The sequence below is a fragment of the Sphingobium sp. CR2-8 genome (assembly GCF_035818615.1).
Classification (GTDB): domain Bacteria; phylum Pseudomonadota; class Alphaproteobacteria; order Sphingomonadales; family Sphingomonadaceae; genus Sphingobium.
The window spans coordinates 849,036-906,706 of the sequence record NZ_JAYKZY010000001.1 but is presented as its reverse complement, the minus strand read 5'-3'; the positions used below and the strand labels follow the sequence as shown (position 1 = coordinate 906,706).

Annotated in this window: 51 protein-coding genes and 1 pseudogene (2 of these 52 cut by a window edge); 26 read left to right on the top strand and 26 right to left on the bottom strand. The window is 57.3% G+C overall.

Annotated elements, in window-relative coordinates; all coding sequences use genetic code 11:
- A protein-coding gene (locus U5A82_RS03830; protein ID WP_326288731.1) for an SDR family NAD(P)-dependent oxidoreductase crosses the window boundary here: on the top strand, positions 1 to 657 show its 3' portion. The gene continues 111 nt to the left of window position 1, outside the view; the window shows 657 of its 768 coding nt (coding positions 112–768); the start codon falls outside the window, past its left edge; the stop codon is at positions 655 to 657.
- Positions 658 to 894: 237 nt separating this feature from the next.
- Here U5A82_RS03830 and U5A82_RS03825 read toward each other — a convergent pair whose 3' ends face one another.
- Entirely contained in the window at positions 895 to 1,518 is a 624-nt protein-coding gene (locus U5A82_RS03825) for a TetR/AcrR family transcriptional regulator (RefSeq protein WP_326288729.1), read from the bottom strand.
- A 541-nt stretch (positions 1,519 to 2,059) separates the two neighbouring features.
- Between U5A82_RS03825 and U5A82_RS03820 the strand changes: the two genes are divergently transcribed.
- The 5 genes from U5A82_RS03820 to U5A82_RS03800 all read left to right on the top strand — a co-directional run bounded on the left by U5A82_RS03820 (position 2,060) and on the right by U5A82_RS03800 (position 10,313).
- Positions 2,060 to 3,193 carry a Gfo/Idh/MocA family protein gene (locus U5A82_RS03820; RefSeq protein WP_326288727.1) on the top strand — a complete coding sequence of 378 codons (1,134 nt, stop codon included), beginning with the start codon at positions 2,060 to 2,062 and terminating at the stop codon, positions 3,191 to 3,193.
- Positions 3,194 to 3,756: 563 nt separating this feature from the next.
- Positions 3,757 to 6,312, top strand: coding sequence for a TonB-dependent receptor (locus tag U5A82_RS03815; RefSeq protein WP_326288724.1), 2,556 nt, complete (start codon positions 3,757 to 3,759; stop codon positions 6,310 to 6,312).
- A 984-nt stretch (positions 6,313 to 7,296) separates the two neighbouring features.
- Positions 7,297 to 8,148, top strand: coding sequence for a helix-turn-helix transcriptional regulator (locus U5A82_RS03810; protein WP_326288722.1), 852 nt, complete (start codon positions 7,297 to 7,299; stop codon positions 8,146 to 8,148).
- Positions 8,149 to 8,713: 565 nt separating this feature from the next.
- Positions 8,714 to 9,973 carry a cytochrome P450 gene (locus tag U5A82_RS03805; protein ID WP_326288720.1) on the top strand — a complete coding sequence of 420 codons (1,260 nt, stop codon included), beginning with the start codon at positions 8,714 to 8,716 and terminating at the stop codon, positions 9,971 to 9,973.
- A 19-nt stretch (positions 9,974 to 9,992) separates the two neighbouring features.
- Positions 9,993 to 10,313 (top strand): 2Fe-2S iron-sulfur cluster-binding protein, encoded by a 321-nt coding sequence (locus tag U5A82_RS03800; protein WP_326288718.1) that lies wholly within the window; start codon positions 9,993 to 9,995, stop codon positions 10,311 to 10,313.
- 442 nt (positions 10,314 to 10,755) lie between these two features.
- Here U5A82_RS03800 and U5A82_RS03795 read toward each other — a convergent pair whose 3' ends face one another.
- From U5A82_RS03795 to U5A82_RS03785, 3 genes are all read right to left on the bottom strand, one after another.
- A complete protein-coding gene (locus tag U5A82_RS03795) occupies positions 10,756 to 12,075 on the bottom strand; it encodes an MFS transporter (RefSeq protein ID WP_326288716.1) in 1,320 nt (439 codons plus the stop codon).
- 339 nt (positions 12,076 to 12,414) lie between these two features.
- Positions 12,415 to 12,648, bottom strand: coding sequence for a hypothetical protein (locus U5A82_RS03790; RefSeq protein WP_326288714.1), 234 nt, complete (start codon positions 12,646 to 12,648; stop codon positions 12,415 to 12,417).
- Positions 12,649 to 12,727: 79 nt separating this feature from the next.
- Positions 12,728 to 12,874 (bottom strand): hypothetical protein, encoded by a 147-nt coding sequence (locus U5A82_RS03785; RefSeq protein WP_326288712.1) that lies wholly within the window; start codon positions 12,872 to 12,874, stop codon positions 12,728 to 12,730.
- 316 nt (positions 12,875 to 13,190) lie between these two features.
- Between U5A82_RS03785 and U5A82_RS03780 the strand changes: the two genes are divergently transcribed.
- From U5A82_RS03780 to U5A82_RS03750, 7 genes are all read left to right on the top strand, one after another.
- Positions 13,191 to 14,459, top strand: a complete 1,269-nt coding sequence (locus U5A82_RS03780) for a cytochrome P450 (protein ID WP_326288710.1) — start codon at positions 13,191 to 13,193, stop codon at positions 14,457 to 14,459.
- A gap of 93 nt (positions 14,460 to 14,552) precedes the next feature.
- The gene (locus tag U5A82_RS03775) at positions 14,553 to 15,440 is read left to right on the top strand and encodes an SDR family NAD(P)-dependent oxidoreductase (protein WP_326288708.1); all 888 of its coding nucleotides are present in this window, start codon (positions 14,553 to 14,555) and stop codon (positions 15,438 to 15,440) included.
- Positions 15,441 to 15,687: 247 nt separating this feature from the next.
- Positions 15,688 to 17,937 (top strand): TonB-dependent receptor, encoded by a 2,250-nt coding sequence (locus tag U5A82_RS03770; protein ID WP_326288706.1) that lies wholly within the window; start codon positions 15,688 to 15,690, stop codon positions 17,935 to 17,937.
- Between the two features lie 73 nt (positions 17,938 to 18,010).
- The gene (locus U5A82_RS03765) at positions 18,011 to 18,574 is read left to right on the top strand and encodes a nuclear transport factor 2 family protein (protein WP_326288704.1); all 564 of its coding nucleotides are present in this window, start codon (positions 18,011 to 18,013) and stop codon (positions 18,572 to 18,574) included.
- Between the two features lie 261 nt (positions 18,575 to 18,835).
- Positions 18,836 to 19,120, top strand: coding sequence for a 2Fe-2S iron-sulfur cluster-binding protein (locus U5A82_RS03760; RefSeq protein ID WP_326288703.1), 285 nt, complete (start codon positions 18,836 to 18,838; stop codon positions 19,118 to 19,120).
- Between the two features lie 116 nt (positions 19,121 to 19,236).
- On the top strand, positions 19,237 to 19,533 hold the full coding sequence (locus tag U5A82_RS03755) for a DUF1330 domain-containing protein (protein WP_326288701.1): 297 nt from the start codon (positions 19,237 to 19,239) through the stop codon (positions 19,531 to 19,533).
- A gap of 77 nt (positions 19,534 to 19,610) precedes the next feature.
- Positions 19,611 to 20,366 carry an SDR family oxidoreductase gene (locus U5A82_RS03750; RefSeq protein ID WP_326288700.1) on the top strand — a complete coding sequence of 252 codons (756 nt, stop codon included), beginning with the start codon at positions 19,611 to 19,613 and terminating at the stop codon, positions 20,364 to 20,366.
- Between the two features lie 182 nt (positions 20,367 to 20,548).
- Here U5A82_RS03750 and U5A82_RS03745 read toward each other — a convergent pair whose 3' ends face one another.
- Entirely contained in the window at positions 20,549 to 22,855 is a 2,307-nt protein-coding gene (locus U5A82_RS03745; protein ID WP_326288698.1) for a TonB-dependent receptor, read from the bottom strand.
- 513 nt (positions 22,856 to 23,368) lie between these two features.
- Here U5A82_RS03745 and U5A82_RS03740 point away from each other — a divergent pair.
- On the top strand, positions 23,369 to 24,238 hold the full coding sequence (locus tag U5A82_RS03740) for a helix-turn-helix domain-containing protein (RefSeq protein WP_326288696.1): 870 nt from the start codon (positions 23,369 to 23,371) through the stop codon (positions 24,236 to 24,238).
- Positions 24,239 to 24,359: 121 nt separating this feature from the next.
- Here the strand turns inward: U5A82_RS03740 and U5A82_RS03735 are convergent, their stop codons facing one another.
- From U5A82_RS03735 to U5A82_RS03720, 4 genes and pseudogenes are all read right to left on the bottom strand, one after another.
- Complete coding sequence (locus tag U5A82_RS03735; protein ID WP_326288695.1) at positions 24,360 to 24,788, bottom strand: hypothetical protein; 429 nt, start codon at positions 24,786 to 24,788, stop codon at positions 24,360 to 24,362.
- Positions 24,789 to 24,822: 34 nt separating this feature from the next.
- Positions 24,823 to 25,263 (bottom strand): annotated as a pseudogene (locus U5A82_RS03730) (LLM class flavin-dependent oxidoreductase).
- A 242-nt stretch (positions 25,264 to 25,505) separates the two neighbouring features.
- The gene (locus U5A82_RS03725; protein WP_326288693.1) at positions 25,506 to 26,366 is read right to left on the bottom strand and encodes an NAD(P)-dependent oxidoreductase; all 861 of its coding nucleotides are present in this window, start codon (positions 26,364 to 26,366) and stop codon (positions 25,506 to 25,508) included.
- Positions 26,367 to 26,433: 67 nt separating this feature from the next.
- Complete coding sequence (locus tag U5A82_RS03720; RefSeq protein ID WP_326288692.1) at positions 26,434 to 26,745, bottom strand: hypothetical protein; 312 nt, start codon at positions 26,743 to 26,745, stop codon at positions 26,434 to 26,436.
- Positions 26,746 to 26,946: 201 nt separating this feature from the next.
- Between U5A82_RS03720 and U5A82_RS03715 the strand changes: the two genes are divergently transcribed.
- From U5A82_RS03715 to U5A82_RS03685, 7 genes are all read left to right on the top strand, one after another.
- Complete coding sequence (locus tag U5A82_RS03715) at positions 26,947 to 28,236, top strand: 3-isopropylmalate dehydratase large subunit (RefSeq protein ID WP_326288691.1); 1,290 nt, start codon at positions 26,947 to 26,949, stop codon at positions 28,234 to 28,236.
- Positions 28,233 to 28,772 carry a 3-isopropylmalate dehydratase small subunit gene (locus U5A82_RS03710; protein ID WP_326288689.1) on the top strand — a complete coding sequence of 180 codons (540 nt, stop codon included), beginning with the start codon at positions 28,233 to 28,235 and terminating at the stop codon, positions 28,770 to 28,772. The genes U5A82_RS03715 and U5A82_RS03710 overlap by 4 nt, the downstream gene beginning before the upstream one ends.
- A gap of 2 nt (positions 28,773 to 28,774) precedes the next feature.
- A complete protein-coding gene (locus U5A82_RS03705) occupies positions 28,775 to 29,680 on the top strand; it encodes an isocitrate lyase/PEP mutase family protein (RefSeq protein WP_326288688.1) in 906 nt (301 codons plus the stop codon).
- 105 nt (positions 29,681 to 29,785) lie between these two features.
- Positions 29,786 to 30,187 (top strand): EthD domain-containing protein, encoded by a 402-nt coding sequence (locus U5A82_RS03700; protein WP_326288687.1) that lies wholly within the window; start codon positions 29,786 to 29,788, stop codon positions 30,185 to 30,187.
- A 254-nt stretch (positions 30,188 to 30,441) separates the two neighbouring features.
- A complete protein-coding gene (locus tag U5A82_RS03695) occupies positions 30,442 to 31,257 on the top strand; it encodes an aldo/keto reductase (protein ID WP_326288686.1) in 816 nt (271 codons plus the stop codon).
- 154 nt (positions 31,258 to 31,411) lie between these two features.
- A complete protein-coding gene (locus U5A82_RS03690) occupies positions 31,412 to 32,662 on the top strand; it encodes a multidrug effflux MFS transporter (protein WP_326288685.1) in 1,251 nt (416 codons plus the stop codon).
- Between the two features lie 518 nt (positions 32,663 to 33,180).
- Complete coding sequence (locus tag U5A82_RS03685; RefSeq protein WP_326288684.1) at positions 33,181 to 34,200, top strand: zinc-dependent alcohol dehydrogenase family protein; 1,020 nt, start codon at positions 33,181 to 33,183, stop codon at positions 34,198 to 34,200.
- Positions 34,201 to 34,827: 627 nt separating this feature from the next.
- Here U5A82_RS03685 and U5A82_RS03680 read toward each other — a convergent pair.
- Positions 34,828 to 36,111 (bottom strand): cytochrome P450, encoded by a 1,284-nt coding sequence (locus U5A82_RS03680; protein ID WP_326288683.1) that lies wholly within the window; start codon positions 36,109 to 36,111, stop codon positions 34,828 to 34,830.
- Between the two features lie 380 nt (positions 36,112 to 36,491).
- On the opposite strand from U5A82_RS03680, the gene U5A82_RS03675 reads away from it, so the two are divergent.
- Positions 36,492 to 37,355 carry a helix-turn-helix transcriptional regulator gene (locus U5A82_RS03675; protein WP_326288681.1) on the top strand — a complete coding sequence of 288 codons (864 nt, stop codon included), beginning with the start codon at positions 36,492 to 36,494 and terminating at the stop codon, positions 37,353 to 37,355.
- Positions 37,356 to 37,655: 300 nt separating this feature from the next.
- Here the strand turns inward: U5A82_RS03675 and U5A82_RS03670 are convergent, their stop codons facing one another.
- From U5A82_RS03670 to U5A82_RS03655, 4 genes are all read right to left on the bottom strand, one after another.
- Positions 37,656 to 38,084, bottom strand: coding sequence for a nuclear transport factor 2 family protein (locus U5A82_RS03670; protein WP_326288679.1), 429 nt, complete (start codon positions 38,082 to 38,084; stop codon positions 37,656 to 37,658).
- A gap of 10 nt (positions 38,085 to 38,094) precedes the next feature.
- Positions 38,095 to 38,883, bottom strand: a complete 789-nt coding sequence (locus U5A82_RS03665) for a class II aldolase/adducin family protein (protein ID WP_326288677.1) — start codon at positions 38,881 to 38,883, stop codon at positions 38,095 to 38,097.
- Positions 38,876 to 39,781, bottom strand: coding sequence for a TauD/TfdA dioxygenase family protein (locus U5A82_RS03660; protein ID WP_326288676.1), 906 nt, complete (start codon positions 39,779 to 39,781; stop codon positions 38,876 to 38,878). Before U5A82_RS03660 ends, U5A82_RS03665 begins: the two co-directional genes overlap by 8 nt.
- Before the next feature lie 159 nt (positions 39,782 to 39,940).
- Positions 39,941 to 41,287: a CapA family protein gene (locus U5A82_RS03655; protein ID WP_326288675.1), complete on the bottom strand. Its 1,347-nt coding sequence runs from the start codon at positions 41,285 to 41,287 to the stop codon at positions 39,941 to 39,943.
- Between the two features lie 80 nt (positions 41,288 to 41,367).
- On the opposite strand from U5A82_RS03655, the gene U5A82_RS03650 reads away from it, so the two are divergent.
- Positions 41,368 to 42,552 carry a helix-turn-helix domain-containing protein gene (locus U5A82_RS03650; protein ID WP_326288674.1) on the top strand — a complete coding sequence of 395 codons (1,185 nt, stop codon included), beginning with the start codon at positions 41,368 to 41,370 and terminating at the stop codon, positions 42,550 to 42,552.
- A 49-nt stretch (positions 42,553 to 42,601) separates the two neighbouring features.
- On the opposite strand, the gene U5A82_RS03645 is transcribed toward U5A82_RS03650, so the two are convergent.
- The 7 genes from U5A82_RS03645 to U5A82_RS03615 all read right to left on the bottom strand — a co-directional run bounded on the left by U5A82_RS03645 (position 42,602) and on the right by U5A82_RS03615 (position 49,643).
- Entirely contained in the window at positions 42,602 to 43,549 is a 948-nt protein-coding gene (locus tag U5A82_RS03645; protein WP_326288672.1) for an NAD-dependent epimerase/dehydratase family protein, read from the bottom strand.
- A 103-nt stretch (positions 43,550 to 43,652) separates the two neighbouring features.
- Positions 43,653 to 44,402, bottom strand: coding sequence for an SDR family NAD(P)-dependent oxidoreductase (locus U5A82_RS03640; RefSeq protein WP_326288671.1), 750 nt, complete (start codon positions 44,400 to 44,402; stop codon positions 43,653 to 43,655).
- Between the two features lie 152 nt (positions 44,403 to 44,554).
- On the bottom strand, positions 44,555 to 45,028 hold the full coding sequence (locus tag U5A82_RS03635; protein ID WP_326288670.1) for a nuclear transport factor 2 family protein: 474 nt from the start codon (positions 45,026 to 45,028) through the stop codon (positions 44,555 to 44,557).
- Between the two features lie 7 nt (positions 45,029 to 45,035).
- A complete protein-coding gene (locus tag U5A82_RS03630; RefSeq protein ID WP_326288668.1) occupies positions 45,036 to 45,881 on the bottom strand; it encodes an alpha/beta fold hydrolase in 846 nt (281 codons plus the stop codon).
- Positions 45,882 to 45,928: 47 nt separating this feature from the next.
- Positions 45,929 to 47,656: an FAD-dependent oxidoreductase gene (locus U5A82_RS03625; protein WP_326288666.1), complete on the bottom strand. Its 1,728-nt coding sequence runs from the start codon at positions 47,654 to 47,656 to the stop codon at positions 45,929 to 45,931.
- Positions 47,657 to 47,716: 60 nt separating this feature from the next.
- A complete protein-coding gene (locus U5A82_RS03620) occupies positions 47,717 to 48,691 on the bottom strand; it encodes a cyclase family protein (RefSeq protein ID WP_326288665.1) in 975 nt (324 codons plus the stop codon).
- A gap of 160 nt (positions 48,692 to 48,851) precedes the next feature.
- A complete protein-coding gene (locus U5A82_RS03615; protein ID WP_326288663.1) occupies positions 48,852 to 49,643 on the bottom strand; it encodes an IclR family transcriptional regulator in 792 nt (263 codons plus the stop codon).
- A 153-nt stretch (positions 49,644 to 49,796) separates the two neighbouring features.
- Between U5A82_RS03615 and U5A82_RS03610 the strand changes: the two genes are divergently transcribed.
- Positions 49,797 to 50,741 (top strand): acetaldehyde dehydrogenase (acetylating), encoded by a 945-nt coding sequence (locus tag U5A82_RS03610; protein ID WP_326288662.1) that lies wholly within the window; start codon positions 49,797 to 49,799, stop codon positions 50,739 to 50,741.
- Complete coding sequence (gene dmpG / locus U5A82_RS03605) at positions 50,738 to 51,781, top strand: 4-hydroxy-2-oxovalerate aldolase (RefSeq protein ID WP_326288660.1); 1,044 nt, start codon at positions 50,738 to 50,740, stop codon at positions 51,779 to 51,781. Before U5A82_RS03610 ends, dmpG begins: the two co-directional genes overlap by 4 nt.
- A 40-nt stretch (positions 51,782 to 51,821) precedes the next feature.
- On the opposite strand, the gene U5A82_RS03600 is transcribed toward dmpG, so the two are convergent.
- The 4 genes from U5A82_RS03600 to U5A82_RS03585 form a co-directional block, all read right to left on the bottom strand.
- Positions 51,822 to 52,607 (bottom strand): fumarylacetoacetate hydrolase family protein, encoded by a 786-nt coding sequence (locus U5A82_RS03600; protein WP_326288659.1) that lies wholly within the window; start codon positions 52,605 to 52,607, stop codon positions 51,822 to 51,824.
- 70 nt (positions 52,608 to 52,677) lie between these two features.
- Entirely contained in the window at positions 52,678 to 54,324 is a 1,647-nt protein-coding gene (locus tag U5A82_RS03595; RefSeq protein WP_326288657.1) for a bifunctional 3-(3-hydroxy-phenyl)propionate/3-hydroxycinnamic acid hydroxylase, read from the bottom strand.
- A 134-nt stretch (positions 54,325 to 54,458) separates the two neighbouring features.
- Complete coding sequence (locus tag U5A82_RS03590) at positions 54,459 to 55,325, bottom strand: alpha/beta fold hydrolase (RefSeq protein WP_326288656.1); 867 nt, start codon at positions 55,323 to 55,325, stop codon at positions 54,459 to 54,461.
- 34 nt (positions 55,326 to 55,359) lie between these two features.
- The gene (locus tag U5A82_RS03585) at positions 55,360 to 56,304 is read right to left on the bottom strand and encodes a 3-carboxyethylcatechol 2,3-dioxygenase (protein WP_326288655.1); all 945 of its coding nucleotides are present in this window, start codon (positions 56,302 to 56,304) and stop codon (positions 55,360 to 55,362) included.
- A gap of 134 nt (positions 56,305 to 56,438) precedes the next feature.
- Between U5A82_RS03585 and U5A82_RS03580 the strand changes: the two genes are divergently transcribed.
- Positions 56,439 to 57,245: an IclR family transcriptional regulator domain-containing protein gene (locus tag U5A82_RS03580; protein ID WP_326288654.1), complete on the top strand. Its 807-nt coding sequence runs from the start codon at positions 56,439 to 56,441 to the stop codon at positions 57,243 to 57,245.
- Positions 57,246 to 57,303: 58 nt separating this feature from the next.
- On the opposite strand, the gene U5A82_RS03575 is transcribed toward U5A82_RS03580, so the two are convergent.
- Positions 57,304 to 57,671: the end of an SDR family NAD(P)-dependent oxidoreductase gene (locus U5A82_RS03575; RefSeq protein ID WP_326288653.1), read on the bottom strand. It continues 394 nt past the right edge of the window; only the last 368 of its 762 coding nucleotides appear in the window; its start codon lies beyond the right edge, outside the window; it ends in the stop codon at positions 57,304 to 57,306.

Below are 57,671 nucleotides of genomic sequence, written 5' to 3'. Positions count from 1 at the left end.
GCGGTATCCCGTGATCTATCAAAGCTTCAGACCGCTTTCGACAGCCGTAACAGCATTTCGACGCTGGCTGCAGACATGGGCACGTCAGGCTCTGCCAAGCAGATCGTTGAGGCAGCGGAAACACAGTTGGGCGGCGTCGACATCGTCGTCAATGCGGCTGGCCTGTTTGAGATCATGGCCTTGGAGGGCATCGACCACGCCCATTGGGACCGAACCTTCGCCGTTAATGTAGCGGGTCCGATGGCGTTATGTACGCAGGCAATACCGGCTTTGAGGCGCTCACCAGCCGGAAGGATCATCAATATCGGTTCAGTGAGCGTACGCCTCACCCAGCCGAGTAGGGGCGCATATAACGCAAGCAAGCACGCGTTGACGGGTCTTACACTGAGCCTCGCGGTGGAACTCGGGCGTTACGGCATCACCGCGAACGTCCTGCATCCCGGCACCATCCGAACCGATATGACGCGCGCGATACTACAAAACCCTAAGATGCAGAAAATGTTCGAAGACAAGACGGCCGCGGGGCGTGTAGGCAATGGCGATGAGATCGCAAATGCAGCGCTTTATCTGGCAGACATTCGTTCAGGTTATACCACCGGGCAGACAATCTGCGTCGATGGCGGATATAGCGCCGGAGTATATGACATGGGGCTTTAGCGCTATCTTGGCATTCCTCGTTCAGCCTATTGAAGCCTGTCTCGTTTCGCAGTGGATTTCCTGGCCATCGCTGAACCATACTGTATGCGCATTGCGCTTTTCTATGGGGTGACGCTGAACCGGGGCGAGTACCCGAGCGGATCGCCTATGCGCGCGCGCCTCGTAATCCAAGCAGATGGCGACGCTTGACCCGAGTGTGGCAGACGAATGCGTTGACATTGGCAAACACTTTTATCGTTACTCGGCGCGAACCCGATCGATGACCGGCTGCAGAAGATCGAGATATCCATGCGCTAGCCGGTGCAGGTCGTTCGCTACGCCGTCGCTGGTCCACTCGGTTATCGCCTGTACGACGGCTATGACGAGGATCGTGCGTAACAGTCGTACCTGCCCGTCGCCGGTCGTGCGGCCAAGACGGTGGGCGAGCTCTTCATCTATGGCGTCGATCCGATGTTCGATTGACGGTACGAGATACTGGCCCCGTATCGCGGGAACTTCCTGAAGTAGCCGCTGGACAAGGCGCGCGTGATCCGGCCTCGCTGACATTTCGGTCAGCATTTCATCAATTGCGTAACGATACGCATTCATTAGTGGCTCGCTACGGGGCCGTTCGGACATTCTTTCCCAGATTCGGCGTTCGATAGCCTCGATGCCGTGGGCGAGGATTGCGTCTTTGCCCTTGAAGTGACGGAAGAGGGTGCGAAGCGAAATCCCAGCCTCTTCGCAGATATCCTTCAGAGCCATATGGTCATAGCCCTGCTCGTTGAACTTGCGCAGCGCGATGCGGTGTATTTCGGCAATCAGGTCGGCACGCCGACGATCTCTAATTCCGCCCGAGACATTTCCGTGTTCGATACCCACCACACTACGCCCCTTCACCGGTTCTTTAGCACGAACGCCAGATTGTGAATGGGTTTGGTGCATAGGGTCTTCCCGCCCCAATGAGCAAGCTTGCCGCGTTGGTCCTATCCTGAATTGATAGGTCAATGGAAACGCGGCGAATCTGACCCCGACCAAAAGTGTACTGGTTGGAGGCCTCTGGGTCCTCCTTCTGGACGCTGTAAACCACCGGCATCGCCTTCGGTTTGGATCCCGAGTTAGGTTGACGCGCTCGATCCTAACCACAAACCAAATAGCGACAATCTGCCATGTTTTGGCGACTTGACACGGATAGGCATATTTTGCATCAGTCATGGATTGCCGGGCCGTACACGACAGGCGGTTTCTAATCGAGACGAACTAATACAGGCTCACTTTGTTAAAAATTCGATAGCCTGCATCTAAATATGTAAACCCGTTTGAGTTTGTTGGCGCAATCACATCCTCGGCTGCACGTCTTGCGGAGACGTCGATTCGCTAATCATTTGCTAGTTCTATTGGATTGGTTTCGAGGTAGTGAGTTATGTTGTCTTCTCGTCGGATTAGGGTTGGGATCATAGGGGCGAGCGCGAACAAATTCGCCTGGGGTTCGACCGCGCATGTACCCGCTCTAAAATCGCTGCCCGAATATGAGCTGGTCGCGGTCGCCTCCCGTAATCAGGCCAACGCGGACGCGGCGGCCGTTGCCCATGGGATTCCACGCGCATACGGCGATTATCTGGAAATGGTGCGCCAGCCCGATCTGGACATGATCTGTGTCAGTACCAGTTCGATTGACCACCATGCGCTGATCATGCGGGCAATCGAGGCAGGCAAGCATGTATTCTGCGAGTGGCCATTCGGGACGAACATCGATCAAGCGCTCGAGATGCGCGATTTCGCTCGGGCCAAGGGGGTGCGTACACTCGTGGGGCTGCAGACGCGCTACGCGCCGATCGTCCGCTACGTGCGCGACCTGATAGCTGAGGGTTTTATCGGCAAGCTTTACGCGGTCACTTTCGGCCGATCGAACGACCAGATGGCGCAGATGGCTCTCACGCCCGAGTATCGCGATTTCATCGAGTCAGCGAAAGCGGGTCTGCGCATCATGGGCGGGCACGGGTTCGACACGCTTGCCGCCTATGTCGGCGAATTGACCGACGTCCAATCCTATATGGAAACTGAGATGGATCATGTCCGCCTGACCACGGGCGAGGTTGTCCCGCTGACGGACAAGGATCATATCCTGGTGCAGGGGCGGCTTGCCGACAATGCTGTCGTCTCGGTTCTGCTTAAGCAGAACAGCCCGACCTACCAACCTTTTTTCTTGGAAATCAGCGGTTCTTCCGGGGCCATCATTATCACGGCGAGCAGCGACATAGACTATCGTGAACGCCACCCGGGAGTGCCGTTCGATTTCGAGATGTTCGGTACGTCGGCGCTTGGAAAGCCAACGCAGCCCATGGCCGTTCCAGCGCGATACCGACTGGTGCCAGACGAAACGCCGCCTGGTCCATCAATCGATGCCGCGCACATGTTTAGGCACTTTGCCGAAGCGCTTGTGACCGGTAGCAAGTGCGACACCGACTTCGACCACGGCGTCCATCGTCATGAGTTGCTGGAAACAATCGTTCGCGCCGCCGAAAAGGGGCAGCGGATGGTGTATGCGCGAACTTGACTTCAACCTGTTCCTGCTAATTGCACAGCCGACGCCAAAGATGTTGAGGCGGAGAAGGGAGAGCCATTCAATGGTCGCCTCAGCGCAGATCCAGCCATCAAATCTCTTCGCGTCGAACGCTGTAAAAATCCGGGCATCCCTTACCGCTCGTGAGCAAGCGGTGGGCCATCGGCTACTAAAGCCAAGTCCCTAAGTCTTTCTTCCCAGGCTCGCGGCGAGCTATGCGTCCGCGACGACAGCGCCCAGTTGAATGCGAAGACCCGTCGATCTGACCTCGAGATATCTTTGAAAGCAACCGCGAAGGAGCCCCGCGTTGGTGCTTTCATCAAACTGTAAGAAATCGTGCGATCTCGACGCACGCTTCCGAAAACTCTCGCCCATAATTCGAAAGCGTTGTCGCTGGCAAAGCCGATCGGTCCGATTAGGATTACTGTTTCGAAGGTGTCGCCAAATGCGAACAAGCCAGATCGGCGTCTTCGCAATGCTCGTCTGCTGCAATGTTCGAGGAAAATCCAGTGCGTAGCAAATGACAGGATGGGCGAGATTAAAAAAGGGGAGGGTTTATGACGCTGAAAATCTCGGCAGCGATGTTACTTACCGGAGTGGCGATGTCTGCCATCGCATCCGCAGCGGAGGCGCAAACTGCGCCAGCGCCGGTCACAAATAAGGCTGCGACGAACAAAGATCCAGATGAAATCGTCGTCACGGCGCAGCGCCGCGAGCAGGCGCTCTCCGACGTTCCCCTCTCAATTGCGTCGGTCAGCGGCGCCGCGTTGGCTACGCGCAATGTGGCGTCGGTGGATGATCTGAGTAAGCTCGTCCCTGGGCTTTCAGTCAGCGATAGCGGCTTCTCGACACCAATATACACATTGCGCGGCGTCGGTGTGAACGAACCGTCGATCGGTTCGAACAGCTCTGTCGCGATATATGTCGATGAGATTCCGCTGGTATATCCGGTAATGACGCAGGGCGTTGCACTCGATCTGCAACGATTGGAAGTTCTTAAAGGACCACAGGGCACCCTTTACGGACAGAACTCGACGGCGGGTGCGATCAATTACATCGCAAATAAGCCAACAAATAGTTTCGAAGCCGGCATTACCGGCACTTTCGGCCGGTTCGACCGCGGTACAGTCGAGGGCTTCGTCAGTGGTCCGCTGACTGACACGCTCAAGGCGCGGGTCGCTGCGCGGTACGAAACCGGCGGCAATTGGCAGGAGAGTCAGTCGCGTGACGACGGGATCGGCAAGATCAGGCGCTTCACCGGTCGTGCAATCGTCGATTGGCAGCCAACGGATCGTCTAACGGCTACCTTTAACGCCAACAGCTGGGTAGACAAATCCGACACCGTCGTGCCGCAGTTCGTCGCGGCATATCCGGGCAACAGTTTCAACGTCGATCGTAATCTGGTGGTAACCGACGGCAATCCGTTGAGCTGCAAGACGGCAGGGACGGTCGCGGCGCTGCCAAGTTGCCCGATCAATGCGCTGACTGGCACCCGGATCACAAATTCCAGCCCTGCGGTTCAGCCGGTCGTCACGAATCCTGGGCTAATTGCGCCGAACAACTCCCGCCTTGCAGACTGGGACCAGGGTCAGAATCTTCGTCGAAACGATAAGTTCTGGCAGCTGTCAGGAAGACTTGCATATGATTTGAGCGACGAGGTCACTCTGACGTCCCTTACGTCGTACGCCCACCTTGACCGTTATCAGAACTCCGAGAATGACGGCACCGCCATTTCGGAGACTCTCCGGAATGTCCAGGTAGGCTCGATTAAATCGTTTCAGCAAGAGGTCCGTCTGGCGGCCGATTTCGGTCCAGTTCATTGGGTCTTCGGTACCAATTACGGGAAAGACAAAACCAATGATGAAGTCAGCCAGTTTCTCCGCAATTCTTCGCAAATACAAAATCTGTTCGGCGGCCTGGCATCATCAGGCGCGCGGATACTCGCTCGTCAGAGCATCAAAAACTGGGGTGTGTTTACCAACGTCGATATCGACATCACGCCCCAGTTCACACTGAGCGGTGGCATCCGGCTAAGCCAGGACACGCGCAAGTTCCGAGGCTGCGGGGCGGCGCTCGACGATGCGTCCGGCCTTGCCTATACGGCATTGTTCAACTTTTTCCGTAGCGGCTCCGGCCGGGCTCCGGCCCGCCCAATCCAGGCTGGAGAATGCTTTAGTTTCTACTTTCAATCGAGCCCCGCGAGCGCTGCCGCGCAAGCACAGGATACCGCCAATCTTCCCTTCTACACGCTGGGATTTGCCAATCGGAAGCTCGAGCAGGATAATGTTCCCTGGAACGTCAATCTGAGCTACAAACCGACCGAAAGTTCGCTAATTTATGCGCGCGTGAGCCGCGGCTTCAAGGCAGGCAATTTCTCATCGTTGAACACCGTCGATTCAGTAGCTTATAACCCGGTGGTTCAGGAGAAGCTGACCTCTTACGAACTTGGCGGTCGCGCGGGCATTGGTCGCTGGCTGCGTATCGAAGGCGCTGTGTTCCGATACGATTACGTTGATAAACAGGTGCGCGCGCGGATTTTCGTTGGACCGCCATTCGGAAATATCGGCGGACAAGACACAATCCCCAAATCGAGATTGCAAGGTGCAGAGGGGTCGCTCATTTTGCGACCGGTTTCCGGGCTGACGCTTTCGGGCAGCGCCACGTACATCAAGAGCAAGGTCTTGAAATATACCGGGCAGACCGTTCTCCAGACCAATAGCGTGCTGCGCGACTTCTCAGGCTCCCCTTTCAATTTCGCGCCTAAGTGGAGCCTGAATGGCGACCTGAACTACACTATGCCCATTTCCTCAACATTTGACGCATTCGTCGGCGCCAACGTCGCCTATCGCGGCAAGACCTCCTCGGCCTTCGTCCCGCCGAATCAGACGGCGGTCGAGCAGGCGGGCCTGAAGGTATTCGAGATTCCCTCCTACACGTCGGTGGATGGTCAACTTGGCGTTCAGGCGCACGATGGCAAGTGGCGCGCCTACATCTGGGGCAAGAATATTTTTAATAAATTCTATGTCTCTAACATCGTCCGCGTCACGGACGTGATCGTGCGCTACCCGGGCCAGCCAGCCACATTTGGAGGCACCGTCGCGTACAAGTTCTGATTTCGAACCGAAACGGGGGGCGAAACGGATATAGCCATCCGTCCGCCCCCCCCCGTACGGCAATACATGCTCGGTGTTTTCCGCGCATATTGCTGACGAGCGGATACTCACGATGTTGCGGTCCGTCACCGAAGGGCCGGGGCGCACTGCCAAGCTCTACTGAATTGATCCCGAGCTTTGCAATCTGTCGCCCGAGGAACGTCGGACGGCGCAGCATTGTGAGATCTGCCCCGTCGTCGAGAACCCGCACAGATTTCTCGACGCCACACTCTGACGGATCAGCCACAAGATCACGTTCGCCCAAAACATCGGCTGCGCCCTCACCGTAAGGAGAAGGGCACCCGTTTCCTGGATGCCGGCCGCATCGAACCCGGTAGCAATTTCGTCGGACTCAGCATCCATCCATTGGCTTTTGAAACGCAATATGCCCTATCTCTTGGGCTTCGATGTCGGCCGCGATCACTGGGCGGTCGTCGCCAGCTTGATCCGGGAGGCTGTGGGTAGACACCCTTCCGGATCACCCTATGATGCACATCGTGTCGACCCGAACGAGCATACTAGCACAAAGGGCATTTGCACATTGCCGTCGCTGAACACCGGGTCAGATCGTGGGGGAACCGCCGTCTGCCGGGATCGGGAGCCCATATGAAGCTTCGACGTGTGAAAGATCGAATATTTACCGCTAAATGAACAATTCAGCGAGCTGCTTCACGGCATCTTTACATAGGGTCTGGGAGAGCGCTGAACGAGCATTGATGAATGTATGGCATATGTTCGCTCTGAGAACAGTTTGTGGAAGCGAGATTGTCACGAAGGGAACGCCTGATTACCTAAAGGCATAGTGTGGTATACATGACGCCGCAGATCTAATGCTGTGTATCACTCTAGGGCGGGTAGGGCGCAGCAGACGTCCCTTTCGCGTATCAATGCCAAGGGCTGTCGATAAGACAGTCCCCGGTATTTGGGCCGGGCGGAGGGAGGGATATGTCGTTGCAAGACAAAATCAATTCCCGGATCGATCTTCCCGGCGTTTGCGTCCAAATCGTCGATTATCGTTGGCATCGGGGCGCGGAGATCGTCGAGGTCGAGCCGCATCATCTACTACGCCGCCGAAGCAACCCAACGCAGCTCGGCGTGTCTGCTTTGGTGGACAATTCGGAACGGCCTTTCGGCCAACTTATGTTCTTTCCCGCACATGTGCCCTTCAGCACGAGCGCAGCGGCGAACGACGAGTATGTTCAGACGGTTACATGCCGCTTCGACCGCGACTGGTTTTCCGCCATGGCGAACATACCTGGTGAGTGGGATAAGGGCGACCTCACACGCTGCTGCGACGTCCGGAACAGTCGTATCGACCAAGCTATTCAATGGATGGGCAACGAGGTGGCGGCGCCTGGGCTAGCAAGCACTTTGCTGATCGAATCGCTTGCTTCAGCAGTGGCGGTCGAGATCTCACGCCATTTCGGCCAGCCGGGGGAGCAACTGCGAGCACGCACCCGCGATGGCAAGCTGCAGCCGTCGCACCTTAACCGTGTGGTGGAATTCATCGAAGCGACTATTCAGCGTTGTCCGACGATCGACGAGATCGCCGCGACTTGCAATGTTAGCCCCGCTCACCTGCGTAGAGCTTTCAAGAATTCGACCGGTCACACCATCCACGATTATGTCGAAAGTGTTCGGCTCACCAAAGCCAAGGCGCTGTTATCGGAGACCGATCTTCCCCTAAAGGAAATCAGCTTCCGGCTGGGCTTCGCCGTATCTAGCACCTTCTCCTCCGCATTTCGCAAGCTTCAAGGTGAGACTCCCAGCGGCTTCCGTTTTCGCACGCGACAGTGACGGGCTGTACGAGAGGCAGCGCTCGTTTCGAGACCGGCGGAGGCGTGATGGCACTTCGATCATGCGGGCGAGGCACGGTGATTGCACGACGCGCCAATGCGCTGCCAACCAGTCGATAGGACACGGGCGATGAAGAAATTCATGGCGCTGTTCGAGATGATGCCCCTCCATATTGGTGGCGGTGACATGGTCTCGCCGATCGTGGCGGAGAACAGACGACCGCCGACATGCCTGCGAAGCGGTACCTTCACCGGCGATTTTTCATGCGAAGGGCCTCGCCGGCGTGATTGCGCTCGACGCTGCTATCTCCGGTCACAAGCAGCGCTACGAGTACAAGCTATGGTCGCGGCAGGGAAGTATCACAAGACAGAAGGTTTTTCTGATCCACCGCCTTCATGCCTGATCCTGGATCGATGGCTCAATCGGGCGTCAAATGGACGTCTTTCAAGACGTATAATCCAGAAATTAGACATATTGTGACAACTTGACACTAATAGGCGTATTTGGCATTATTCTCAGCGTAGCTGGGGTGACCCCCGAGACCCATCAAGAGGGAGAGTGCGCGATGACGCAGTGGCGAGAGCTGGACGATAACCTGACAACCTCTTCATATTTCACGACGGGCAAGTTCTACGAAGACTTCCGCCGCCTGCGCGCCGAGGACCCGGTTCACTGGACGAACGGCTGCAACGGGGTTAAGCCCTTCTGGTCGATCACCCGCTACGCCGATTGCGTAACGGTACTCGAAGACCCCCACGCCTTCAGTTCCGAATATGGCGGTATCATGCCGCTGACGGCGGAAGAGCCGACGCCGGAGCAACGCGAGGTGTTGGGTTTCGATGGCATTGCGACCTTCCTCGATCCGCCGCGCCACCTGCTTCTGCGGCAACCCTTCAACAAGCATTTCTCGGTACCGGCCATCGCCCGCCTGCGCACTGCGGTGCAGAGCATTGTCGACCAGCTCCTCTCGGAGGTATTGCCGAGGGGGGAGTGCGACTTGGTCGATGACATTGCTGGCCCGCTGCCAGCCCTAGTCGTGTGTGAGATGATGGGTGTCCCACGCGAAGACTGGGACAAGGTACGGTATTACTGCACCGCCTTCATGGGTGCGCAGGATCCGGAGAATCAGATCGACGGAGACAGGGTGAAAACCCAGCACACGATGGTCAAGGCGCTGTTCGACTATATGTTCGATCTCGCCATGCAGCGGCGCGCCAAGCCCGCTGACGATTTTACCAGCCTAGTCAGCAATATGGTGTTGGCCAATGGCGAACGCATGAGCGAACGCGACGTCGGCTGGTGGTGTTTTTCTCTGGTCGTGGCCGGTTTAGAAACCACGCGCGGTGCTTTGTCCGTAGGCTTTCTTGGGCTCATCCAAAATCCTGAGCAAGCCGCCCGGCTGCGCTCGGATCCGTCGCTTGCCCCGCAAGCGGCGGAAGAAGTCGTGCGCTGGGTAAGCCCATCGAAGCATAAGTTCAGGGTCGCCACCCGAGACTATGAGTTGCACGGCAAGCTCATCCGCAAGGGCGATTGGGTGGTGCCGTGGCTGGCTTCGGCTAATCGCGACGAAACCATTTTCGAGAACCCGAACAAGCTGGACATCACGCGTTCTCCCAACCCCCATCTGGGCTTCAGCATCGGAACCCATAATTGTCTTGGTCGTCATCTCACTCGCATGGAAATGCAGCTCATGCTGTCGGCGGTCGTCCAGCACATGCCCGACCTGGAACTGGCGGGTGGAATTTCTTGGCTGGAATCCGACAACACCAGCTCACTTACGAAGCTGCCCGTACGCTTTACCCAGAAGCGCTCGCTGGCGGCTTGAAATTTGAAAGAGACGTGAAGTGCCGCAAGTGAAATTTCGTTATCCGGACGGTGAAGTGCGGACAGTCGATGCCCTCGCGGGCAACAGCGTAATGTGTGTTGCCGTCGAGAACGGACTGGCTGGCATCGAGGCTGAATGCGGCGGTGCGATGACCTGTGCGACCTGTCATGTCCATGCCGAGGATGACTGGATCGACAGGCTCGTGCCGGCTGATTTCGCTGAGAGCGAGCTGCTGGAAATGGTCGAGGACTTTCGGCCCAACAGCCGGCTAAGCTGCCAGATCATGATTGATTTGCCTTTGGACGGCATCGTCATTGGTATACCCCAATCGAACCTTTAAGATCGCGTTTGGAAAGCATCTGCCTTCCTGCGAAATCAATATCATTATGCCTCGATTGCCTTGCATATTGCTCTTGGGAACCGTGGCATGCGTCAGCTGGATCCTGCTGATTAAGCACGTGATCCAACTTGGCTTTTAATACCAATTACAAGTCTCGTTGGAGCTTCGTCCCTGCGACAACTGGGACTTGCTCTCTCATTGATACTTTTCGCTATCAATCGAGCAGCGCGTCGATATACGCGCGCCAAATGCTTAAATAGCTGGCGATGGGGGCAGTGCAGCGCCAATTATAATCTTGCATTCGCCGCCGCGATGGCCTGAAAGGCCTTGGTTGTGAGTTCTTTCATCTTGCGAGCATTGTTTGCGGTGGTCGGACGGCCTGGCGCTATGTCGTAACATGGCGTTATGTAGGAAACGTCGAAGGCTCACGTTTGAACGGCGATCAATTGGCATCAACATGTGCGATGGCGGCTTTGAAGGGGCGCAGGATCGAGGCAAATAGCAGTACGGCGATAGCGCCAGCCGTAACCACCGTGATCGCAACCGACGTGCCGACCTTGTCGCGGTCGTGCAGAACATGTTCGGTGATCAGCGCCACAATCAACGGTCCACCCGCGGCGCCGACGAAGTTCTGAACCACCATGAAAGCTCCGGTGATCCGTCCCCGTAAGTCGGCAGGCGCGAGCAGTTGGAGGGAGGCGAATGCGCAGGGCGTGAGAGCGGCGACCGTGAACGCGATCACGCCCAGCATGCCTAGGAATGCATACGGGGATGATGCCTGAAACGCGAGCACTGCCGTCACGGCGCCGACACTCATCAGCGCCATCGGAAGGAGAAGCAGGATGTCACGGCGCCCCGCCATGAAGAAGCGATCGACGATGGCCCCGCCGATGAGGAAACCGGATGCCGGGAAAAGGCCCAGGCTGATGGCCAGCCCATATCCCACCGTTTGTGTATCCCAGCCGAATTGGCGATCAAGATAGACGGGGGTCCACGCAAACAGGCAATAGCTGCACAGAGTTGTCAACGCGAATCCCAGCATCAGGAGCGGGAGCATAGTGCCATAACGACGCGCGCACGCGACGAGCGGACTGAAGAATGGCCCCCTGGCGGGTGCGCCGCCTCGACGGGCAGGCTCCCGGATGAGCAGGACGAGAAAGGCAAGGGCTACGCCCGGCAAGCCGGCGAGGATCAGCGCGGATTGCCACGGCCGAAAATAGGCCCCTAGCGGGGCTAGAATGCTGTTCGTATCCATCAGGGAAGCGACAAGGCTGCCGCCGAACCCATAGGAAACCCCCACGCCCAGGCTTGATCCCATTCCGAAGATGCCGAATCCCGCGACGCGTCGTGCAGGAGGCAGGAGATCGCGGATCAGCGAATAGCCCGCCGGCTGCATCACCGCCTCCCCGGCACCCACGCCCAGCCGGCTTGCGAACAATTGCGCGAAACCAGACGCCAGCCCCCCCGCCGCGCAGCTCAACGACCAAGTTATGATGCCCCAGAAGATCACGATACGGCGGCTGTAGCGATCGACCGCCCAGCCTAACAGAAGCGCCATCACCGCATGGAACAAGGCAAATGCGAGGCCTTGCAGGAGGCCGAGCTGCACATCTGAAAGCTTCAGGTCGTCCTGAACCGCTACTGCAAGGAGCGACAGTAATTGCCGATCCATCAGTGAGACAATGTTGAGCACAAGAAGTAGAGCGACAACAGACCAGGCCTGCCAAGAAGGAGGGTACGGATCGTTTGCTGGCTCGCTCATGCTGTGTTCTCCGTTACTTGATAATGCCGGGGTGGATTGTCCGCGCTATTTTACGCAGGCAAGTCTATGCTAACGCCTAAAGAGCTGAGGATAGCCACTAAGCAAACCGGTGCAGCGTAATGCGTTGCTCCGGATGTTCGAACGGACTCTCCGCGCTAGTCCAGCCAATATTGAGGCCCTTCGAGATTGAGTCAGCAACTCGGTACGCCGGAAGTGGCTTGCGTCTCTGACGACTAAGTGCGGCATGGCCCAGGGCGTTACGCATTCGTTCGCCGTTTCAGCGAAATCGCTGGGCAGGTCTTCCACCTGTGCAGCACTGGGGCAAACATGCCGAAGCTGCTAGCGGCTCGGCGGGCGTTGATCATCACCATTGCCCTCCTTCCAAGTGATCGCACACACCCTATCCAGGGTGCCGTCGTCGATCGAAAGGTGATTGGTCATGAACTCATCGGCGTATGCCAGCACCGTGCGTCCTGCTCCGGTCAGATAGGGCACCTCCGTGGGCTTTTGCAAAGAACAGACGAGACCGTCGGTTGCCCGGTCGTCGAACCCGTCCTGGTAGCGGGCCTCCATGCAGGTGCGGCATGGATGTGGAAGGCCATGCGTAGCCGCATGAGTTCGATCTGCCGGGAAACAAGCGCCTGCTCCTCGTTCATGGTGCCATAATACGCTGTGGGCGCTGGGCGATGCGCCAGCAGGTCAAATACCCCCGAGTGATCGCATGCAACCCGTCGGCCGAGATCATCCGACGCAGATCAGGATCCCATTGCTCGACGTCGGTCTTGGTAATTCGACCCATGGCTTCCTCCCTTTTCTATTATCCGCATTCTAGACGTTGGCAGGCATCGGCAATAAGGTCGCTCGCGCCTTCACGGGTCACGAAATTGTCGGCTACGTGTCCCGGTATTAACGTGCGCTCGTGTTGCAGCTGCCTATAGGAACATTCTCCGAACATAGCGCCAATTCTGCTCCCGACCTATCCCCTCGAGCGTCGGTGACGGGTGTGTCAGGGGATTTGGACAAGAATCCAATGTTTTCGACAGTCTCTGTGAGGGTATCGGTCACGGATGTCTCTACTTTGAGAGAGAGACTTTCAACGGAGGCACATGGAACCCATGGCTGATCACAAGGAAATCGACCAAAATATCACGACGTCCGCCTATTTCGCGGGTCGTGATTTCCATACGGACTTCGAGGTATTACGCAAGGAAGACCCCGTCCATTGGACGGAGGGCAACTACGGCAGGCCATTCTGGTCGATCACCCGCCACGCGGATGTCATCCAGGTTTTACACGACGTCGACACGTTCAGCTCGCGTCTCGGTGGTCATCTGCCGCCCGATCCCGAGGAAGTCTTCAAGGTTGACCAGTACGAAGCAGGCTATAATTCGCTTCCAACTTATACGGATGCACCGCGACATATGCAGTACCGGCGGCCTTTCAACCGGCACTTCACGACGCCGGTCGTCGCCAAACTGACGACGGGGGTCCGAGAGCTCTGCCGGGAGATCATTGATGAGGTTGCACCACGTGGGAAATGCGACCTTGTCGAAGATGTGTCAGCCGAACTGCCTTCGCGCTTCGTCTGCGACCTCATGGGTGTGCCTCCCGAAGACATGGGGCGAATGCGCCGATATACCTCCGTCTTCCTTGGTTCGCAGGACCCCGACCATCGGATGAAGGGGATGACTGCCAGCGAAAGCCGGCTTCTCGCGCAGAAGGAGATGTTCGACTATCTTCTCGATCTCGCCATCCAGCGCCGTACGGATCCGAAGGATGATTTGACCACGCTCATCGCGAACATGGCGACCGACGGGACGCCATGGGACGATCGCGATGTGGGCTGGTGGTGCTGGTCTATGGTGGCGGCCGGCCTGGATACCACGCGAAATGGCTTTTCTCTAACCATGCAGGCATTGTTGGAGAATCGCGAGCAATTCGAGATGCTTCGTGCCGACCGCTCGCTTCTCGACAAGGCCGTCGAGGAGGGGTTGCGTTACGGTTGCCCTGCGAAGCACCGTTTCCGCGTTGTCGCGAAGGACATCGAATTCGGAGGAAAGCTGCTGAAGGAGGGTGACTGGGTGGTCGCATGGCTCGTATCGGCCAATCGCGACGAGTCGGTGTTCGAAAACCCGCAGAGCTTCGACATCAAACGAAATCCCAACCCCCATCTGACCTTCGGTACGTCGCAGGGTGATCATTTCTGCCTTGGGCGCAATCTGGCCCGGTTGGAAATGAAATTGCTGCTCGACGAGGTTCTTACCCGCCTGCCCGATATCGATCTCGACGGCCCAGGGAGCTGGCTGGGGTCCACCAATGGCAGCGGACTGAAATACATGCCTGTAAAATTCACTCCGCAAGCGAACGACACGCAGGTCCAGTAAACCTCTGCGTTCACGGGCCGTCGATCACCGGCAGATGATCGACCCCTCTCGGCTGCCTGTGGCGTCACAACTATAATTATAAGGAATGAAAAAATGAAAGAGCTTAACGGAAAGGCCGCAGTCGTCACGGGAGCGGGAAGCGGCATCGGCAGGGCGATTGCTCAATCGCTAGCCGACGCCGGGGTTGCCGTGGTGGTCGCGGACATCGAGTTGCACAATGCCGAAGCCGTGGCGGCGGAGATTGTTGCGGCAGGGGGCCGAGCGATCGGTGTACGAACCGACGTTGCCAAACTGGCTGAAGTCGAGGCGCTTGCCGATGCTGCCTATGAGGCTTTCGGCGACATTCACATTTTGGTGAACAATGCCGGGGTCGCATTCCGACCATTTCGTGCCATTTGGGACACGAGCCATGCCGACTTCGAATGGATGGTCGGCGTCAACATCTGGGGCGTGATCCACGGCATCGAGGTCTTCGTACCGCGCATGCGGGCAATTGCAGGTGAAAAGCATATCGTCAATACATCGTCGATCTCCACGCTGTTGAAGGTTCCGGGCAACGCGACTTACACGATGACGAAATACGCCGTCGATGGGCTGTCGGAGATCATTCGCGAGGAACTCGAGGCTGACAATATCGGAGTCACGATCCTTTACCCAGGGCATATTATCACCAACGTATCGAAGAGTGGCCGGCTGAGATCGGCCGAGGAACAGGCACGCGACGCCGAACTTCGTTCATACGTCAGTTACGCCGAGGAGCGAGGGGATGTCCCGAAAGGAGAAGCTTCGTCGTCTGCCGGCGGTGCGGTCAATCTGATCGGAGCAGGTGACGTGGCGCGGGGTATCGAGGCCTCCGAAGTCGGCCCGATGGTTATCGCGGCCATCAAAGCCAATCGCCTTTACTGCATGACCCATCCAGCGCCCCGGGAGGGTATAGAGACCCGCACCAATGCTCTGCTCGACGGGTATATACCAGCGTAACATGCACGCGGGGCCTAAATGGAGCCCTGAAACCAGCAATTTTACGATAGATGTTCGCATTGAGAACAAGATTGCTATCTCCGTTGCGAGATGCGCTCATTTTATCTACTCCTAGAAGCAACGAAGAGGTCAAGACTACGCACGCGACATTCAATTGGGGGGGCGATGAATTGTCATCACGCCTCACACCCCCGGTTTGAAATCGCGGCTTCAAGGCAAGCGTTTCATAACTTCTGGGGAGGAACAAATGATTAAGCTAAAAAAATCGCGTTGCCTTGAAGGCTCGCTCGTTTCGTTGGCCATCGCGCTTGCGGCGCCCGCGTCTGCTCAAGACGTGGTACAGCCGCCATTGCCATCGACGGCATCTGTCGCGAACGACAGCCAGCTCGAGGACATCGTCGTTACCGCGCAGCGACGGGAAGAAAATATTCAGAAAATCCCGATCGCAGTGACTGCGATCGGCGGCGCTGCTCTTGCCAATCGTGGGCTCGACAATCTCGAACAGGTCAAGACGGTTATCCCTGGCCTAAACCTCAGTTCGAACAACGGGGTCACCCTGCCATTCCTGCGCGGGATCGGTAATCCCGGCACCGCCCTTGGTAACGAGGCGAGTGTCGGCGTCTACGTTGACGGCATCTATTATTCCCGCCTGCCGAGCGGCGTGTTCTCTTTGAACAACCTGAGCCGCATCGAAGTTCTTAAAGGGCCCCAAGGTACGCTCTTTGGGCGCAACTCGTCCGGCGGCGTCATTCAACTCGTCACGCTGGATCCATCCCATGTTGCTTCGATGAAAGGGAGTATCGGCTATGGCAATTACGATACGTTCGAAGCCAATGCCTATGCTACTACCGGTTTGTCCGAGACTGTCGCCGCGGATATCTCGCTGTCGGGGCGTCGTCAGGGCGAAGGGTACGGCAAATTTGTGCCGACTGGCAACCGGACAAACTACCAGGATAATTTCTCGGTCCGTTCGAAGATTCTTGTCACCCCGTCCGATCTGACGTCGGTCGCTCTAGGCGGATTCTATACATACTCGAAAAACAACCTTGCTGGGAATGCTTTCCCGGGAACCCGTAGCGGCTATTCCTCGCAGCCAAATTCTCAGCCGCTGCCGATCATAGGCTTCTACGATCAGGCGAACGACGCCATCTCCGAGTCCTATCAGAAAGCCACGACGTGGGGTGTATCTCTGACCGCAGAGCAAGAGATTTCGTTTGCCGCGCTCAAGAGCATCACGGCATATATGGACACCAATGCACAGATGCTGGCTGACAGCGATTACACCGATCGTGCGGACGGCCTTGCCACGCCTTCGGGTCACGTTCGTCAGTTTACGCAGGAACTGCAGGCGTCCTCGTTGAGCGGAAGCCCTGTCCAGTGGGTAGGCGGACTTTTCTATTATAACACTGTCAGCGCCTACGACAGTCGGACTCGCTTCTTTAGTCCGGCGGGTACGATTGCATCGCTGGGCGGGACGACAGGCTTCATTTCGCTCGGTAGACAGCACGCTAAATCCTACGCGGCATACGGCCAGGCCACCTATGAAATTCTGCCCAGACTGAAAGTGACCGGCGGTCTGCGGTACACGATTGACCGGATCGATGCGAATGGAGGACTATTCCGCCCTGATGGGACAGTATTCGGTCCCCTGAGGGAGCCGGGGAAATTCAAAACTGAAAAGCTGACGTTCCGCGCGGCGGCCGACTATCAATTCACGGACGATGTGCTGGGCTATGTCTCATTCAATCGTGGTTTCAAGTCGGCCGTATTCGCCTTGCTGACCTACAACAGCACACCGGCGAAGCCGGAACAGGTGGATGCCTATGAGGTCGGTCTGAAAGGCGAGCTATTTGACCGACATGTTCGCTTTAGCCTGGCGGCTTTTCATTACAACGTCAAAGATCCGCAGGTCACAATCACGCGAGCACCGACGCTTATTTTGTCGAATGCCGGCAAGTCGACGGTCGATGGTCTGGAGGGCGATGTTCAGGTACGCGTGATGTCGGGCCTGACCTTGCGAGCATCGGCGGCGTACCTCGACTCGAAGTACAAGGACTTCGGTCAGATTATCAACGGTGTTTGCGTTGGTTGTGCACCGAGCGGGATTCCAAATCCGAACGCTCCATTCGGCGCGACAGCGTCGGCTGTCGTGGCGAATGGCAACCAGACGCCCTATGTTTCGAAATTCACTGGCTCATTAGGTGCGGACTATGAATTCCGGACAGGCATCGGCACTGTGCTGATTAGCACCGATTACCAGCATAATAGTGGGTTCTATTCGGAGCCGGACAACTTTCTCCGTCAGAAACCATTCGACTTGTTGAACGGGCAGGTGAAGATTTCGCTCAACGATAATCTGGCGCTCCGTGTCTGGGGACGTAATCTCCTCGACAAGAAATATGTCGACCGGATCAGCACCAATACGACACCGGCCGGTTACATCTATACACCTGCAGCACCAATTACCTTCGGTGGTGCCATCGACTTCAAATTCTAGGATCTTGGGGACATAAAATCCTGTGTGTCAACATCGAGCCGATACGCAATTCCAGAGTGAACGGAGACATCACATGATGAATGACGAAGGTCGGCTGCTGAGTGAAATTGATGCAAGGGCGCAGATCCATGACGTCCTGGTGAAATTGTGCCAAGGAGTTGATCGTCTTGATCGTGACCTGATAATATCCTGCTATCATTCGGATGCTATAGATAATCACGGCGCCTTTGTCGGAACTCCGGCGGATTTCGCTGATTGGGTGATAGGCCGACATGCGGGGCATATACTTTCATGCATGCACTTCTTGGGTAATGAATACATTGAAATTGATGGTGATACCGCCAAGTGCGAGTCCTACGTCATAGCAATGTATCGCTTCATGAAAGACGGGCGACTCTACGATATGACCGCGCCCGGTCGCTATCTGGACAAGTTTGAAAAGCGCGATGGGCAGTGGAAGATCGTCGATCGGCTCGTGTTGTTCGAGAAGGACCGGCACGATCCTGTCATCGAGAAGTCTATCGGACCGCTCACGGAAATGCTGGTCACGAGCCGCCGGGACGAGGGCGACGCGGCCTATGCGTTTTTCGATCGCGTTCGCGGTGATGCCTTGGCCGGAATCAATCCTGGAGGCTGAAGCCACGGCGAAAAGCAAAAAGGCCTTTTGGATGTGCGAGCGGTCGAGGTGGATCTGACAGGCCTCGCTACCGGGATATCCGGACCTTGGCCAGACTGTCCGATCCAGCGGTGCCGCGCTTCTGATACTTAGCCGTTCTGGCCTCGGGTTTGGCTTGGGCAATATATGTTTCGTCGGGGACAATCTGACGTTTGCGTTTAATACAGTCTATACTGGGAGGTTTACTTGCCAATAGTTAAGTTCATTCTGCCGAGCGACGAGGTGAGTGAGATCGACGGCACTGTCGGCGAATCAGTCATGGAGATGGGCAAGCGCGCCGGGATCGAGCAAATGATCGGCGAATGCGGCGGCTCGCTGAGTTGCGCAACGTGCCACGTCTACGTCGAGAAGGAATGGTGGGACCGGCTTCCGCCCGTGTCCTACGATGAAGCCGATTTGCTGGAGGTGTCTCACGAGCCAGGCCCGACCAGCCGGCTCAGCTGTCAGATCTTCATGACCGAGGAACTGAATGGACTGACCGTGACAATGCCGCTGTCGCAAAGTTAACGAGGGGCTGTCTGCATCGGACATCCAAACGTCATGTCTGTCGATCCGTCAGGACGCCGGCTTGCAGGACTGCGGATCGGTGGGACTGGCTGGGATAGCTTCGAGGGAAAAAGAGCATGAGTGTCTATCTCGTCATGGCGGTCGAAGTGAAGGACTCCGAATTGTATGCGAAATATGTTGCCGGCGCTGCAAAGGCGTTGAAGCCGTTCAACCTGACGCGACTCTCAGCCGACAGCGAACCGACAGTCTATGAAGGTGAGCAGCCTGCCAACAGGCTGGCCATAATCGAATTTGAATCTCAGGAAAAGTTCGACGAATTCTACCGCTCGGACGCGTATCAAGAGGTCATAGGCCTGCGTTTTGCCTCCGCCGATACAAAATTCATCATGACGATGAAACCACCTGCAGGCTGACGGTATCTAGGCAAGCCTAGTGATAATTTCGTCGGGCCGGCAAAATCTCCAGTTAAGGCGTAGAAGAGGAAACTGGTATGCAACGACTGGACGGCAAGACGGCGCTCATCACAGGGGGCACCACGGGCATCGGCTTCGCATCAGCACGACGCTTCATCGCTGAAGGGGCTCGTATTGCCATTACCGGGCAAAACGCCGATCGTCTTGCCGCCGCCGTGGACAAACTGGGCGGCGAGGTTGTCGCCATCCAGGCGGATGCGTCGAAATTGGTCGATGTGCGTCGGATAGCCGACGAAGTTGACGATGCATTCGGCGGCCTGGATATCGCTTTCCTCAATGCGGGTACGGGAAAGTTTCAGTCTCTTGCCGATATAGACGAAGAAACGTTCGATGCGGTGTTTGCGGTGAACGTGAAAGCTGTTTTGTTCGGTGCCCAGTCTCTGTCCAGAGTGATGCGGGATGGAGGTTCCATGATCGTCACGACATCGGTTAACAATCAGATGGGGATGCTCGCCTCGGCCGTTTATGCTGCCTCCAAGGGCGCCTCGTCAGCGCTGGTTCGGGTCTTGGCGGGTGAGTTTGCGGCGCGCGGTATCCGGGTCAACAGTGTCAGCCCGGGACCGATCCAAACGGAGATGGGCCCCAAGCTTGGTATCCCAGATGATCTTCGGCCTACATTCCTGCGCGTCCTCCAGGAAAGCGTTCCGATGAAGCGCATCGGCCAGGCGGAGGAACTTGCCGCTGCCGTTGCGTTCCTGGCGAGTGATGACGCTTCTTATATCAACGCCATTGAGCTTATCGTTGATGGAGGATGGACCGGGGTGAAGCGCTGATGAGATGGGCGGGGTGCATCCTGCTGCCTGCGATGCCTCTGACCCGCGCTTGTCCCCCGTCCACGCCGTAGAGCCAGGAGTTCGAGCGCGGACTTGGGCGGTCATTGCACGCGTTTACGCATGACGCACCGATATCGAGCGGGGTATTCTTCCGCGATGCCCCGCTCGGTCTGGTCCTAGTATCAAAACTTAAAGTCCACCGCTCCACCGAACGTCAGTGGCGGTGCCGGGCTCCAGGGATACCCCGCATATCCGTATTGCGAAGCCGCGCCCGCGACGATTCTTTCATTCGCGAGGTTTCGGCCCCAGATGCGAAGCCCGACATTCTCATTGGCCTGTATCCGCACTTGCGCATTGACAAGATCGTACGCGCCCTGTCGCAGAAACTGATCGGGCTCGAATGTGTATCCGCTATTGTGGAACCAGTCCGCCGTGAGCGTTACCTTTCCCGCGGGTGTGTCTAAGGAAAAATCGCCTCCAATGTTGAAGCTCCATTTTGCTGCGAACGGCAGGCGATTGCCGGAAGCGTCGATGTTTGGCAACTGAATCGAACCACCAACGACGAAATCGGGGCGACCTGCGGGCGCATTCTTATAATCCGTATACTTGGCATCCATGTAGGCGATACTGGCCCGAAAGGTGATCCCTTGTGTGGCCTTGATGCTCAAGTCGGCTTCAGCGCCCTTTACCCGTGCGGCCCCGGCGTTCGACAGAAAGGTAGTGCCGTTCTGAATGAGTTGCACCTGCGGGTTCTTTATGTCGTAGTAGAAAGCAGCAGCATTCAGTCGAATCCGATTGTCGAGGAATTGTGATTTGAAGCCGATCTCATAGTCGTCGAGTTGTTCGGGAGCGGTCGGCGTCGAACTGTAGGTCAGAATGTTGTAAGCGCCCGATTTGAAGCCATGTGCGAACAGCCCATAGACCATCACGTCACGCGCTATCTGATAGTCCAGCGCAGCTTTGTAGCTTGCCTTATCGACCTTGGTCGTGTCGGGTGCAAAGACTTGGATGCCGCCAACAGTGCCCTCGGCCGAAGTTTTATCCCACGTATAGCGAAAGCCGACAGTCAGATTCAGGCTCGAACTCAGGTGGTAACCTGCTTGGGCAAAGGCTGCGTAGGTTTCCACTTTTTGCTGCGCCGGCGCACTCAGTGGCGTGTTTCCATAGAACAATGGAATATCGAAGACGGTATCTTTAGTGTATCTTGTTTTATTATTCAGATAGTAAAGTCCAATGATCCAATTAAGTGGTGATCCTGATTGGCTAACTAGTTGAAGCTCTTGTGTATAAAGATCGACCCGCGCATATGCGGGAACAAGAAATTCTTTAACAGGAAGATATTCGGTATATTGACTGTCCTGGGAAACATGCGAATATCCGGAAATGCTTACGATCTTGGCAAATCCAACGTCCTGATCAAGGTGGACAGATCCTCCATAGGTGTGGAATATATCTTGTTGGTCTGGATCGCTGATGGAATTATAAAATCCGATTTCATCAGAGGTGTAAACGCCATTGTCGCTTCGGTCGACATAGTAGTGCGTAAGCGTCGTGCTTGAGGTGCCTGGGAAGGCGGCCTTGTTTCCTGAGTTCTTCGACCAGGAATAAAATCCGGCGATCGTGATTTCTGTATTGCTTGATGGCTCCCATAAGAGTTTGGCGTTGGTAAGCACGCTGTCCTCATAGCCGTAACGATGGCCATTAGCGGTGTTTTTGCCAAACCCGTCGCTCGTCTTCCCGACGATGGATAGTGAAATCGCCGCGCTGTCTCCGAGACCGGTCGTGGCATACAGGTTGCCGTCAACGGCATCAAAGCGGCCATAACCGATCGTGCCGCTTACTTCAGTATCATGTGATGGCTTTCGCGTGATCACGTTGATGACGCCGCCGGTCGAATTCCGACCGAATAAAGTGCCTTGTGGCCCCTTAAGAACCTCCACGCGTTCGACGCTCGCCAAATCAAAAAAGCTAGATGGGAGGCGGGAAAAATAGACGCCGTCGACATAAACAGCGACACTCAATTCGACACCTGCCGTCGACGTGCTGGAGCCGATCCCACGTAGAAATGGTTGGACAATTCCATTGAACTTCTGAACCGTGAGACTAGGAATTTTTCCGCCCAGATCCGCAACCGACCGAATGCCCTGCGTCGCTAATTGCTCGGAACTCAACGCCGTAATGGAAAGGGGAACCCGCTGGACATTCTCCGCGCGACGTTGCGCAGTCACAATGATGTCACCCTGGCCTTGTTGTGCGCCGAGCGCCGTCGCAGGATCTAGAGTGCTCTTTACTTCGTCTGGCACCGTTGTGATGCCTGCATCCTGCGTTAACGCAGCCGCTATCTGTGCCGTTGCCGGATCGCAATGAGCGCCTATCGCCATACCCGCTACCGAAGTGGTTAACATGAACGTTGATAGTCTCATCGAATGGTCCCTCCCATTGCTTTGCTCTGAAACAAGCCTCCGCAGCCCGGCGTCGTTATTGGCCAACGTCCTCGATCGATGACGGCGGCAGCGGTCACAATCCAAAGCATCCGATCATTTTGCAACGCGTATGACCAGAATGTTCGCAGAGAGAACGGTTGCAATTAATGCGGTGCTTTGGCACCCGGGCGCTTCGCTGCCACGCAAACTCGACCGTTTTTGCCCATAGGTCGCGCGTTGCGTGTTGTCCGTATAACTGCGGCACGGAGTGAAAGAAGTGATAGACGCAAGCCAGCAGGCCGGCGATCGCGAACGAAGCGCAATGACAGGCGGAGGAGTGCCCTTTAGTTCTAGGAGTTTCGGACATTAGCTCATCAATCCGATCATTAGATAAATCTTGGTGCCCAACCCCGCTGCTAACGAACTCCATAACCCAAGCCATGTCTTGGTATGTTCTGCCGCTTTCCGGGCCGTTTTGCGCGGCAGCGCGCCGGTCGCCCGCGACATCTTGTCGAGTTGCATTTACAAGAGGCCGGTGGCACACTTTCTCAAAACATAAAATTGATGGAGAGAAGGCTCATGGTAAGTGGCTGGACGCAGGAAGTGGTCGGTGAAGTCGCCTTCCCAGGCGTCGTGGCTCAGGTGGTCGATAGTCATTACGAAGCAGGTGCCACCGCTTCGCAATGCGATCCGGAGATTGTTCTACGCTGGCGGAGCGCCCCTAAGGGGCGCATCCGCGCATGGACAGAAGGACGCGATCCTAGGTCAGTAGGGCAGATGATGTTGATCCCATCGCGAGTGCAAACCAGCGCGATGGCTTGCGACGGCGCGGTTGACACGCGCAGCCTCGCGCTTCGTATCAAACCGGAATGGCTCCAGGATGTCGTCGGGGTGACAGCCAGGTCGCTCGACTATCCTGCACTGGCGCTCTTCCAGTTCAAGGAGACCAACATTGAATATGCGATGAGGCGGATGTTCAACGAAGTGCTTTCCCCAAGCCCGCTTACGCCATCCATAATCAAGTCGTGCAGTACGCTAGTTGCATTCGATCTCGTGTCTCGGCTGAAGCAAGGCACTACGGACTTACGAATGCACGATCCTTTGTCCGAACTCAGGACTCGGCGCGTCGAAGAATTCGTGATGACGTACGAGAGTGGTTGGCCCTCGCTCCAGGAGATTGCTGACAGCCTGGGAATCGGCGTCGGCCACATGAGGCAGGTGTACAAGAATTGCACGGGCCGCAACCTATTTGACTATATGGAAGAGGTCCGAATTTCGCGGGCGAAAACGCTGCTGGATGAATGGACGATACCGCTTAAAGTTATTGCCCACCGTCTTGGTTTTAGCACGCCTAGTGCCTTTTCCTATGCGTTTCGCCACAAAGTCGGATTGACGCCGCGGGAATATCGCATTGCCTCACTTCGGCGATCTCATATCACGTCTTGTTGATGCTGACCGGGCAATCCGGCCGACGACTTTCTGCCTCGCCATCGGCGCCGGATGGAGTCTCGCGAGACGGGTGCGAAAAGAAGCTCGATCTGGCAGCATCATGCCTTCGCGAAGCGCGGGATTAGCTCGCGGCCGAAGAACTCGATCTGGTTACGAAGATTGTCGTAATGCGCTCGGTGCGCACCGCGACCGAAGTCGACGACGATGTAATCAGGTTCTGTGGCCTCAATGCAGAGCTGCAAGCCGGCGGCGCATTCGTCGGGCGTTCCCGCGATGATCTGGCCGGGCGGTAGGTCCGCGATCGCCAGTAACACTCCCGACGCAGCTTGTCGGCAAATTCATCTTCGCAAGGCACGCCCAGCTTCAGATAGTCGCGATAGGTATCGAGGATGGGCGGCAGCCATTTGCGCTCCAGTCTCGCCTTGTCGCGATCGATCCCGACCTTGCCGGTTGCGTACCACCATTCGGCGCGTCCGGCCGCGCGCGATTGCGTCCGGAAGCGCGCGACCTTGGGGCCGAGCAGCGCCGCACTCTCGATATTATCCGTCACCCAGCCTTGCCGCGCGATCGATCGCCGCATCAACCTACGCACCGATAAATATCGGCGGCCCGGGCTTCTGAACCGGCTTGGGTGTCCCGTTTTCGCCTGTCACGGTGAAATGCTTGCCTACGAAGTGGATGGGATCATTGCTCCATGCGTTGCGAAGCAGCATGATCGCTTCTTCGAAGCGGCTGACCCGTTCCGTGAACACCAGGCCGATCTGCTCGAACTCATAAGGGCGATATCCGATGGCGACGCCCAGCATCACGCGTCCATCGGACAATTCCTCGACCATCGCGACCTGTTAGGCGACGTCGATCGGGTTGTGCGAGGGCAGGATCAGGATGTTCGTCATGAAGCGCATCGTAGCGGAGCGTGCGGCGAGCGCTGCGATCGCGACCATCGGCTGGGAAGAGTCTATCCGATCCGTCGTGAAACGATGATGACCAACCGTACCCATTTCGAACCCGAGTTCCTCTGCCAGGGCGACGATTTCGAAGCTTCATGCCCAACGGGTGCGCCATTCACCGTCCTCTGGCTCCGGGGAGCGAGGGAATCCCGTTATCGTGGGGATCGACAGGCCGAACTTATATCCGTGGCTCCTCAGGCTTTTGCGGCGTGTCTCACCGATCCGGCGGGCCAATTAAAGCGCCGGCTCTAGCCTCTACCGGCGCGGCAGGTCCGCGAAGGGGCGGCATATGCGCACCGTATGAACGGTTACGAAGATCACACTCCGCCGGAATCAGGATATCGTCCGGTGAGCTTCTTGTACCGTTGGATGTCGAGTATTCTCAACGGCTCGAAATGGGCTTCGATGATGGGAAGATGTAGGTCTTTCTGTTTGATAGTCTTTCGGATTTCTGCCGCCTGCATCGGCTGTTTCCGGACTATATGTCCCTGACGGGCAAGGTCATCGAAAAAACTCCAGTTCTTGACCACAAAACTGCTCCCGCTCCCAACACTCAGCACCTCGAGCAGATCTGCTTCGGCAACGCCATATGCCTCAGCGAGCTCAATGGCCTCCATTAATCCAGAGCGCGTAATGCTGGACACGGCATTGTTAGCAAGTTTGGCGATCTCGCCGCCGCCCACTGTCTTGAGGTAAATCGGCCGCCCGATCAGTTCGAGCAGCGTCGCGATATGACCGATATCCTCGCGCGCTGCGCCTGTCGGCACGGCCAAAGTGCCATTTTGCCGATCCCTGTAAGTTCCACTTACGGGAGCATCGAACAGCCTTACGCCTTTCAGCTTCGCCTTTTCAGAAGCATCGATAACGACTTGGGGAGAAACCGAAGACTGAATGATCAGAGTCTGGTCGGGGCGCACGAACTCGAGGATTTCCTCGATCACCGTCTCTACTGCTGGCTCCGGATCTACGCAGATGAAGACGACTCCCGCATTTTGGACCAGATCGAAAAGCGATGCCGCGGCCCGAGCGCCTTTTGCGACCAGCCGAGCGATGGCGTCATCATCCAGATCAAAGACGATAAGGTCGATGGCAGCATAAACCAACCGCTGGGCAATGGCGCCGCCCATGTCTCCCAGACCGACATAGCCGACAGATCCCGTAAACTTGCCGTTCGACACGGACTTATCCTTTCGTCGCGATTATAGGTTCTGCGCGTAACGATGGTAAGCTTGAACCGAAGATCTGTTAAGGGAAAGCGACGCGAGACACCCGTGTCACCTTGTAGTCCAGAACATATTCACCAACGATTTCCAACGACTTTCGTTCTGGGTCGGCATAGTAGCGCTCGGCGACCTGATCGATGTCGTCGTCATGTCGGACGGCCCAGGTGAAGACATTCGCTTCCCTGTCTTCCAACGCAAAAAGTACCTCAAAGCCGAACCTACGGCGTACGGCAACGATACGCCGCCAGATTTCCAGAAACTGCTCCCATCCGTCCGGCTTGATGTCATAAACGCGCAAAAGTGTGTCGAGCTTGGGAATCGAACTCTCGGTCATTTGATTTCTCTCCTGTTTGCGCCGCTCTATGTCGGTGCAGCAACGTTTTCGCAGTCTAATAGGGCGGATTTAAATCGAGGAGTCATCAGGTGGTGCGGATTTCGCTAAAGAGATGCACATTTCGACAATCATCGCGATGTCGTGTTTGCGCTTTGCGGCCTCTAATTGATGAGATTGAACGAGACTTTATGGAGTGTGTGTATGGCGCAGACAATGGCGCAAAAGATCCTGGCGCGTGCCGCCGGGGTAGACGGGGTTGCGACCGGTGAGGCAGTCCTGGCGAAAGTAAGCCATATGACCAACCTCGACGGGACGACATTCATCGATAGTTTTCAGGAGCTGGGGCTGAAAGTGTGGGATCCCAAGCGGATCATTTTCTGTTTCGATCATATGTTTCAGCCTGAATGGTTCCCGCAGGTCGCGGGTAAGGAGCACCCAAAAATCCGGGCTTTCGCCAAGGCTCAAGGAATACCGGCTGAGAATATTTATGATCTCGGCCGCAATGGGATCTCTCACCAGATACCGGTGGAGCAGGGGTGGGCGCTGCCCGGCACGGTGGTGATTGGCGCGGATACCCAGAGCGCGACGATGGGCGCGGCAAATTGCTTTGCCTTGCCTGCACTGTTCGGTGTCGATCCGATCATCATGACTGGCGACATTTGGATGATCGTGCCCGAAAGCGTCCGGATCGATCTGTCCGGCGCGCTGCCGCTAGGCATGACGGGCAAGGACGTGGTCTATCGCCTGATTGCCGATCTCGCCGGGGTTCTGGACGGAAAGGTGATCGAATTTGCGGGTCAGGGGGTGGAGACGCTCTCGATGGACGTTCGTATGGCGATCGCCAACGGCGCAGTGCAGATTGGCGCGCTCACCGTGATCTTTCCTGCGGACCGCATCCTGCTCGACTATTTCGATGGCCGCGCGCGGGAGGCTTTTGAACCGGTAACCGCCGATTCAGACGCCGATTATGCGGCGACCTACAGATATGACCTTTCAAGGATGGGGCACTTGGTTGCAGGGCCACACGACATCGAAAAGGTCCGCTCGCTGGCTGATGTCGTTGGCCTGCCGGTAAACGCCGCTTATGTCGGCTCTTGCGCAGGCGGTCGGTTGTCGGATCTTGCGCTTGCCGCCAAGGTTCTGCGCGGACGGAAAGTGCACCCGTCAGTTCGCCTGATCGTGACGCCGATCTCCGCAGACACCGCCCGCGAAGCATCGGCTGCCGGTATTTACCAGGATTTACTCGATGCTGGAGCAGCAATTACCCAACCGGGCTGTGGTGCGTGTTATTCCGGAAATCTGTCGCCACTCAAGCTCGGCGATGGAGAGCGCTGCATTTCGACTTCAGTGGAGACGCTCCGTGGGCGCATGGGGAGCGCGAGTTCCGAAGTGATGCTTGCGGATGCTGCCGTGGTGGCAGCCTCGGCCATAGAGGGGTGTATTGCCGATCCCGCGCAGTATCTCATCCGCGAATTGGAGGTTTTGGCATGAAGCTTCGTGGAAAGGTCTGGAAGTTTGCTGATGGGATTGGCGCGATGGATATTTTGCCCGCGCGCTATGACAAGCAGGGCATGAGCCGCCAGTGGAAGGAATGCGCCAAGCATCTGTTTGAGGATGTGGCTCCGGGCGTCGCGGAAAAGATCGCGCCTGGCGATATCCTCGTGGCGGGTACGGGCTTCGGCACCGGACATGCGCACTACTATACGGCGGCGATCATGGGCAGCGTCGAAGCCGGCCTGTCCGCTTATCTGGTCGAGGGTATCGGCGGCTTGTTCCAGCGCGGCTCGATCGACTTCGGGATGCCGGCCTGCGTTGTTCCCGGCATCACGAGACTGGTCGAGCATGGTGACAAGCTGGAGGTCGACCTTGCCGCCGGTCATGCGATCAACATCACCAGCGGCGCGGCGATCGACTTCGTGCCTGTATCACCGCTCATTCTTGATATTCTGACGGCAGGTGGCAGCCGGAACTGGGCAATGGGCCGTATTGGCGCGCTTCCCGTCGAAAGCCGGAAGGAAACCGCATGAGAATGACGACGCGTTTGCGCGCGCTACTGCGCGATAAAATGGTAGTCGCGCCCGGCTGTTTCGATCCGCTCTCGGCGCGCCTAGCACAATTGGCCGGATTTGAGGCTGTCCACATGACCGGACTGGGTGTCGAGGCATCGCAGTTGGCGGCACCCGATCTTGGTCTATTGAGCATGCGAGAAATCGCGGACCATTCAGCGCGAATGACTGCGGCGCTCGATATTCCAGTTATGGCGGACATAGATACCGGATTTGGCGGCGTGCTGAACGTCCAGCGGACGATCCGCGAGATGGAGCGTGCCGGCGTCGCTGGCGTCCACATCGAAGATCAGATCATGCCGAAGCATTGTCCGCTTCTGGCCGGACGCAGTGTCGTGTCGCGCGCGGCTGCGCTGGATCGGCTGAAGGCGGCGCTTGATGCACGCACCGATCCCGACTTCGTAATCGCCGCGCGTAGCGATGCCGATACGATCTCGTTCGATGAACTGGTGGAAAGGTCGAACCTTTACCTTGAGGCGGGTGCCGATCTCGCCATGCCGGTCCTTATGACGGTGGAAGGGCGGTCCTTTTTTTCGCTCTTGCCGGCTGAGCAGATGGAATGGAATCGGAAACTCGTAGCTGCGATTGATGGCCCCGTCATGGGCATGGGGTCCGGACCGCCACTGGGCTACACCGAAGCCGATCTGGCTGACGCGGGCTTCAAGCTGATCATGTACGCCGCGACAGCGCTCGGCGTGGCGGCGAATGCGATGGCCGCGCTTTTCCGTGACATGAAAGCGCATGGGACGGACAGTCTGTTCATCGCCGCGAACCCGGGCGCCTATCACGACCCGCTGGAACTCATGCGCGCGGCCCGGCTGGACGACTATGTCGCTACTGAGAAGCGGTTCATGAGCGCGGAGGACTGACGCGCAAGCCCGCAACGGCCATGATCTGGCGACTGTCGGCAACCGACGGTTTGAACGGGTGCGAAACGCCATGCAGGCAATTGCGCGTTCAAAAGGAGAAAATTTATGACGACAAAGTTCATGGTTCTGCTGAAACGCAAGGAAGGACTGACGCCGGAGCAGTTTCGGGATCATTACGAGAATAATCACGTTCCACTGGGCGAAAAGTTCATCGGTCACTTGTTGACCAGCTTCAGCCGCCATTACCCAGGGACGATGGCCGATTTCACTTCGGATGACTGGACGACCGGACGGATGGGCGACGGAGATGCCGGGTGCGCGTACGACGCCATCAGCATTTATGAATTCCGCGATGAGGGGGCAATCGCGGAAATGGCAAAGATCCTGGCGCAACCAGAAGTCTGCGGCGCTCTCAGCGAGGACGAGCGACGTTTCCTCGATCGGTCAGCCTGCCGAATGGGTCTGTGCGACGTCATGGAGGGAGAGGGCATGACCGCTCACGCATGATGACGGTGGGTACCTCTGCGGTGTTTAACCCTTGAAAGCCAACGCCCGGCTGAGATTTCGACATTCAGCAACGCTCAGGCTGCAGTCCGGCCCCGAACTCCGGATACGTCCCGTTGGGGCATAGCCGATCCTACCAACGGCATTGTTGGGCGGCAGGTGCATCAGATGATTTATGCTTTCGGTCGTCCGGATCCTATTGCGGCTGGTTTGACAACGGGAGTATCAGTGTGAGCCGAAACATATCCGTACTCAAGATGAACGATGGCTTCACGATCCCACAATTGGGGCTGGGCATGATGTTCATGCCGCGCGACGCGCTTGGGGAACTGATGCTGCAGGCTATGCGTATTGGCTATCGCCAGTTTGATACCGCCACCCATTACGGCAATGAGGCGTTAATCGGCGACGCGCTGAAACGCTCTGAAGTGGATCGCGAGGAACTGTTCATCACCTCAAAATTGCCTGATGGCCAACATGGCTATGACGCGGCCATGCGGGCGTTTGACCGGAGCGAAAGAGCGATAGGGCGCATCGACCTGTACCTGATCCACTGGCCGCAACCCCCGAAGGGACTTTATCGAGAGACCTGGCGAGCGCTGGTAAGGCTGCACAAAGAAGGAAGAGCGCGATCAATCGGCGTTGCTAACTTTACGCCGCCCCTCATCGACGAACTCATCGACGACACGGGCACGGTGCCCGCCGTAAATCAAATCCAACTCCACCCACGGTATCAACAACGCGATGTGCGCGACTACAATGCCCGCCGACGGATCATCACGCAGGCCTGGAGTCCGCTGGAACATGGCCGTGCGCTAACAGACCCTATCATCGGGCAGATCGCGAAGCGTCTTGGCCGCTCACCCGCTCAGATCGTCCTCCGGTGGCATGTGCAGAACGAGCTGGTCGTAATACCCAAGGCCGCGAGCAGCCGCCATCTCGCCGACAATGTCGAGATATACGATTTCGTGCTCGAAAAGAGCGATATGGCGCTGATAAATGGTCTGGACAGCGTGTCCGGCCGCATCGGCCCGGATCCTCTTGAGCATGTGAGTGACCGGGGTGGGGACTAAACGCTCCAATGGGCGGGCAGCTCAAAACGAGCCAAGTCGGTTGGCTGTCCCTCAAAATGATCTCGTAAGCAGGCTTTTGTTTTGGCTGCTCTCAGCCCAATCCTTTCTGACATTTCATTCCATCGAACAAATTCACAATGGGGACTGAACAGCGATGGAGGGAAAGGAAAAAGGCGCGCTAATCACTCCCCGGCGGCAAAGCCAACATGCCGGATTGATCACCATAATTGCGACGATGAGCCTTTTCGGGCCGCTCGCCATCAATATGAGCCTGCCCGGCATCGTCCAGACGGGCCAGGATCTCGGCACCACCACTGCCGCTATCCAGGCGACCATGGCGGCCTTCATGCTTGGTTTCGCTGCGGGCCAGTTGGTCTGGGGAGCGCTGGCCGATCGCTGGGGGCGCCGATTCCCGGTGCTGCTTGGTCTTAGCATATTTCTCGTTTCCTCGGTGGTATGCGCACTGGCGCAATCGCAGGAACTGTTGTTCGCGGCACGGCTTATGCAGGGCTTCGGATCCTGCGCGGGCATCGTGTTGGCGCGTGCTATCGTCTCGGATAATTTCGCCGGTAAAGAGGCCGCGGTGATCTTTAGCTGGCAGCATCTCATCATGGGGATAGCGCCAGTAATCGCGCCGCTGCTCGGCGGCGCCCTGCTGCTGATCTCCAGTTGGCGCTCGATCTTCTGGACGCTGGCTGGTCTCGTGGCGGCTACAATTCCCTTCTTGATCGCCAAGTTGCCCGAAAGCCAATCGCGGGAAGCCGCCGAACATGCCCAGAGCGAAGGACGAATTGCGGCGTATATGGCGTTGATCGGCAATCGGCCCCTGCTCGCGCATGTGCTGACCAGCGGGCTGTCCGCGTCGGCGCTGATGGTCTGGTACAGCGCTGCCAGCCCGCTGTTCCAGGAAGATTTCGGCTGGACCTCGCGGACCACCTCGATCGTCATCGGGGCGCTCGGCATCACCCTTATCAGCGCGACCCAAATCAACCGCCGTCTGCTCAACCATTTCACGCCTCGCCAGATTATCGAGGCGGCTTTGCTTGGCGGCATCACGGTGCTGGTCGCCGGTCTGCTGCTCACGCTTACTCATGTACCGGGGGCAAAGATTTTCGCAACTATCAGCGTGGTACTTGGCGGTTCGACCTACAGAATGCTTTCGGCCAACAACCAAGCATGCGCGCTTGCGCTGGATCGCCGCCGAGCGGGATCTGTGGGCGCACTGATTGGCGCGTCCAACTATGGCATCGGCGCGGTATTCGCCTGGTTAGTAAGCCAACTCCCCTCAGCGCATGGGATCACCATGCTGACGATGATGGCGGCACTGTTCATAGCGGCACGGCTGGTGTTGGGCCTGCTGAACCCGCATGGATCGCTATCACATCAAGCCGAGCAACAATCCTAACTGTTTCAAACTGGAGCTCCGGCAGGGATATTTTTCATAATAAAACAAGTGATCGTGCGGGCTGGTGCAGATTGAAAAGGACCAGCACGGCCACGGCACGGGCGAGGGCGCGCTCTCTAACAGCGGCCTTCATCGGGCTTTTGTTCTGGAGCTTAAAGCATTGTGGATTTCAGCCATGCCACGCGGATCAACGCCAAAACACTCCTCGGCGTATGTCTCCGCCAGATCCCTGCACAGTCCGTTATCGCGATCCAGAATGATAAGCGGGGAGCGGGGTTGGCATGGCGAATGTTTAATCGTTTGGCCGGGCAGGGATCGCCGCTCCGGCCATTTCGAGCCATTTGCACACAGGCTATGCCGATTTCGAATGGATATTCCCCGTTCGTCTTGAGAAAAATTTTGTGATCTTGATTGCGCAATCGGGATGCCACAGCAAAAATTGCGCAGGATCAACGCGCACGTTCAACCTCGAGGGCGGCTTTTTTCGCAATAGCAAACCATAGACGGGGAGAAGCGTCTTGCGAGCCTATCATTTAATCAACACCGGGTCCGATTTAGCTTCCGGCTTAAACTACCTCCGCATCGTCGATCTCGAGATACCGCGTCCGGCTCGGGGAGAAGCGCTCGTGCGACAACATGCGGCGAGCCTGAATTATGTCGATCTACTTGCCGTTAGTGGCCAATATCCGCCGTCAGTTCTGCCACAAATTCCCTTGATGGACTCAGCTGGAGTAGTTGTGGAGCTGGGTGAAGGCACAGATGGTCCGCCCGTCGGCACGCGCGTCGCCATCCATATGTTGCCCGATTGGCTATCGGGACCGACGCCACAGTTCGGCACGCCACGCGCCCGGGGTTTCAACATGCCTGGAGCTCTCTCGGAATATGCGGTGGTCCCCTCCGCCGCACTGGCACGGCTGCCCGATACGATGAGTTTTGCGGTCGGCGCGACTTTCTCAACTGCTGGAACGACGGCCTGGAACGTCGTACGAGAGGCCAATGTCATGCCCGGGTCAACCGTGCTGATCCTGGGCACCGGGAACATCAGCCTTTTCGCCCTTCAATTCGCCAAGGCTCAAGGAGCGCGCGTCATCATCACGTCGTCCTCCGACGAAAAACTGGCTCTGGCACGCGACATGGGGGCGGACTGCGGGATCAATTATGTTGCAACACCAAATTGGGACGGGGTGGTTCTGGACCTGACCGATGGCAAAGGGGTTCAACTGATCGTTGAGACTACCGGTGCCGAGACATTTGCGAAATCTATACAAGTTGCTGCCGTCGAAGGGATCATAGCCTCTGCCGGGTGGCGCACCGGCGCGACGGTTTCCTTCCCGATCAACCGGGTGCAGCAATATAATCTGCGGATTGTGGGCGGCATGGTCGGGTCTGTTGCTGATTTCAAAGCTATGATGCGTGGTGTGGCCGCTACCGGTATCGCGCCGCGGGTCGACAGGTGTTTTGACTTTGAAAACGCTTCGGACGCGTATCGTTGGCTGGCCCGTGGCGGCGGCTTCGGCAAGGTCGTGATCACGATCTAGGGCCCTGCTGCATAAGTGTGAGCGCACAGGAAGTATGTGGTGTTTCTATCATGTGCAGCGTGCGTCTGATTGAGATGAACTGCGGTGCTACATCGCATGAAGCCGGTCACCGCAACCGCCACGGATTCTTGCAACACGGCGTTCGATTGCGTCGCACGATCCGCGCTGCTGGCGCGGCAGAGGAGTCCGTCGCGGGGAGGGGGGCGGACCCGGTGCTGATCACAGGACGAATCCTCAGTTCACTCCACAATCCAGGGGGGGCGCGCTTGGAGCGAAGGCAGTTATCCGAAACGGACCAGGCGCGATGCGTTTTTGCGCGCAGAATGAACGCTCGACGAATGATCCCATATCTGGGCTGATCATTGCCGCGACAGTGAGATGGTCCGATCCCGTTTTTCATATTCGGATGCCCGTGACAGGCGTGAACATGAATTGCCGGCTACTTCGCTCGAAATATCGGATATCCGCTCCCGCGTTGCAGCGACGAACATCCGGCCGGAGCGCGTGACCAGAGGTTCGCCGAGTTCTCACCGTTCATGTGCCGGTCCATGATGTTGGGAACGTCTGTGCGGCGCTTGGCTGCGGCCTTCGCCCATTAAATTGGCGAAGGCCTGCGACCATGTGCGATTAGCGCGGATCAAAAGTCATCCATAATTGTGTCAAACCATAGGCAACATAAGTCGAGGTATAGCTGTAGCTCTCCTGTCCACGCGTCACTCGGAAATTGTGCATCCGGTCCACCAGCTGGCGGAAGGACGCGCGCATCTCGCCGCGCGCAAGCTGGTTGCCGATACAATTATGGATACCACTTCCGAAAGTCAGGTGATACTTCGCGTTCGGACGATCGAGGTCGAGGGTTTCGGGGTCTGGGAACACTTCCGGATCGAGGTTCGCAGCGCCGAAGCGTGTCTCTATGATCGACCCGGCCGGAATCGCCACACCGCCGATCTCGGTATCGGCGGTAGCCCGGCGGAACATCGTCGTTGCGGGCGTCTTGATCCGCAGCACTTCCTCGATGAACACATCCAGCTTTTTGGCGTCGCCCCGGATTTCGTCGACCAGCTCTGGCCGATCAATCAGGATTGCCATGCCGCCGGCTATCGCATTCGCGGTGGTCTCGCCGCCGGCAAGGAACAACAGCCACAGCATGCTGACGAGTTCCTGCATATTGAGCGTCCGACCGTCTACCTCGGTGTGCACGATCGTACTGAGCAAGCTATCGTCAGGCGCAGCGCGAACGCGCTCGACATTCTTTGCCAGATACTGCTGAAGCTCGATAACGGCAGGCACCAGTTCAAGTTCGCGCTCTGGAGCCAGCGCCGGATTCGACGTCTCCAGCGACATGTCGTTCCACCGCTTGAATTTATCAATGTCGCGATCAGTAACGCCCAATATTTCGGTGAACACTGTAAGCGGCAGCCGCATCGCGAATTCGTCGAAGAAGTCTATCTCCTTCTTGTCGATGAAGCCGTCGATCATCTCCTTTACCGCTGCTTCGATTTGCGGCTCAAGGCCGATCACCTTATCGCGGGAAAAGGCTTTATCGACGACCGACCGATAGGTGCGATGATCGGGGGGGTCGTTGGTCACAAGCGTGTCAACCGGCAGGTAACCTTGTTCTTCGAACATCTTATTAACCTGGGCGCTGATAGGCGTCTCTCGCGTCTGGATCACCCCGGTCTTGCATGAAAGAACCTTGACATCCATTGCCGCCTTACGGACGTCGCGATACTTTGTGAGGACGTAATTGCCGCTCACGGGATCCTTGTAGACCGGCTGCTCTTCCCGAAGCTTATGATAAGCGGGGAACGGGCATCGGCGCGTATCGGGATTCGTAAAGGTGATGGGGGCCCCGTCAAGTTCGACCGGGCAGGTCGCCGATACGTTGGCGGCGTTTGCGCTCGCATCCATGAATTTTCTCCAGGGTTTTGAATTGGCCTAGATCGATCCTTACGCGCTCGCGGTGTTTGGACTCAAAGCTAGCGGATTTGCCATTCCGCACATTATAAAGCCGGACCGTGCAAGTACCCGCTTTGGGAGGAATTTCCTTTTGCCCGAGCCGCCGTCCGGCCCCGCCTCACACGGCGCGTAGGCGGACACGACCCATGTTGTTATCGCGGTCGACCTACCCTATATTCGTAGCAGATAAATAAGGCATTCTGCGACGAATGGGTCGGAGCAAAAGCGTGCTGGGAGCCGGTGTCCGGTGACTATTTCGTTCCGCTACTGTGCTCGGATCATGAAGCCGGCAGAAGGTATGGCCGGACCGCGGTTAGTAGGAGAGCGCTTCCATGTTTGCGAGCCCATGCGATATTTTGGCAGAGATGGACCTGTCAGGAGTAAATGTTCAGATCCTTGATTATCGGTGGAGTGCAAACGAGCGAATTTGGGATCGCCAGGATCTGTTCGTGCTCCGGTATCGCCCCGAACTAGCGCCGATCAGCCTTTCCGCGCATCTGGACGACGGGCGGGTTCAGGATTTTGGGAGGGTAATGTTCTTTCCTGCGCGGACCAAAGTCGAAACGACGTCGGCGAAGGTGACAGAGCGGACGCGCAACGTGATGTGTGCCTTTACCGACCAGTGGTTCCGACAGATATGGCCTGAGCGGCCCGACTGGAGCGCAGCCGACTTGGCGCGATGCTATGATCTGCGGAACGTGCGCATCGAACAGGCCATGCGGCAGTTGGGCGAGGAAGTCGCCAGCCCAGGCTTCGCGAGCCAACTCATGGCGGAATCCCTCACACGGATGATTGCGATCGATGTCGCTCGCCATTTCAGGCCCGAAGATCGCCCGATGCGGGTACGCACATCGGAGGGACGGTTGTCGGAGCGTGAACTCGGTCGCATCTACGATATCATCGATAGCGCGAGCAACAAGACGCCGACGACGGAAGAGCTGTCGAACGAGTGCGGGATAAGTTCGGCGCATCTGCGTCGCACCTTCAAGCGAACGACCGGGGTTACGCTTCACCGCTACGTCGCCGACGTCCGCCTCGGCAAGGCCCGGGCACTGCTCGCAGAGAGCGACCTATCACTAAAGGAAATAGCCTTTAAACTTGGTTTCTCCGGCCCGTGCACATTCTCCTCCACATTTAAAAAGGCATCGGGCGAGACGCCGGACGGTTATCGGCAGCGGCTGAGGTCGCTGTCATGACCATAGCTAAACTACTCGGAGGCAAGGACCGGTGAATTGGCCCCTTGCTGTGTAGGTCATTGGGTCGGCTTAATTCTTATTCGAGTACAAAAACCTTTAGGGAATCGTGCAATTGATCAAAGTAAGCGCCAACGGAACGCGATATCGGCTTCTCGGAAAAGCTCACACGAAATCTTCCAGATTAGAAGCCGTTCTCCATAGCGTCGACGGTACGGATCTGTAATTCAGCTCCTATCTCACGCCCTGTGCCAAACGATGTCAATTTCGCCATAACGCCATACCGGGAATGGGGAGCAGGGTTCATGCGGGAACGTCTAAAGCCGTCAACTTCCGCGTGTGGAACTTCCAGATATTGTCGACACGTTGATACCGGTCTTCATAGACGCCGATAAAGCCTAATCTGAGTTTGTCGGAGCCGATCCTGAACTCTGTGTAGACGAAGCCGCGCGCATCATCCGGTCCGTCCATTTCAATTACATGATTATGTGTAAAGGGCCAGGGGTCCATCGACTCAAGATTGTCCCGGAATGTTTCTTCGATAGCTTGTTGGCCAGATCGGACTCCCCCGTCAGCCATGTTCGCGGGCATGTCGAATACGCCATCGGGCGTATATAACTGCAAGATCGCACTCACCTGGCGGGTGCGGACATAGTGGCAATACCGCGCAATGAGCTGGCGAATTTCTTCATGGGCTACGCAGCGTTCAACGGCGGATTCCAAATTCGTCATATCTTTTTCCTCAATTGGCATAATTGGGATGTACCCGGTCCAAAAGGCGGAGCATCGCGTTCCATTCCAGGCTGAGATCGTTCGCATAGCGTGGGTCGCGGGCGGCCTCACGGACCTGTATCGACGTCTCGCGGGGCGCGAGGATAATGTCGGCGGCCGACATTGTGTCGACCTGAATGCGACATGCATTTTCGAACTGATAGGCCATCAAAAACGCATGGCGAACCGATCGCCCAACCATGAGCGTACCGTGATTATGCAGGATCATCACATCATTTGAACCCAGGTCGGAAACGAGCCTTTGTCGTTCCTCGAGATTGACCGCAGCCCCCTCGAAAGGATGATAGCTAACTTGCTCGAAGAACATCATCGCGCTTTGCGAAATCGGCAGTATGCCGCATTTCATCGCGGATACCGCAGTTGCGGCTCTGCTATGAGTATGTATTACGCAGCCGGCGTCATCGCGCCCCATGTGAACGGCGCTATGGATCACGAAGCCGGCTGGATTGACGTTCAGATCGGCATGCCCGCGCAGCACGATGTTTCCAGAAGTGTCGATTTTGTGAAGGCTCGACGCAGTCACCTCTTCGTACAGCAGCCCATATGGATTTATCAGGAAGTGGTCCTCATCTCCCGGAACGCGCGCCGTGATATGATTGTAGATGAGATCGGTGAGCCCGAAGTGAGCCATCAGACGGTAGCACGCCGCGAGTTCGACCCTGATATCCCATTCACCCGACGATACGGTTTCCCGCATAGAGTCCTTGCCCGGAGCGGCAACGCTGGCCTGATCAGCCATGGTGGCGATACACCGGGAGCGATGCCTCCCCGAGCGAACTGCTGTCGTCTTTTGTCGATACCCGCCGCATTTCCCGACGCTCCGACAGGTCAAAGCGGCGACCGCGATGCAGGACAGAGCGATTGTCCCACATCACCACATCGCCCGGTGACCATTTGTGGCTGTAAACGCGCTCACGCTGTCCAATATGTTCGAGAAGCTCATGCGCAAGCGCACGGCCTTCGGGCACTGACATGCCAGAAATCTCTGTCACCTTGCTATCGATCCACAACAGTTTTCGACCCGACCCCGGATGCGTCCGCACCAACGGCCAGCGTACTGGGGGATAGGCCCGATATTCTTCCTGACTATCTTCAATACCCAGTTGGATACGGGTATTGTGTGAGTAGAAGACAGCGCTTCGGTCTTTGATGAGGTTCTTCGTGCGTTCGTCGAGACTATCGTAAGCGTCGCGCAAATCCGCGAACTGAGTATGCCCGCCCCAACTGACCGCCGTTACGGCAGCGAGGATAGAGTAGCGAAAGGGCCGATGCTCATAAGACGAATCGGTATGCCAAAATGCATTGCCGACGTTCAGAAGAGTCATCTTGTGCGTGCGGGCCGCGACGTCGCCACACGCATCTACATTGGAAATGTCGGTCACGGCGTCATTGTTGAGCCGCGTCGCAGTCTTGTTCATCAACTTCGTTTGCAATCCTGTGTCCAGTGGTCCGAAACCACTCGCAAAGGCCACCTGTTGATCCAGTGTGATTGGCTGGTTGGGGAAATACAGCACTCCGTATTTCCAAATGGCCCGCTCTACCGCCTCGATCTCGTCCGGTGATAATGGCTTGCTCAGGTCAATTTCCCGCACTCTGGCAACAAATGACTGGTTCAGCGGCTCTATTTTTAACGACACGATTTTCTCCTGCTAATATTTTTGATCGCACGTTGAGTGCGGCTTATTGACGTTCGAAAATCAATCCATGCGTAAACGGTGGCGGCGCAGGCCCACGAAAAGCGATGTGTCACGTTTCCCTTGGCGATTGTGATACGCGGCTAACGGCGTCCACGGCGTTCAGTTGCCGAGGACGATCCGTCCCACGCCATCTTCGATTTCTATAGCGGTGCCATAAGGTCTGCTCAGTTCGGCGAACTTGGCCAGGATATGATCTGCATGATCGACGTCAGGTTTCAACGGTAAGCCAGCAAGGGCAGATCGGAACGCAGGCTTGTCCACCAGACAGAAGTCTCGCGTAAAGGGGTGCAGTTCCACGCCACGCAATTGACCGGCGTCATATTCGAGGACGACCACGGCGCCACATGGCTCCCAATCGCCGAAATACCCCCCCTTGGGCGTGACGGGGGTGGAGTAGGCATGAAGCGCAGCGTTGCCATCTATGGGTAGCGCTTCGTCGAAGGGCACGCTCACGCCTTCCGAGTGGCGCTCATAAAATTCACGGGGATATCGGGTGATATCGCCTGTCATAAGGAAGAAGTCGCCCGGATCATAAAAGATTGGCTTGCCCTGGTAGATTTCGATGCCCCTGATCGGCGCGTGGCTACCCTGCGCGACGACCACATCTGCGCCTGCATCGATAGCTTGCCTGGCGAACTCTTCCAAGAAAGGCGGCGGTGTCCTGAGCGAGCCTGAAGCGATATCCCATTCGTGGTTGTGGATATGTGCAATCAATATGTCGGAATTCGCGCGTGCATTTCGCATGGACCTCAGGTTTCCGGCTACGTCACGCGCATCAAGTACCATCCGGATGCCAGGTTCGTTCGTGACATGGTATCGGGTGAAACTATTATGCAGACCGGGAAGACAGGTTTCCCACAAGTCTTCCGCTATCCGGGCAACCCACAAACCGTGCCTCTTCGCCATTTCGATTACAGTATCGATGCTCTCTCGCCCTACGGCATAGTGCCAACCCAGTGGATTGAGGCCTGGCCTGGCCTGCACACCGTCAAACGGGTCGCTGGCGCGACTTTCGCGAGTTGCCGACGTTGACATGGAAACGAGAGCAACGCGCGCCGTCGGACATTCCAGATAGGCCGCAGCACGCGCTTCGGCGAGACTGGGCCCGGTTCCGGCGTGCGTTATTCCCGCCGCTTCCAATGCGTCATGAGTCGATTCAAGACCGCCATAGCTATAGTCAAGCGCGTGATTATTCGCCGTCGCCACCAATCGCGCGTTTAACCGCCCCAATTCGTTCGAGACAGCGACCGGCGACCGCATGGCAACCATCCCGGTTTCGAAAATTGGGAAAATCCCCTTCCCTCTATAGTCGTGTAACGTCGTCTCACAGTTCAAAAAGGCCACATCCGCCGACCGCAGAAGATCGAAGATCGCCGTCGCGCGCGGGTGCGAGATTTGCGAGACGGGGCGCGTCAGTATAGCGTCTCCGGCAATTGCCACTTTCATCTACAACTCCTGCGGCCCCTAGCGTGGACGACCCACCGGTTAAGCTAGGCAATGCCATAGATGACAGGAGCACTCGGGGTTTGAGAAGGGCGATCATCAGTCGTGGCAAGTATGATGCACATCGGAAAAGTTTTTGCCATGCGGACGAATTTTGGGGCGCGCCGACATCCCAGGATGGAAAGCGCCCTTTATCCATTTGCCAACCAATCGTGAATCACTTGCTCTCGTTGTGGAACAGGCAGGACAAGGCCGAATGGGATAACCGTTCACCAAATGAACACCTTCATTATACGTCGTTGATTCTCCAAAATGATTGCGCAATTAAAAAGGGAAAAAATGGCAAACCAAGGAGAGGCAGCGTGGTCACTGGATGGACTGAAACAATGCTGACACACCAGGCGCTGCCCGGCATCAGCGCACGGCTAGTCGATAGTTGCTACATGCCCGGCGGTCATGCGTCAAAGCGCGAAGAAGACATCGAGTTACGTCTGCGCCTTTCATCTGGTACATCGCGGATCACGGCTGGTCGCCTCGGTGGCGCTTTGAAATCGACCGGCAGATTGATGTGCATTCCTCCGAACACTGAAACATACGCGATCTCTGATGCGGCTCAGAACGTTCGATCTCTGTCATTGAAGATTGATCCGCTCTGGATCGAGCGCGTCATAGGTGAGAAAAACCGCGCATTCTTCGATGGGGAATTGCTCAATTTCAATTTCCACAACGATTATATTCATCGCGCAATGCATAAGATATCTGCAGAGATCGTCTGCCCGAATGAATTCAGCAGTACCGTTATCGACGCTTGCTGCCGTCTCATCTTCATTGAACTGTTTCGCGCGTCAGCGAACGGGAAGGGAGCGAACGAAGAACCGCGCGAACTCATCGTCAGGGAGCGCATCAAGGCCATTGAGAATTTCGTCTACGATTTTGGTGATGGCTGCCCAACATTGACTAATATAGCGCAAGAGTTAAATCTTGGTGCTGGTTATGTCCGGCAGATTTACAAAAAGGTGATGAATCGAACTTTGTTCGATTTTATTCAGGAAGTCCGCATCGCGCGCGCCCAGTCGTTTCTGGCCGAGAGCAACCTGTCGCTGAAGACCATCTCTTACAAATTAGGCTATTACACCCCGAGCGCCTTTTCGGTCGCTTTCCGCAAAGTCACCGGCCTGACGCCCCGAGAATATCGGGCGCGAACTTCCCGTGACATGCGGCTGCAGCAAGACGCCGGCCTTATGGCGTCGAGACCCGCGAGAGGCTGACCCTGGGAATTGATGAACCGCGCAAATGGTCCATCATTCCTAATCGTGGTCAGCCGTGGCTCTTCCAGCTGTACTCGGCCAAGCCTGACCGATAGCGCTCTGCATATGAGCCATTCCTGATATCGTCGATGACATCAATGTGCTTGGGTGCCCATCCCAGTTCGGCGACGGTCCGCTTGGCGATCGACCGGCTGTTTACCGCAAGTGCGATATCGACCCAGAACGGACCCCACAATTCGCAGGCAGCTTCGTAATCGAGGCTTTTGGCTTCGCAGCCCGTAACTTGCGCGACCGCTTCGGCGATCGTGCGGAAGTTGGCTTCCCCACTGACCGCATGATATAACGCGCCTGGTGTACCTTTCTCTATTGCCAGGCAATAGATTTCGGCGAGATCCTCAACGTGGACAGCGGAATAGAGATTAAGGCCGTGCCCGAGATAGCAGGCGGAACCGGTCAACCGGGCGGACTCGAATATCTGCGGAATCTGGATGCTACCACCATTCCCATAGATGAGCGGTGGTCTGATCACATAGGTGCTCAAAAGATCACCTGATGCCTGCCGCACAAGATCCTCCGTCAGGATCCGGACAGCGCGATTTGGTCGGGCAGGGAAGGGAAACGGGTCGTCTTCCGCAAACGTATATTGCGACCAGCGGCCATCGAGCGACTCAATGGAAAGGACGCCCGAGCCGGACGTGAAAAGGAGGTGGCGGCTTCGACCTTTTGTGCAACCGTCGACCAGCGCGCGCATCAACTCCAGTTCGAGATCGAATGGCGCCATCGCCGCCATGACGACGACATCGAAATCGGCGACCAGTGTAGCAAGATGGGATAGATCATCGAAGCTTCCGCTGACGGCTCCGAAACCTTCCTCGCGCAGTTTTGCAACATTGGCATCTGTACGGGCGAAGCCGGTAACCACATGCCCCCGATCGCGGAAAGATCGGGCAACGTGGGAGCCGACATAGCCTGTCGCCCCAATCACCAAGACATTCATTTGACTATCCTTTCTTTAACAATCGATGCTCGCGTCACACCGTCGGTGCGCGCAACGGCTTCTCGCGGTGAACGACCACTTGGCCGCCAACACGCTGACCGGATCAGACGATTCCGCCGTCGACGACGATACTTTGGCTGCTGATCATCGCGCTTTCGTCGCTCGCGAGGAACAGCGCGAGAGAAGCGACATCGTTCGGCTGGACCAGTCGTCCCATACGCGCCATGCTGGCCATTCCGGCGAACCATTGCTCGATGTTCACGCCGCCGGATCCCTCTGGAGCCGATCGCTCGAGCATTCTGCTTCGCACCGGTCCGGGATGGATCGTGTTGCACCGGATGCGGCGGTTCGCAACGTCAAGCGCGACAGACTTCATTAGCCCGATCTGGCCTGCCTTGGAGGCGGAATATGCGGAATAGGCGGGGAACGCCGTCATCGCGGCGATCGACGATGTGAAGATCACGCTGCCATCGTCGGCGACGAGCGGCAGGAAATGCTTGGCTGTCAAAAACGCACCGGTGAGATTGACCGCAACAACCCGCTCGAATGTTTCCTTATCCATCTCGGTGACAGGCACGTAGGATTGCTCGATCCCCGCATTGATAAACAGGGCGTCGATCATGCCGAACTCGGCGCGAACGGTGTCCGCTGTCCGCTTGAGATCGTCTTCGCTCGTCACGTCGGCCTGAAGCAACAACGCCGACGACAGTGATCCCGCAGGCTTTGGCAGGCCATCGCCATCGCGGTCGATCAGTGCCAACCGTGCGCCCTCATCGGCGAACCGTAAAGCCGTAGCTTTGCCGATATCGCCGGCGCCGCCGGTTATGACTATCTTTTTGCCTTGAAGCCGCATGTTTTTAATCCTCGCCCGACAATGTTGTTCGATTTATATTCCCAGCTTGACCGGTCCGGTGATCGGCACCGCAATGATCAATCTCGCGTAGCAAAACCCGCAATATCAAACCGGTTCGGTCCTTCTTCACGGGTATCGGAGGGATCGCTTTCCTAAGTGATAGTTCGCGGTTGGATCTCGATCGCCAGATGCAAACGCGTTAGCCGGATTCGTTCGAACAGCCAGCGATCACCTATCCGACGGTAGCGTTCATGATAGTGCCCAGCGCCTACGATCCGGCTCGCATTGGCGAGGCCCTCGACGCCCGGTGGAAAGAAAAGGCGATCCTGCATCGCCCAGATCCCCGTTGCTTCAGTGGGGCTGGAAAAGGTTATTTCGGGCGAGTGAACGTGATGGATGCTGATGCCGCCCGCAAGCGCCGGATCGACACCTTCAAGGAACTGCCCGATCGGAACCCAATCGGAATTGTTCTCAGGGAAGCTCAATATCGCATCCGGCGTAAACAACCCGGCGAAACCCCTCCAGTTCTTGGTGTCGACATAGCGGCAATATTGCGCCTTCAGGACACGAATATCTTCCAGTGCGGTGAGCCGAGCGACCGGATCCATGTCGAATGCCTTTGCCATCGAGATTTCAGCCTTTCAGAAAGTCGAGGAGGATCGCATTGACCTGTTCTGGCTGCTCAAGCTGCGCGCAATGTCCCGCTCGTGGAATCGTAACCGCAGCCGCATTTGGCATTTTGCCGGTCAGTTCCTTCCACCAACCTAACGGTTTGATCTTGTCGTTCTCGCCCGCGATGATGAGACTTTCGGCCTGGATCCGGGCATAGTCGATCCCACCGCTGGGCGCGCGCGTTTCCTGGAAGCGTTCGGGGCGGCGGAAGCGGGCCGCAGCGACTGCTTCCCAAGCGCCCGGAGCGAGGCTGGAAGCACGTCGCCGTTCGACATAGGCCTCGTCCGCGGCCCATTTCTCGTCGTGAAATAACGCCGTGACAATATTCTTCATCGCCTCATACGAGCCGTCGTACGCAAACAGCGCCTCGATATGCGGCGAATCGGTCAGCAGCGCTCCGCCGCCGGCGATGCTGACGATCTTGCGCGGCCTGAGCAGCGGTTCGGGCGAGGCGGAGTCGAATAGTGCCAGCATGCCACCCATGGAGTTACCGACCAGCGGCGCGCCAGTTGCGCCCATCGCCTCGACGAACCGGGCGAGGTGCCGTATCCGACGCATACGGCCGTCTACGAAGTCTACAACCTTTGCCGTCTGGCCGAAGCCGAGCAGGTCGGGCGCGATCACCCGGAAATGGCGGGCCAGCGACGGGATGGTCAGTTCCCAGCATATCTCGGCCTCGCCGCCGAACTCGCCACCGTGAAGCAGTACCAGCGGATCTCCGGATCCTGCCTCAAGATAGCTGCTTTCAAGCCCGTCGATCATGATCTCCCGTCGTAAGAACGGTTTTTCGTGGTCGTTTTTTGTCATGATAGTCTGGCCTTCTAAGCGGATGTGTTTCGCGGGATGGTGGATCGCTAGCGCGTCTCGCGATGCGATGACGGCGCGTCGCCGACCCCCGCAGCATGCATGACTGCAAGATACGCAAAGGTCAGCGCGGGGCCGATCGTGATCCCGCCGCTAGGATAGAATCCGGCCATGATGGAATTACGGTCGTTCCCGCACGCATAGAGGCCGTCGATGGGGTTTCCCTCGTTATCGAGAACCCGTGAATGGAGGTCCGCCGCAAGGCCACTCGCTGTCCCGATATCCCCGGCATAGACACGGATCGCATAATAAGGACGCTTCTCGATCGGGCCGAGACAAGGATTGGGTGTATGGGTTGGATCGCCGAGATAGCGGTTGTACTGGCTTTCCCCCTTGTGGAAATCCTTGTCGACGCCTCGCTGGGCATCAGAGTTGAAGCGGTGCAGCGTCTCCTGCAATACTTGGCTTTCTACGCCGATCTTCGTAGCCAGTTCGTCAATGCTGTCGGCTCGAATGAGATAACCCGATTTTACGGCGCGGCCGCGATCGGCGGCGAGCGGGGGAACCGCGCCGAAGGCATATTTACGCACGAACGCATCGTCGCAGATTAGATGGACGGGCTGCTGATCCTCATTCCGGAAACGGCCGAGCATCGCCCGGACAAAGTCATGGTAATTTTCGGCTTCGTTGTAAAAACGCTGACCGAACTTGTTGACGGCAATCAGGCCAGGCTTCGCACGATCGGCCATCAGGTGCGGAAAATGGGCGGCCGAACCGTCTTTGCGCTTGCCGATGGACACGGGCGTCCAGAACGCCCCTTCGACGTTGTCACGGTCGAATTTGGCGCCGTTCGTCATGGCGATCGCAATGCCGTCACCGGTGCTGTCAGGACTCGTGGCGGACACGCCTGCCGGCACCTCGTCCATGAAATCCTCGCGCAGCTGCTTTCCCCAGGGAAACCCGCCGGTGGCAAGGATCACTCCGCGCTCCGCCATCAGCGTTTGCATCGTGCCATCCCGCCTGACGACGACGCCATTGACGCCTCGATCGTTCCTCACAAGATCGACGATCGGCGTATTGCGAAATACCGGGATATTGCGATCAAGTACTGATTTATAAAGGTTCGCCACCAGCGCGTTGCCACCTGTCAGGCGTGTTCCCCGCCCATAGCGGCGGTAGAACAGCCGATCCCGAAGGTCGCGCATCAGGAGGACGGAGGTGTGCACCGCCGATTTGAAAGAGCGACGGGCGTTGAGCAGGTGATAGACGTCCATGAGCTCAAGCATCTGTCGCCCGAACAGGCAAAGTTCGGGCAGGGGTGGACGGATGTCGAGAAAATGGTCGCCCAGCGTCCTCCCGTCAACACTGTAAGGGGTCATTGCCCGTCCCTGCTGCGAGGCGCCTTCGGTGTCAGGAAAATAGTCTGGAGAGTTGCTTGGCCTGACGAAGAACAACGGCCGCGTCACGCTTTCCAGATATGCGAACGCTTCGGGGCTACGCTCCAGATATTCCCGGCGAGCGATGCGTTCGTGCTGGGTGGTTACGGTGTTATCGAGGTAGAGCTCGGCCCGATCGACGCTGTCGTCAGCCCCTTTTTCGATATTCTGACGGCTGTTTGGAACCCATGCCACGCCGCCGGAATAGGACGTCGTGCCGCCGACCCACTCCGTCTTTTCAACGATAGCGACACGCAAACCTTTGGAATGAGCGATGATCGCCGCTGATAGGCCCGCAGCGCCCGACCCGGCGACAACCAGATCATAGGACTCAATCGACATATCTTCTCCCGTTCAAAGTCATGTCGATCCACTGTTTTCTGGCACACGTCGGCATATGCTCTACTTGATCGCCAGAACATTGACGGGTGCGCCCGTGGCCTCTGTGACCTTCAGCGGGGCGGCGGTGTAGAGGAAAGTCCACTGCCCGTCGGCGTGACAGTCCTTGTTAAGCTCCTCGAAGTTACAGACCTCGTTGAACGTGATCCCCAGGTTGCGCATCAACGCGCAGTGAAGCGGTATTTGAACGCCGATCGCTGGATCGATCTCGGTTTCGTTTGAGATGGTGTCGGTCGATAGGCATGGAATCTCCATCTTATGGAACCAGTCCACAAGTTCCGGCGAGTAGGTCAGTCCCGGCTCCAAAAAGTCTTTGTAGAATGTCTCTGGCCCTTGGACGCGCAGAAGCTGGAGAAAGCCGAGCCGGAGGCAAAGGATATCGTGCTTTTCGATTGTGACGCCTTGCCGTTCGGCACATCCGACTAGATCATCGAGATGAAGCAGGTCGCCCTTGTCGAGAAAATCCTTCCCCTTATACGCCGCCATATCGAGAAGGATGCCACGCCCGACAACACCGCGCTGCGCGATCGGCAGGATCGAGGCTTTCTTGAGACCGCCATTCGACGCGCTGGACGGATAGCCGTTCCACATCTTGTCATCGTACCAGACATGGCCAAGCGCATCGAACTGGGTCGATCCCTGCAGGAACATCTCGATGCGGTCGTCCGTAAATTCGGCGCCGCCGGGTAGTGTGGCCATGTCGCCGCGGTCGTAGCTTGCCTTGTCGATCACGGTCTCGTGCTTGGCCGGTGCCCGCCCCGGCCAAAGAGGATCACCGTCCGGATGGCCGATGACCTCGCCACAGGTGAATACCTTGCCCTGGCGCACGGCGCTGACGCCGCGAAGAACCTCTTGGTTGGTCAGAAAGTTCAGTGAGCCGACTTCGTCGTCCGCGCCCCAGCGTCCCCAATTGGTAGGCGCGCCGGAGAGAAGCTGACTGACGCCCTGCGGCGCGCCATGGCCGTGATTGTCGCACATGTTTTCAACCTTTTTCTTTATGTCTCCACCCGAGGGCAGCGGCGCTTTGCGATAAGCCGGGAGCGCTACATCAACAACGGGAAAGGGAGAATTGTTCTCAGCGCGAACGATGTGCGTGGAGCGTAGCGGTAAGGGAACAGGCGGACATTGGTCGGTTCGATCACGCAACTGAAGAAACGCGAGCTGCTGGCCGAATATCGCGAAGCGACGCCGGAAACGCTGCGCGCGAAATTTCGCTTGCCGTATCGAAAAGCGACGACAGGAACACGCTCAGATCCGAAGCAACGCCGCGCAAAGAGAGGACGCTTATCGAGAGCGCGGCTACCACCTCGCCGTTATGATCCCTAACGGGAACGGCAATGCAATTTAGCCCGATTGCAAACTCTTCTCGATCGGAAGCCCAGCCGCGCATGCGCGTGTCCTGAATCTCGGCTCTTAGCTGATCGGCGTTGATGATCGTGTTGGTGGTCAATGCCACGAATGCGCTGCCCGCGAGGTAGGTGTCGAGCGCATCCATCGGCAATGCGGCGAGCAGCACTTTCCCCAGTGCCGAACAATAGGCTTCCAGTTCCGCCCCTTCAGCAGAATGCAGACGCTTTTTACCGTAGGTCTGCTTGACCAGATAGATGACCATGTCGTCGTTCAGTGCTCCAACATGAACATGGTTGCGCACCTTGCGGGACAGCTCCTTGACGGGCTGGCGCGCTGCCGCCGAGAGCAGGCCGTGGTGGGAAATGCCTTGAGAAAGCGCAAGAACCGCATTCCCCAACCGGTAGCGCCCTTTGACCGTTCGCATGATGAATCCCCGCTCCACGAGCGTTTGCACGATCCTGTGGGACGTCGTCATCGGCAGCCCGCACCATGACTGGATTTCGGGTAGCGACGGGCATCCCAACGCGCCGACGGCTTGGAGGATGTCGAGAGTCTTTTCGGTCAGTTGCGGATTCGGCATGGAGACCCTTCATGGCGTTTAGGCATCAAATTGCCACTGTACGGAAGTTGTTTAAAGTATCCAAGTTGATCTTCATTGCGCAACCTTCGATGCTCGCGCGAGCAGGCCGCCCAGAGACAGCGGCTGATCTACACGACACAGGAGGAGATGCAGATGTCGAGGGTGAAAGCAGTCATCATCGGATCGGGCAACATTGGCACCGATCTGATGATGAAGATGATCAAATACCCAAAGAACATGGAGTTGGCGGCGGTGGTCGGTATTGACGCCAAGTCCGAAGGTCTCGCCATGGCGCGTTCACATGGTATCGCCACTACACATGAGGGAATAGAAGGGCTGAGGGCGCTTCCCTGCTATCCCGAAATTAGGATCGCCTTCGATGCCACCAGTGCCTATGCGCACAAGGAACATGATAGGGTGTTGCGCGCCGATGGCATCCAGGTGGTCGACCTGACCCCCGCAGCCATAGGTCCCTATACGATCCCGACTGTGAACGGCGAAGCCAATCTGGACGCGGGCAATGTCAACATGGTGACGTGCGGCGGTCAGGCGACAATCCCGATGGTCGCGGCGGTGAGCCAGGTCGCGACCGTCCATTATGCGGAGATCGTGGCGTCTGTGTCGTCGCGCTCCGCTGGCCCCGGCACTCGCGCCAACATCGACGAATTCACCCGAACGACCGCAGGAGCGATCGAAAAAGTCGGCGGCGCGGCGCAGGGCAAGGCGATCATCATTCTTAATCCCGCCGAACCACCGATGATCATGCGCGATACGGTCTTCACTCTGTCCGAAGGTGCCGACGAAGATGTAATTCGCGCCTCGATTGAAGCGATGATCAAGAAGGTGCAGGCCTACGTGCCCGGTTATCGATTGAAGCAGGAAGTGCAGTTCGAACGCTTTGGCGACAATAATAAGCTAAAGATTCCCGGTCGAGGCGAGTTCACCGGAATAAAGACCATGATCCTACTCGAAGTCGAAGGGGCAGGGGATTACCTCCCGAGCTACTCGGGCAATCTCGACATCATGACCGCAGCAGCCAAAGCGACCGGCGAACTGCTGGCACAACGCATTATTGCAGGAAAGGAGGTGCTCGCATGAACACGCACTTCAACGTCGAGGCGGGCGACAAGCTCTACGTTCAGGACGTCACTTTGCGTGACGGCATGCACGCCATCCGCCACATGTACGGCATCGATCATGTCATGGCGATCGCCAAGGCACTGGACAAGGCAGGTGTGGATGCGATCGAGGTCGCCCATGGCGATGGCCTCAATGGCGCCAGCTTCAACTACGGATTCGGCGCACACACCGACTGGGAATGGCTCGAGGCCGTCGCTTCGGTGCTGACGAAATCGGTTCTGACCACCTTGATTCTGCCCGGCGTGGGCACCGTCGAGGAGCTGCGCCGCGCCTACGACATCGGTGTACGATCGGTACGCGTCGCGACGCATTGCACCGAAGCGGACGTATCGAAGCAGCATATCGGTATCGCCCGCGATCTGGGCATGGATGTAGCCGGTTTTCTGATGATGAGCCACATGATCGAGCCGGACGTTCTCGCGCAGCAGGCGCTACTCATGGAAAGCTATGGCGCGCAGTGCGTCTACGTCACCGACAGCGGTGGTGCGCTCGATATGGACGGGGTGAAGGCGCGGTTCGAAGCCTATGATCGTGTGCTCAAGCCCGAAACTCAGCGCGGCATGCACGCTCATCACAATCTGTCGCTCGGTACGGCCAACTCCATCGTCGCGGCACAATGTGGTGCGGTGCGTATCGACGCCAGCCTTACCGGCATGGGTGCGGGCGCGGGCAATGCCCCGCTCGAAGTCTTTGTCGCCGCCGCTGACCGCAAGGGCTGGAACCATGGCTGCGACGTCAACGCGCTGATGGATGCGGCGGAAGATCTGGTCCGTCCGCTGCAGGTTCGTCCGGTCCGCGTCGATCGCGAAACCCTGGCATTGGGCTATGCCGGCGTTTATTCCAGCTTTCTGCTCCACGCGGAAAAGGCGGCCGAAACATACGGTCTCGATACCCGTACGATACTAGTCGAACTCGGCCGCCGGAAGATGGTCGGTGGACAGGAAGACATGATCGTCGACGTGGCGCTGGACATGGTGAAGGAACGGGACGCCGCATAGCTGCGGTAAGCAGAAGGGCGCGGCGGTGCCGCGCCCTCCCTCACGCGAACTGAATCTCTGCGGAGCCAAGACCTTCGATCCTGGTCATGAACGTGTCACCGGCCACCGCCGGAGCGAGCGGGACGAGCGATCCCGACAAGATCACGTCTCCGGCTTTCAGGGCGACGCCGTAGGCGCCGAGCGTATTCGCCAGCCAAGCAACGGCGGTTAGCGGTGACCCCTGCACCGCCGAGCCATAGCCTTCCGATATCAATTCCCCGTTCTTGTAGACCTCGCACTTGAGAGCAGGCAGATTCAGATTGCGGGGATCAACCCGCTTGTTACCAAGAACAAAAATCCCGCAGGATGCATTGTCCGCGATCGTATCGACGATCCGGATGTTCCAGTTCTCGATCCGGCTGTCCACGATCTCGAAACACGCACACACGGCTTCCGTTGCCGCCAAAACATCTTGGTCTGTCACTCCCGGACCCGTCAGATCATCCTTCAGGATAAACGCGATCTCGGCCTCTGCGCGCGGTGCGACGAGATGGCCGGCGATCGTGACCGTTGCACCGCAATCGACGCGCATCGTGTCGGTCAGGAAGCCGAAATCCGGCCGGTCCACGCCCAGCATGTCTTGCACCGCCTTTGAGGTGACGCCGATCTTCTTTCCCACGACACGCTCTCCCCCGGCCTCACGCCTGGCGAGAATTCCAAGAGAAATGCGATAGGCATCGTCGATCGTCAGTTCGGCTTGCTCATGGAGTGGTTTGATCGCGCGGAACTCGCGCAGCGCACGGAAAAGCTCTTCCGCATATCGATCTACTAGAACGTCGTTACTCATTGCATCTTCCTGAATTTGATCGGGGGCCAAGCGATGCTGAAGCGCGTAAAAGCCAGAAGGCTTGCTGCCGCTAGACCGGCTGCGCCACCGATTGCCCTTTGATGATCGTGCGGAGCTGATGAGTGGCCGCATCAAGTTCTTGCGGCGAGACGATGCCGGCCACGAAGCGATCAGGGCGCATGATGACGATCGACCCATCCATATCCTGCGCTGCGAACCACTCGTGCAGAGTTTCATCCACATCGCCGATAAGTTGGGTTCCTTTCAGCACGGTGCCGCGAAAATTCGTGACCTGCGTGGGCGGGACGATCGCAATCATTTCAGCGCCCAGGTCTCGCCAGAACTGACGAACCTCTTCCGACATATGCACTTGCGGATCGCTACCCCACGAAAGCACGGCAAAGCGTAGACCTATCACGTCATCAAGCCGACGCTTCTGGCCATCCCTTGTGACAACGTAGGGCTGGGGGAACAGGCGTCCTGTGGCCTTGCGGTCCGGCTGGCCGCTGGTGCTAGTCAGGACGACGCCGCGGGTGAACCGGGGCATTGGTTTGAAGCGCATTTGCACGAAATACCGCTTGATCGGTGGGATCGCGTTCAAAGACATGGCAATCCGGTCGCGTAACCAGGCGACCGCCTTGTTCGTGGGCGCGAAGACGCGACCGGCAGTGACCGACAGGTCGATCATCGCCTTGGCATGTCCACGCCGTTCCGCTTCGTAGCTGTCCAATATATCCGGTGACGCGTCGCCGCGCACCACCATTCCCAACTTCCACCCTAGGTTCGTCGCATCGCGTATGCCGCTATTATAGCCCTGACCTTGCCATACCGGCATCAGGTGCGCGGCGTCACCAGCGATAAAAACGCGGTCCTGCCTGAACTTCAGTGCCAGGCGGGCATTGTGCGTGTAGACGCGGCTGCGCAGCACGTTCGCCTTCTTGGGGTACGGCAACGCGCGTGCCAGCAACTGCTCCACGCCTGCTGGCGAGCACAATTCTTCCTCCGTCTCGTCGCTCAAGACCATGAACTCCAGCCGCCGCATACCATGAGGCAATGCGATGGAAACGAACGGTCGCGAAGGTACACAGTGCAGGTAGGAATCCGGAAGGCCGACGGGATCGTCCAGAATGTCGATAACGACCCATCGCGTGGCATCCGTAATGCCGTCGAACGGTATATCGAGTTGCTTGCGGACAATGCTGCGGCCACCGTCGCATCCGATAAGCCACTTCGCCCTGACCGAATGCTCGCGTCCATCGGTCTTGACTGAAAGTACGACCTGTTTCGCATCCTGAACGAATGTGTCGACCTCAGAATTGAAGACGACGTTTACGCTATCGAAACGATCCAAGCCGCTGTAGAGAATCTCGTCAGTCATCGGTTGAATAAATGAGCTTCGCCGCGGCCAGCCGAATTCTCGGGTTTTCGGATCGATCAGCGCGAACGTCTTGCCAGTCGCAGTGACGAACCGCATTTTCTGGCCCGGCGTCGTGTGCGCTGCGACCGCGTCACCCAGTCCGATCGACTGGAAGCTGCGCAGGCATTCGTCGTCCATTCCCACGCCGCGCGGATAGTCGATCAACTTTTCGCGCTGTTCAAGGATCAAGGTCTCGACCCCCATGCTCCCGAGATAGTTCGCGATCGTGAGACCAACTGGTCCAGCGCCGACGATCGCGACATCGACGTCTCTTGCTGCCTCGTGAGCTCGTGATATCATCTTTATTTCCTAAGGCTTTACATCGAAGTAATTATCAACCTGGAGCTGATCCGAAGCAGGCACGGGTTGACGACTGCATGGCTTGTGACCCGGCCGACGTTGCGCGATGAAAATGATGGCGGCTGGCCAACCCCTTACTTGCCAAGAAGGAACTCGGTGTGAATGGCATTGAAGCGATCGGCATCCTCAAATTGCGGCCAGTGACCGCACCCGTTCATCACCTCGTAGCGAGAGTGAGGCAATAGGTCTGCGATCCGCTTGCCCTCCTCGGGAGACGCCGTCGGGTCGTGCGACGTCCATAGAACGAGGGTAGGGGATGCGATCCGCCCCGTCTCTTCATCCGAGAACATGTTGCGCCGCCGGATATTCATCTCCTGCATGCACAACACTTTCTCCATCACGTCGGGGAAGCCGGGCTGGGCGTAGATCGCGCGCCTGGTTTCGACGAGGTCGTCGTTCACCTTGGATATGTCATGCATCAGGAACTCAAGCCGACTGCGGATACGCTCAGGCGTCGGATCACGTGTGGCCTCCATCGAAAGGCGCTTGATGCGCTCCATCACTTCGGGATGGGCAGTCCATCCCCCTGAAGTGTTTAGCACCAGCCGATCGACTTTTTCAGGATGATGCAAGGCGATCCAGGCCGCGACCCAACCGCCAAGCGATTCTCCTGAGAAATGCGCCTTGTCGCGGCCGAGCGCCTTCAGTACTGCCAGCACGTGTCTTCCGTAGTCTGGAATCTCATATCCGCTATCGGGCTTGTCGGTCCAGCCATGCCCAATCAGATCAATCGCGACTGTCCAGAAATATTCGCCATGTGCAGCGAAGTTCCGGCTGTACGCTTCTGCGTGTCCGCCCGTGCCATGAAGCAGGATGAGAAGCGGCTTGTCGGGCGAGCCGGACGATAAGAAACGCGTTCTGATCCCGTCGGCATCGATATAGCCTTGCGAAAAGGACGCCTTGCTCAGGTCTGACCAGATTGAATTGTAAAACTCGGACATATGCCTCTTTCAAAATAATGTCAGTGGGCGTGGTTTACGCAGGCGTTTGGGTCGGAGTACCCCAGAGAATGCCCATTCCGGTGATCCATTCGTCAATCGCCGCATAATATAGTTCGGTCGTGGAATAGCTGTTGCCCAGCGCAGACAGGGCGGCGACCCAAGTGCGCGTCTCATGTCCACCGCGCCCACCGGTCTGGCTGATCGCGATATCGGACCATTTGTCGAGCACGGATAGGTCGCCCGACGCGAACGCGTCGAGCAGCATTCTGTCCCACTCGGGGCTAGCGGGTAACAGCGTCGATACTCCCGCGGCCATGCTATTGCCCTCATTGCGGGCACGGCTTTGACGCGCAAATCGCGCAGCATGATCGAGCGGCGCCCCCGATATAAGACGGTGACGCATCTCAGGGGGCGCCGTTGCGAGATCGGCCATCGGCGGGTCGTGCGATAGTCCGCCCGAGCCCACGATCAGCACACGCTCTGGTGCGGCGCGCGCCCAAGTGCCCACCGCCCTCCCCAGAGCCCGCGCACGGTCGAACGTTGGCAGGGGCGGTGCGGCGCAGTTGACAAAGATTGGTATGACGCGGGACAGCGGATATTGGGCCGACAGCCACTCGATGGGCTGCATGGCGCCGTGGTCCACCTGCATGTTGTAGGAGATCGCGGCATCAACGCCGGAATCAAGCGTCGAGCGCGCGAGATCGGCAGCTCGCGCTTCGGGCACATTCAGTTTGCCTGCAGCAGTGCCGTAGTCTCCGATCGACGTAGCCTCCGTCGCAATGCAGAAAGACGGGAGAAGACCGTAGAAAAAGCCGTTGATGTGATCGGGGTGAAATATCACGGTAATGTCGGGCCGCTGCTCGGCGACCAGTTGCGCCGCTTTCGATACCGCAGCATCGAATTCGGCCTCGACTGCGGAATCCGGTCGATTTTGGTCTTTCAACGGACTGTGCGAAAGGCACATGGCGCCGACGATCATGCAGTTGTCCTTTAGCTTTTCCGCCGCACCTTGTGCCTGATCCGTGCGGGTTGTTGGAGGAAACCATCGATAAACGCTTGACGCCTTGCAACATCATTTCCAGAACTGTTCCCCAAGTGAACAAAGGATCCCCAATGAGTGAATTGGAGCGAAGCCCCTACAAGGATGTCCGATCGCTTGTACGAGGCCTGCAGATCATAGAGGTGCTCAGCGAGCTCGGTCCGGTTAAGATGGGCGAACTAAGCGAAAGGGCTGGCATCGAACGCTCTTCGGCGTATCGGCTGGTAAAGACGCTGAATCAGCTCGGCTATGTCTCGCGCCGCGATGATGATGGGGCAATCGGGCTGACGCCAAAGTTTGCGTATCTCGCAGATGCTCTGAAGGACGACGACGTCGTCACGCAGTTCGCCTGGCCGCCACTTTTCGACTTGAGCAAGGACGTCCTGTGGCCATGCGATTTCGCCAGCTTTGACAGCGGTAAGGTCCTGATCCGCATCTCGACCCACAAGATCAGCCCAATGTCGATCCACCGGGCAATGGTCGGTAAAGAGCGTCATTTGACCCGCTCGGCACTAGGACTCGCAATCCTGGCCGCTATGACCCAAGAGGAACTCGAAGCTTCCCTCGCAATCATTGAAGCGCTGGGCGGACCGGCGGCTGACGACGTCCGAGATCGCGAAACTGTGCGGCGTCTGAGTGAAGCGGTACGCACGCGCGGCTATGCAAGCTCGGCGGGGCAGACGGAAAGCAAGATCAGCGCTATCGCACTCCCCGTAATGGCGTCTCACGGCCGTGTCGCTGGTGCTGTCAACATCATCTTCTTCCGCAGTGTGATGACTACGGAGCAGGCGGCGCAGCGCTACCTGCCCAAGCTGCAGGAGTGCGTTTCGAAGATTGAACAGTCACTTCAAGACTTCGCGGAGAGAAAGAATGCATCGTAGCTGGCAACATCTTCGATGAATCAAACGCAGAAATGAAATTAGCAACCTTTCGCCGACATCAGCGTGCGGTAAGCCCTCCATCCACAACGATAGCCTGCCCTGTAATAAAGGAAGCCTGTTCGGACGCAAGAAAAGAGACGACCGCGGCGATTTCTTCCGGACGGCCCCAACGACCCATGGGAACGCGCAACGTGCCATTGATAAGCGCGTCGCTCTCGGCCGGCGTCGGCGCGAATTTCGCGGTCATGGGCGTTTCGATGTACCCAGGACATACCACGTTAACACGAATCCCATCTTTCGCATGTTTGAGCGCAGCGTCCTTCGTCGCGCCGACGACTCCGTGCTTGGCGGGGCCATAGCCAGCCGGCCCGATGGATCCGGTGACCCCAGCGATGGACGCGATGTTGATCAACGATCCGCCGCCGG

Coding starts and splice junctions, on each gene's coding strand:
- U5A82_RS03820 (WP_326288727.1), top strand. CDS start 2,060: ATGTTGTCTTCTCGTCGGATTAGGGTTGGGATCATAGGGGCGAGCGCG.
- U5A82_RS03815 (WP_326288724.1), top strand. CDS start 3,757: ATGACGCTGAAAATCTCGGCAGCGATGTTACTTACCGGAGTGGCGATG.
- U5A82_RS03810 (WP_326288722.1), top strand. CDS start 7,297: ATGTCGTTGCAAGACAAAATCAATTCCCGGATCGATCTTCCCGGCGTT.
- U5A82_RS03805 (WP_326288720.1), top strand. CDS start 8,714: ATGACGCAGTGGCGAGAGCTGGACGATAACCTGACAACCTCTTCATAT.
- U5A82_RS03795 (WP_326288716.1), bottom strand. CDS start 12,075: ATGAGCGAGCCAGCAAACGATCCGTACCCTCCTTCTTGGCAGGCCTGG.
- U5A82_RS03790 (WP_326288714.1), bottom strand. CDS start 12,648: ATGGAGGCCCGCTACCAGGACGGGTTCGACGACCGGGCAACCGACGGT.
- U5A82_RS03785 (WP_326288712.1), bottom strand. CDS start 12,874: ATGGGTCGAATTACCAAGACCGACGTCGAGCAATGGGATCCTGATCTG.
- U5A82_RS03780 (WP_326288710.1), top strand. CDS start 13,191: ATGGCTGATCACAAGGAAATCGACCAAAATATCACGACGTCCGCCTAT.
- U5A82_RS03775 (WP_326288708.1), top strand. CDS start 14,553: ATGAAAGAGCTTAACGGAAAGGCCGCAGTCGTCACGGGAGCGGGAAGC.
- U5A82_RS03770 (WP_326288706.1), top strand. CDS start 15,688: ATGATTAAGCTAAAAAAATCGCGTTGCCTTGAAGGCTCGCTCGTTTCG.
- U5A82_RS03765 (WP_326288704.1), top strand. CDS start 18,011: ATGATGAATGACGAAGGTCGGCTGCTGAGTGAAATTGATGCAAGGGCG.
- U5A82_RS03755 (WP_326288701.1), top strand. CDS start 19,237: ATGAGTGTCTATCTCGTCATGGCGGTCGAAGTGAAGGACTCCGAATTG.
- U5A82_RS03750 (WP_326288700.1), top strand. CDS start 19,611: ATGCAACGACTGGACGGCAAGACGGCGCTCATCACAGGGGGCACCACG.
- U5A82_RS03740 (WP_326288696.1), top strand. CDS start 23,369: ATGGTAAGTGGCTGGACGCAGGAAGTGGTCGGTGAAGTCGCCTTCCCA.
- U5A82_RS03720 (WP_326288692.1), bottom strand. CDS start 26,745: ATGACCGAGAGTTCGATTCCCAAGCTCGACACACTTTTGCGCGTTTAT.
- U5A82_RS03715 (WP_326288691.1), top strand. CDS start 26,947: ATGGCGCAGACAATGGCGCAAAAGATCCTGGCGCGTGCCGCCGGGGTA.
- U5A82_RS03710 (WP_326288689.1), top strand. CDS start 28,233: ATGAAGCTTCGTGGAAAGGTCTGGAAGTTTGCTGATGGGATTGGCGCG.
- U5A82_RS03705 (WP_326288688.1), top strand. CDS start 28,775: ATGACGACGCGTTTGCGCGCGCTACTGCGCGATAAAATGGTAGTCGCG.
- U5A82_RS03700 (WP_326288687.1), top strand. CDS start 29,786: ATGACGACAAAGTTCATGGTTCTGCTGAAACGCAAGGAAGGACTGACG.
- U5A82_RS03695 (WP_326288686.1), top strand. CDS start 30,442: ATGAACGATGGCTTCACGATCCCACAATTGGGGCTGGGCATGATGTTC.
- U5A82_RS03690 (WP_326288685.1), top strand. CDS start 31,412: ATGGAGGGAAAGGAAAAAGGCGCGCTAATCACTCCCCGGCGGCAAAGC.
- U5A82_RS03680 (WP_326288683.1), bottom strand. CDS start 36,111: ATGGATGCGAGCGCAAACGCCGCCAACGTATCGGCGACCTGCCCGGTC.
- U5A82_RS03675 (WP_326288681.1), top strand. CDS start 36,492: ATGTTTGCGAGCCCATGCGATATTTTGGCAGAGATGGACCTGTCAGGA.
- U5A82_RS03670 (WP_326288679.1), bottom strand. CDS start 38,084: ATGACGAATTTGGAATCCGCCGTTGAACGCTGCGTAGCCCATGAAGAA.
- U5A82_RS03665 (WP_326288677.1), bottom strand. CDS start 38,883: ATGGCTGATCAGGCCAGCGTTGCCGCTCCGGGCAAGGACTCTATGCGG.
- U5A82_RS03655 (WP_326288675.1), bottom strand. CDS start 41,287: ATGAAAGTGGCAATTGCCGGAGACGCTATACTGACGCGCCCCGTCTCG.
- U5A82_RS03645 (WP_326288672.1), bottom strand. CDS start 43,549: ATGAATGTCTTGGTGATTGGGGCGACAGGCTATGTCGGCTCCCACGTT.
- U5A82_RS03640 (WP_326288671.1), bottom strand. CDS start 44,402: ATGCGGCTTCAAGGCAAAAAGATAGTCATAACCGGCGGCGCCGGCGAT.
- U5A82_RS03635 (WP_326288670.1), bottom strand. CDS start 45,028: ATGGCAAAGGCATTCGACATGGATCCGGTCGCTCGGCTCACCGCACTG.
- U5A82_RS03630 (WP_326288668.1), bottom strand. CDS start 45,881: ATGACAAAAAACGACCACGAAAAACCGTTCTTACGACGGGAGATCATG.
- U5A82_RS03625 (WP_326288666.1), bottom strand. CDS start 47,656: ATGTCGATTGAGTCCTATGATCTGGTTGTCGCCGGGTCGGGCGCTGCG.
- U5A82_RS03620 (WP_326288665.1), bottom strand. CDS start 48,691: ATGTGCGACAATCACGGCCATGGCGCGCCGCAGGGCGTCAGTCAGCTT.
- U5A82_RS03615 (WP_326288663.1), bottom strand. CDS start 49,643: ATGCCGAATCCGCAACTGACCGAAAAGACTCTCGACATCCTCCAAGCC.
- U5A82_RS03610 (WP_326288662.1), top strand. CDS start 49,797: ATGTCGAGGGTGAAAGCAGTCATCATCGGATCGGGCAACATTGGCACC.
- dmpG (WP_326288660.1), top strand. CDS start 50,738: ATGAACACGCACTTCAACGTCGAGGCGGGCGACAAGCTCTACGTTCAG.
- U5A82_RS03600 (WP_326288659.1), bottom strand. CDS start 52,607: ATGAGTAACGACGTTCTAGTAGATCGATATGCGGAAGAGCTTTTCCGT.
- U5A82_RS03595 (WP_326288657.1), bottom strand. CDS start 54,324: ATGATATCACGAGCTCACGAGGCAGCAAGAGACGTCGATGTCGCGATC.
- U5A82_RS03590 (WP_326288656.1), bottom strand. CDS start 55,325: ATGTCCGAGTTTTACAATTCAATCTGGTCAGACCTGAGCAAGGCGTCC.
- U5A82_RS03585 (WP_326288655.1), bottom strand. CDS start 56,304: ATGATCGTCGGCGCCATGTGCCTTTCGCACAGTCCGTTGAAAGACCAA.
- U5A82_RS03580 (WP_326288654.1), top strand. CDS start 56,439: ATGAGTGAATTGGAGCGAAGCCCCTACAAGGATGTCCGATCGCTTGTA.